At 50.2% G+C, this 53338-nt stretch carries 63 protein-coding genes and 3 tRNA genes (1 of these 66 running past the window's edge); 24 read left to right on the top strand and 42 right to left on the bottom strand.

Annotated features, from left to right (window positions below):
* From HMPREF3277_RS15215 to HMPREF3277_RS04735, 4 genes are all read left to right on the top strand, one after another.
* A tRNA-Leu gene (locus tag HMPREF3277_RS15215) sits at positions 1-76 on the top strand (it extends 134 nt beyond the left edge of the window).
* A gap of 37 nt (positions 77-113) precedes the next feature.
* Positions 114-200 (top strand) — tRNA-Leu (locus tag HMPREF3277_RS04745).
* A 94-nt stretch (positions 201-294) separates the two neighbouring features.
* Positions 295-385 (top strand) — tRNA-Ser (locus HMPREF3277_RS04740).
* Between the two features lie 167 nt (positions 386-552).
* Positions 553-1764 (top strand): tyrosine-type recombinase/integrase, encoded by a 1212-nt coding sequence (locus HMPREF3277_RS04735; RefSeq protein WP_070870182.1) that lies wholly within the window; start codon positions 553-555, stop codon positions 1762-1764.
* A gap of 295 nt (positions 1765-2059) precedes the next feature.
* Here HMPREF3277_RS04735 and HMPREF3277_RS04730 read toward each other — a convergent pair whose 3' ends face one another.
* The 13 genes from HMPREF3277_RS04730 to HMPREF3277_RS04670 form a co-directional block, all read right to left on the bottom strand.
* On the bottom strand, positions 2060-2671 hold the full coding sequence (locus HMPREF3277_RS04730; RefSeq protein WP_070773448.1) for a phage virion morphogenesis family protein: 612 nt from the start codon (positions 2669-2671) through the stop codon (positions 2060-2062).
* A 51-nt stretch (positions 2672-2722) separates the two neighbouring features.
* Positions 2723-3136: a phage tail protein gene (locus HMPREF3277_RS04725; protein ID WP_070870181.1), complete on the bottom strand. Its 414-nt coding sequence runs from the start codon at positions 3134-3136 to the stop codon at positions 2723-2725.
* Positions 3137-3148: 12 nt separating this feature from the next.
* Positions 3149-3367 carry a TraR/DksA C4-type zinc finger protein gene (locus HMPREF3277_RS04720; protein WP_070870180.1) on the bottom strand — a complete coding sequence of 73 codons (219 nt, stop codon included), beginning with the start codon at positions 3365-3367 and terminating at the stop codon, positions 3149-3151.
* Complete coding sequence (lysC, locus tag HMPREF3277_RS04715) at positions 3364-3621, bottom strand: Rz1-like lysis system protein LysC (RefSeq protein ID WP_070679137.1); 258 nt, start codon at positions 3619-3621, stop codon at positions 3364-3366. The genes HMPREF3277_RS04720 and lysC overlap by 4 nt, the downstream gene beginning before the upstream one ends.
* Before the next feature lie 53 nt (positions 3622-3674).
* Positions 3675-3989, bottom strand: a complete 315-nt coding sequence (locus HMPREF3277_RS04710; protein WP_070870179.1) for a twin transmembrane helix small protein — start codon at positions 3987-3989, stop codon at positions 3675-3677.
* A 13-nt stretch (positions 3990-4002) separates the two neighbouring features.
* Positions 4003-4542, bottom strand: coding sequence for an NlpC/P60 family protein (locus tag HMPREF3277_RS04705; RefSeq protein WP_070773445.1), 540 nt, complete (start codon positions 4540-4542; stop codon positions 4003-4005).
* Positions 4543-4552: 10 nt separating this feature from the next.
* Positions 4553-4927 (bottom strand): phage holin family protein, encoded by a 375-nt coding sequence (locus HMPREF3277_RS04700; protein ID WP_070679139.1) that lies wholly within the window; start codon positions 4925-4927, stop codon positions 4553-4555.
* Entirely contained in the window at positions 4924-5292 is a 369-nt protein-coding gene (locus HMPREF3277_RS04695; RefSeq protein ID WP_070679140.1) for a putative holin, read from the bottom strand. Before HMPREF3277_RS04695 ends, HMPREF3277_RS04700 begins: the two co-directional genes overlap by 4 nt.
* A gap of 6 nt (positions 5293-5298) precedes the next feature.
* Entirely contained in the window at positions 5299-5511 is a 213-nt protein-coding gene (locus HMPREF3277_RS04690; protein ID WP_070773443.1) for a tail protein X, read from the bottom strand.
* 1 nt (position 5512) lies between these two features.
* Entirely contained in the window at positions 5513-5998 is a 486-nt protein-coding gene (locus HMPREF3277_RS04685) for a head completion/stabilization protein (protein ID WP_246830760.1), read from the bottom strand.
* A gap of 139 nt (positions 5999-6137) precedes the next feature.
* Complete coding sequence (gpM, locus tag HMPREF3277_RS04680; protein ID WP_070870178.1) at positions 6138-6797, bottom strand: phage terminase small subunit; 660 nt, start codon at positions 6795-6797, stop codon at positions 6138-6140.
* 107 nt (positions 6798-6904) lie between these two features.
* Positions 6905-7912: a phage major capsid protein, P2 family gene (locus HMPREF3277_RS04675; RefSeq protein WP_070773441.1), complete on the bottom strand. Its 1008-nt coding sequence runs from the start codon at positions 7910-7912 to the stop codon at positions 6905-6907.
* 20 nt (positions 7913-7932) lie between these two features.
* Positions 7933-8739 carry a GPO family capsid scaffolding protein gene (locus tag HMPREF3277_RS04670; protein ID WP_070870177.1) on the bottom strand — a complete coding sequence of 269 codons (807 nt, stop codon included), beginning with the start codon at positions 8737-8739 and terminating at the stop codon, positions 7933-7935.
* A gap of 155 nt (positions 8740-8894) precedes the next feature.
* On the opposite strand from HMPREF3277_RS04670, the gene HMPREF3277_RS04665 reads away from it, so the two are divergent.
* A complete protein-coding gene (locus HMPREF3277_RS04665) occupies positions 8895-10724 on the top strand; it encodes a terminase large subunit domain-containing protein (RefSeq protein ID WP_070870176.1) in 1830 nt (609 codons plus the stop codon).
* A gap of 9 nt (positions 10725-10733) precedes the next feature.
* Positions 10734-11756, top strand: coding sequence for a phage portal protein (locus HMPREF3277_RS04660; protein ID WP_070773438.1), 1023 nt, complete (start codon positions 10734-10736; stop codon positions 11754-11756).
* Between the two features lie 257 nt (positions 11757-12013).
* On the opposite strand, the gene HMPREF3277_RS04650 is transcribed toward HMPREF3277_RS04660, so the two are convergent.
* The 8 genes from HMPREF3277_RS04650 to HMPREF3277_RS04620 are packed head-to-tail and all read right to left on the bottom strand — an operon-like array spanning position 12014 to position 16300.
* Positions 12014-14374 carry a replication endonuclease gene (locus tag HMPREF3277_RS04650; RefSeq protein WP_070870175.1) on the bottom strand — a complete coding sequence of 787 codons (2361 nt, stop codon included), beginning with the start codon at positions 14372-14374 and terminating at the stop codon, positions 12014-12016.
* A 46-nt stretch (positions 14375-14420) separates the two neighbouring features.
* A complete protein-coding gene (locus tag HMPREF3277_RS15720; protein WP_283122376.1) occupies positions 14421-14555 on the bottom strand; it encodes a hypothetical protein in 135 nt (44 codons plus the stop codon).
* Positions 14552-14746 carry a hypothetical protein gene (locus HMPREF3277_RS04645; RefSeq protein WP_070679150.1) on the bottom strand — a complete coding sequence of 65 codons (195 nt, stop codon included), beginning with the start codon at positions 14744-14746 and terminating at the stop codon, positions 14552-14554. The genes HMPREF3277_RS15720 and HMPREF3277_RS04645 overlap by 4 nt, the downstream gene beginning before the upstream one ends.
* Positions 14747-14769: 23 nt before the next feature.
* Positions 14770-15237, bottom strand: a complete 468-nt coding sequence (locus HMPREF3277_RS04640) for a hypothetical protein (protein WP_070870174.1) — start codon at positions 15235-15237, stop codon at positions 14770-14772.
* Positions 15238-15249: 12 nt separating this feature from the next.
* On the bottom strand, positions 15250-15552 hold the full coding sequence (locus HMPREF3277_RS04635; protein WP_083310625.1) for an ogr/Delta-like zinc finger family protein: 303 nt from the start codon (positions 15550-15552) through the stop codon (positions 15250-15252).
* The gene (locus tag HMPREF3277_RS04630) at positions 15530-15871 is read right to left on the bottom strand and encodes a type II toxin -antitoxin system TacA 1-like antitoxin (protein ID WP_070870173.1); all 342 of its coding nucleotides are present in this window, start codon (positions 15869-15871) and stop codon (positions 15530-15532) included. Before HMPREF3277_RS04630 ends, HMPREF3277_RS04635 begins: the two co-directional genes overlap by 23 nt.
* Positions 15868-16065 carry a hypothetical protein gene (locus HMPREF3277_RS04625; RefSeq protein WP_070870172.1) on the bottom strand — a complete coding sequence of 66 codons (198 nt, stop codon included), beginning with the start codon at positions 16063-16065 and terminating at the stop codon, positions 15868-15870. Before HMPREF3277_RS04625 ends, HMPREF3277_RS04630 begins: the two co-directional genes overlap by 4 nt.
* A gap of 40 nt (positions 16066-16105) precedes the next feature.
* Entirely contained in the window at positions 16106-16300 is a 195-nt protein-coding gene (locus HMPREF3277_RS04620; protein WP_070860445.1) for a transcriptional regulator, read from the bottom strand.
* A gap of 111 nt (positions 16301-16411) precedes the next feature.
* Here HMPREF3277_RS04620 and HMPREF3277_RS04615 point away from each other — a divergent pair, with 111 nt between their 5' ends.
* Genes HMPREF3277_RS04615 through HMPREF3277_RS04590 form a run of 6 tightly spaced genes read left to right on the top strand, consistent with a single transcriptional unit; the run spans position 16412 to position 20141 of the window.
* Entirely contained in the window at positions 16412-17080 is a 669-nt protein-coding gene (locus HMPREF3277_RS04615) for a helix-turn-helix domain-containing protein (RefSeq protein ID WP_246830759.1), read from the top strand.
* 27 nt (positions 17081-17107) lie between these two features.
* Positions 17108-17653: a hypothetical protein gene (locus HMPREF3277_RS04610; protein WP_070870171.1), complete on the top strand. Its 546-nt coding sequence runs from the start codon at positions 17108-17110 to the stop codon at positions 17651-17653.
* Positions 17643-18272: a TerB family tellurite resistance protein gene (locus HMPREF3277_RS04605; protein WP_070870170.1), complete on the top strand. Its 630-nt coding sequence runs from the start codon at positions 17643-17645 to the stop codon at positions 18270-18272. The genes HMPREF3277_RS04610 and HMPREF3277_RS04605 overlap by 11 nt, the downstream gene beginning before the upstream one ends.
* Before the next feature lie 39 nt (positions 18273-18311).
* Positions 18312-19388 (top strand): hypothetical protein, encoded by a 1077-nt coding sequence (locus HMPREF3277_RS04600; protein ID WP_070870169.1) that lies wholly within the window; start codon positions 18312-18314, stop codon positions 19386-19388.
* A gap of 14 nt (positions 19389-19402) precedes the next feature.
* Positions 19403-19717 (top strand): STAS-like domain-containing protein, encoded by a 315-nt coding sequence (locus HMPREF3277_RS04595; protein WP_246830758.1) that lies wholly within the window; start codon positions 19403-19405, stop codon positions 19715-19717.
* Complete coding sequence (locus tag HMPREF3277_RS04590; RefSeq protein ID WP_070870167.1) at positions 19710-20141, top strand: hypothetical protein; 432 nt, start codon at positions 19710-19712, stop codon at positions 20139-20141. The genes HMPREF3277_RS04595 and HMPREF3277_RS04590 overlap by 8 nt, the downstream gene beginning before the upstream one ends.
* Before the next feature lie 40 nt (positions 20142-20181).
* Here HMPREF3277_RS04590 and HMPREF3277_RS04585 read toward each other — a convergent pair whose 3' ends face one another.
* From HMPREF3277_RS04585 to HMPREF3277_RS04575, 3 genes are read right to left on the bottom strand one after another with little or no spacing between them, the layout of a single operon-like run.
* Positions 20182-21423 carry a contractile injection system protein, VgrG/Pvc8 family gene (locus HMPREF3277_RS04585; protein WP_070870166.1) on the bottom strand — a complete coding sequence of 414 codons (1242 nt, stop codon included), beginning with the start codon at positions 21421-21423 and terminating at the stop codon, positions 20182-20184.
* An 18-nt stretch (positions 21424-21441) separates the two neighbouring features.
* Positions 21442-21891 (bottom strand): phage tail protein, encoded by a 450-nt coding sequence (locus HMPREF3277_RS04580; RefSeq protein ID WP_045074485.1) that lies wholly within the window; start codon positions 21889-21891, stop codon positions 21442-21444.
* 10 nt (positions 21892-21901) lie between these two features.
* The gene (locus tag HMPREF3277_RS04575) at positions 21902-24607 is read right to left on the bottom strand and encodes a phage tail tape measure protein (RefSeq protein WP_070870165.1); all 2706 of its coding nucleotides are present in this window, start codon (positions 24605-24607) and stop codon (positions 21902-21904) included.
* Between the two features lie 34 nt (positions 24608-24641).
* Between HMPREF3277_RS04575 and HMPREF3277_RS04570 the strand changes: the two genes are divergently transcribed.
* Complete coding sequence (locus HMPREF3277_RS04570) at positions 24642-24881, top strand: hypothetical protein (RefSeq protein WP_141758392.1); 240 nt, start codon at positions 24642-24644, stop codon at positions 24879-24881.
* Between the two features lie 250 nt (positions 24882-25131).
* Here the strand turns inward: HMPREF3277_RS04570 and HMPREF3277_RS04565 are convergent, their stop codons facing one another.
* The 12 genes from HMPREF3277_RS04565 to HMPREF3277_RS04510 form a co-directional block, all read right to left on the bottom strand.
* Positions 25132-25488, bottom strand: coding sequence for a hypothetical protein (locus HMPREF3277_RS04565; RefSeq protein WP_070773422.1), 357 nt, complete (start codon positions 25486-25488; stop codon positions 25132-25134).
* Between the two features lie 66 nt (positions 25489-25554).
* The gene (locus tag HMPREF3277_RS04560; RefSeq protein ID WP_070860456.1) at positions 25555-26061 is read right to left on the bottom strand and encodes a phage major tail tube protein; all 507 of its coding nucleotides are present in this window, start codon (positions 26059-26061) and stop codon (positions 25555-25557) included.
* Between the two features lie 9 nt (positions 26062-26070).
* Positions 26071-27351 (bottom strand): phage tail sheath subtilisin-like domain-containing protein, encoded by a 1281-nt coding sequence (locus HMPREF3277_RS04555; RefSeq protein WP_094113467.1) that lies wholly within the window; start codon positions 27349-27351, stop codon positions 26071-26073.
* A 138-nt stretch (positions 27352-27489) separates the two neighbouring features.
* Positions 27490-29034: a hypothetical protein gene (locus HMPREF3277_RS04550; protein WP_070870164.1), complete on the bottom strand. Its 1545-nt coding sequence runs from the start codon at positions 29032-29034 to the stop codon at positions 27490-27492.
* Positions 29035-29092: 58 nt separating this feature from the next.
* On the bottom strand, positions 29093-31867 hold the full coding sequence (locus HMPREF3277_RS04545) for a hypothetical protein (protein WP_070870163.1): 2775 nt from the start codon (positions 31865-31867) through the stop codon (positions 29093-29095).
* Between the two features lie 11 nt (positions 31868-31878).
* A complete protein-coding gene (locus tag HMPREF3277_RS04540; RefSeq protein ID WP_070870162.1) occupies positions 31879-32622 on the bottom strand; it encodes a hypothetical protein in 744 nt (247 codons plus the stop codon).
* 66 nt (positions 32623-32688) lie between these two features.
* Positions 32689-33711, bottom strand: a complete 1023-nt coding sequence (locus HMPREF3277_RS04535) for a phage tail protein (protein WP_070870161.1) — start codon at positions 33709-33711, stop codon at positions 32689-32691.
* Positions 33712-33719: 8 nt separating this feature from the next.
* Entirely contained in the window at positions 33720-34304 is a 585-nt protein-coding gene (locus HMPREF3277_RS04530; RefSeq protein ID WP_070870160.1) for a phage tail protein I, read from the bottom strand.
* Complete coding sequence (locus HMPREF3277_RS04525; protein ID WP_070870159.1) at positions 34301-35194, bottom strand: baseplate assembly protein; 894 nt, start codon at positions 35192-35194, stop codon at positions 34301-34303. The genes HMPREF3277_RS04530 and HMPREF3277_RS04525 overlap by 4 nt, the downstream gene beginning before the upstream one ends.
* A 4-nt stretch (positions 35195-35198) precedes the next feature.
* Positions 35199-35525, bottom strand: a complete 327-nt coding sequence (locus HMPREF3277_RS04520) for a GPW/gp25 family protein (RefSeq protein WP_045074507.1) — start codon at positions 35523-35525, stop codon at positions 35199-35201.
* Positions 35522-36145: a phage baseplate assembly protein V gene (locus tag HMPREF3277_RS04515; RefSeq protein WP_070870158.1), complete on the bottom strand. Its 624-nt coding sequence runs from the start codon at positions 36143-36145 to the stop codon at positions 35522-35524. The genes HMPREF3277_RS04520 and HMPREF3277_RS04515 overlap by 4 nt, the downstream gene beginning before the upstream one ends.
* Positions 36142-36321, bottom strand: coding sequence for a hypothetical protein (locus HMPREF3277_RS04510; protein ID WP_070864954.1), 180 nt, complete (start codon positions 36319-36321; stop codon positions 36142-36144). The genes HMPREF3277_RS04515 and HMPREF3277_RS04510 overlap by 4 nt, the downstream gene beginning before the upstream one ends.
* Positions 36322-36915: 594 nt before the next feature.
* Here HMPREF3277_RS04510 and dnrN point away from each other — a divergent pair.
* Positions 36916-37389: an iron-sulfur cluster repair protein DnrN gene (gene dnrN / locus HMPREF3277_RS04500; RefSeq protein WP_003757595.1), complete on the top strand. Its 474-nt coding sequence runs from the start codon at positions 36916-36918 to the stop codon at positions 37387-37389.
* Between the two features lie 95 nt (positions 37390-37484).
* Here dnrN and HMPREF3277_RS04495 read toward each other — a convergent pair whose 3' ends face one another.
* The 3 genes from HMPREF3277_RS04495 to HMPREF3277_RS04485 all read right to left on the bottom strand — a co-directional run bounded on the left by HMPREF3277_RS04495 (position 37485) and on the right by HMPREF3277_RS04485 (position 43901).
* Entirely contained in the window at positions 37485-40883 is a 3399-nt protein-coding gene (locus tag HMPREF3277_RS04495) for a TonB-dependent receptor domain-containing protein (RefSeq protein ID WP_246830757.1), read from the bottom strand.
* A 538-nt stretch (positions 40884-41421) separates the two neighbouring features.
* Entirely contained in the window at positions 41422-42183 is a 762-nt protein-coding gene (locus tag HMPREF3277_RS04490) for an endonuclease/exonuclease/phosphatase family protein (protein ID WP_039405542.1), read from the bottom strand.
* Between the two features lie 164 nt (positions 42184-42347).
* Positions 42348-43901, bottom strand: a complete 1554-nt coding sequence (locus HMPREF3277_RS04485) for a glycosyltransferase family 2 protein (protein ID WP_070870155.1) — start codon at positions 43899-43901, stop codon at positions 42348-42350.
* Between the two features lie 156 nt (positions 43902-44057).
* Between HMPREF3277_RS04485 and HMPREF3277_RS04480 the strand changes: the two genes are divergently transcribed.
* Positions 44058-45023 (top strand): tRNA dihydrouridine synthase, encoded by a 966-nt coding sequence (locus HMPREF3277_RS04480; protein ID WP_070870154.1) that lies wholly within the window; start codon positions 44058-44060, stop codon positions 45021-45023.
* Positions 45024-45077: 54 nt separating this feature from the next.
* On the opposite strand, the gene HMPREF3277_RS04475 is transcribed toward HMPREF3277_RS04480, so the two are convergent.
* A complete protein-coding gene (locus tag HMPREF3277_RS04475; RefSeq protein ID WP_003757724.1) occupies positions 45078-46250 on the bottom strand; it encodes an alpha-hydroxy acid oxidase in 1173 nt (390 codons plus the stop codon).
* 352 nt (positions 46251-46602) lie between these two features.
* Here HMPREF3277_RS04475 and iscR point away from each other — a divergent pair, with 352 nt between their 5' ends.
* The 8 genes from iscR to iscA all read left to right on the top strand — a co-directional run bounded on the left by iscR (position 46603) and on the right by iscA (position 51222).
* The gene (iscR, locus tag HMPREF3277_RS04470; protein WP_070870153.1) at positions 46603-47049 is read left to right on the top strand and encodes a Fe-S cluster assembly transcriptional regulator IscR; all 447 of its coding nucleotides are present in this window, start codon (positions 46603-46605) and stop codon (positions 47047-47049) included.
* Between the two features lie 29 nt (positions 47050-47078).
* The gene (locus HMPREF3277_RS04465) at positions 47079-48293 is read left to right on the top strand and encodes an IscS subfamily cysteine desulfurase (RefSeq protein WP_070870152.1); all 1215 of its coding nucleotides are present in this window, start codon (positions 47079-47081) and stop codon (positions 48291-48293) included.
* A 42-nt stretch (positions 48294-48335) separates the two neighbouring features.
* Positions 48336-48602 carry a hypothetical protein gene (locus HMPREF3277_RS14455; RefSeq protein ID WP_141765180.1) on the top strand — a complete coding sequence of 89 codons (267 nt, stop codon included), beginning with the start codon at positions 48336-48338 and terminating at the stop codon, positions 48600-48602.
* Between the two features lie 171 nt (positions 48603-48773).
* Positions 48774-48902, top strand: coding sequence for a hypothetical protein (locus HMPREF3277_RS15715; protein ID WP_002234986.1), 129 nt, complete (start codon positions 48774-48776; stop codon positions 48900-48902).
* 69 nt (positions 48903-48971) lie between these two features.
* Positions 48972-49358, top strand: a complete 387-nt coding sequence (gene iscU, locus HMPREF3277_RS04460) for a Fe-S cluster assembly scaffold IscU (protein WP_003674559.1) — start codon at positions 48972-48974, stop codon at positions 49356-49358.
* Positions 49359-49981: 623 nt separating this feature from the next.
* Positions 49982-50230, top strand: coding sequence for a recombinase RecA (locus HMPREF3277_RS04455; protein ID WP_070870151.1), 249 nt, complete (start codon positions 49982-49984; stop codon positions 50228-50230).
* A 14-nt stretch (positions 50231-50244) separates the two neighbouring features.
* The gene (locus HMPREF3277_RS04450) at positions 50245-50841 is read left to right on the top strand and encodes a hypothetical protein (RefSeq protein ID WP_070870150.1); all 597 of its coding nucleotides are present in this window, start codon (positions 50245-50247) and stop codon (positions 50839-50841) included.
* A gap of 60 nt (positions 50842-50901) precedes the next feature.
* A complete protein-coding gene (iscA, locus tag HMPREF3277_RS04445) occupies positions 50902-51222 on the top strand; it encodes an iron-sulfur cluster assembly protein IscA (protein WP_009312130.1) in 321 nt (106 codons plus the stop codon).
* Here the strand turns inward: iscA and HMPREF3277_RS13575 are convergent.
* A complete protein-coding gene (locus HMPREF3277_RS13575) occupies positions 51182-51403 on the bottom strand; it encodes an alternative ribosome-rescue factor A (RefSeq protein WP_049223989.1) in 222 nt (73 codons plus the stop codon). The two genes, iscA and HMPREF3277_RS13575, sit on opposite strands and share 41 nt — an antisense overlap.
* An 83-nt stretch (positions 51404-51486) precedes the next feature.
* On the opposite strand from HMPREF3277_RS13575, the gene hscB reads away from it, so the two are divergent.
* A complete protein-coding gene (gene hscB, locus HMPREF3277_RS04440; protein WP_070870149.1) occupies positions 51487-51993 on the top strand; it encodes a Fe-S protein assembly co-chaperone HscB in 507 nt (168 codons plus the stop codon).
* Positions 51994-52102: 109 nt separating this feature from the next.
* Here the strand turns inward: hscB and waaF are convergent, their stop codons facing one another.
* A complete protein-coding gene (gene waaF / locus HMPREF3277_RS04435) occupies positions 52103-53128 on the bottom strand; it encodes a lipopolysaccharide heptosyltransferase II (RefSeq protein ID WP_070870148.1) in 1026 nt (341 codons plus the stop codon).
* Positions 53129-53338: the final 210 nt, after the last annotated feature.

Raw genomic sequence — 53338 nt, 5'->3', positions numbered from 1 at the left:
GGAATTGGTAGACGCGCTAGCTTCAGGTGCTAGTGTCCTCACGGGCGTGGAAGTTCGAGTCTTCTCCTGGGCACCAAACCTTTTGGTCGCCGCTTTGCTTATCCATCCTAATTGCCCAGGTGGCGGAATTGGTAGACGCGCTAGCTTCAGGTGCTAGTATCCTCACGGGTGTGGAAGTTCGAGTCTTCTCCTGGGCACCAAATCAATTATCCGGCTTATCCGGATTTTTTATTGAATAGATTTATTTGTCTGATTAAGCTACAATATCAGGCAATAAAATATGTTTGATTCCACAGAGAGGTGGATGAGTGGTTTAAGTCGCACGCCTGGAAAGCGTGTATACGTGAATAGCGTATCGAGGGTTCGAATCCCTTCCTCTCTGCCAGTTACTTTTTTAAAAGTTTTTCATCACTTTTAAATCTATATATAAATGGCTAAGTTATCAAAGACTTAGCCATTTTTTATATTTGTATGTTTTAAATCTGTTTCGAGTACATACAGATTCTTTTGATTTTTTTATGGTATTTTATGTGTTATCACAAGGAGTAACACATGCCTAAAATCGTAACGCCTTTGAGCTTGTCTCAAATCAAAACCGCCAAACCGAAAGACAAGGTTTACAAACTTTCCGACGGCGGCGGGCTGGCTTTATGGGTTTTGCCGTCTGGTACTAAATCTTGGCGGCTACAATACCGCCGAGCCGATGGGAAAATGGACACGATGACTTTAGGACTTTTCCCACGCTTCGGGTTAGCAGATGCTCGCGCTTGGCGGGATGAGATGTTGTCTAAAATTAAAAATGGCATAAATCCCAAATTGATTTCAGACGACGTAGCCGCAGCATATCGGTTTGAAAATTGTTTGGCGCGGTGGTTTGACAAATGGCGCAAGTCTGGGGGCAAACAGGGGACGGGGAAGAATCCCCGTTATGCGGAGCAGGTCTTGGCTGCGATTGAGCTTAATGTCTTGCCGACATTCAAGGGGCGCGATATTCGGTCAATCACGACGGCGGAAGTTGTCGCGGTGTTGCGCAAGATGGAGCAGCGGCAGGCTTTGGAGTATCTGCGGCGGGTAAAAGGTAACTTAGGTCTGATGTTTGATTATTTTGTTGCTGACGGCTCTATCCCGTCGAATCCTGTTGCGGTCATCGGCAAGCAGGTTTTTGACAAACCGCCCGAACGTCATTTCGATGCTTTGCGATTCGACCAACTCCCCCTTTTAGTTGAACGCCTCGAAACGTCAAAAGATATTGGAGACCGCGCGCGGCTTTTAATTTACTGGCAACTGTTGAGCATGACGCGCCCGTCGGAAGCGGCAGGGACTAGGCTGTCAGAAATAAATCTCAAGGCAGGCATTTGGGAAATACCTATCGAACGAATGAAGACACGCCCGCATATTGTTCCATTGAGTTCGGCTTTGAAAACTATTTATTTCGAGGCTCTCCGACTTAATGTGAACGGTATTTATTTGTTTGAGGGCGCGGGATTCGCTAAACCCATGTCCTCCGAAACTGTCCGAATAAAACTACGCTCCAAGATGGAACTTAACACAACGGCGCACGGCCTCCGAAGTTTGGCGCGAACATACCTGCGCGAAGTTTATAAAATCCGCAGAGATGTCGGAGAGATGCTACTTTCTCACGGGATATCCGACAAAACAGAACGCGCCTATGATCGCTCCGAACTTTTAGACGAGCGGCTGGAGATGCTCGAGAACTTAGGGCGCGATGTCATGGCTCTTCGTGACCGTTATCGCACTAAATGATGTTATTCGCTATGTGGTCGTCTGAAACATTTCAGACGACCTTTTTTTGTGTTGCCGACCCTGCGACGACGGGCGGCGCGCGCTCCCCCTCCACGCCCGCGGGCTTTGCGGGGGTGTGTTTTTTTATGCAGCGATAGAGTAGGCGGGAATCCTTATGTTTCATGGGATTTTCGGCTTTTTTGGGGTACTGGTTTTTTATGCGTTTTTATACAAGATTATGCATTTTCATGCTGATTTATGCACTGCCTTTAAAATACAATAATAAAGCCGTCTGATTTGTTTCAGACGGCTTTTTTCAATCGATTTTTAGGGCTTGTAATAACTGGTCTGTGACGTATTGCAAATCCTCTTTCGGCAATCCCAATAACAGGCGCGATGGTAGGTTTTTACCGGAATTACCATCTTCGTGTTCAGTGGCAATGGCTGCCGCTGAACCGCCGAACCAACCAATTTGCGCGCGGTTGGCATCTGCCTTTTGACGCAGCCAGCGGGCGGCACCGAGACGTCGGAACATTGCCATTCGGGATGCTGTCGACGTTTTCAGGTATAAATATTCTCGTCGGAATCCCAACAGTCCGCGTTCTCCCTCGAACCGAACTAATTCTTTTCCGTTTTCCGTCCGGCTGTATGCGATGCGCCCTGTGTAGTTGTCACCGTATTTTTCCCCGAAAAAACGAAACGGTCGACCGTTCAGCCCTTCGCCATCCCGTATGCGGCGGAACATAAAGCGGTCGCCCTGCCGCTTAGCCATTGGATTGCCGTCAGGCTCCACGTTTGCCCGAATCCGTTCGCGGTTCCGGCGGCGCAGTTCGGTTGCGATTGTACGCAAAAGTTTGGCGCGGACAGACGGCTTGAGTTGCAGTGACAGATGGCGGATTTGCGCGACAAACTCTTCCAATTCTTGCATTTGTTTATCCTTTTAGCAAAAAGGGCGCATGATTGCGCCCCGCATTGATGCCTAAAAAGCCTGTCTCGGCGGCTCCGCCTTGACTTTGTATGTGACCAAACCATTATCATCAAGTCCAGCGATGACGGTCTCAGTCAATTTAAGCTCTATCATCACATCCCACACGTCTGACTCTATCGGTTCAGCTTCAAAAATAAAGGCGCGTGATGATGCGTCAGCACCCGGACATAAAATATCCGGCTGATTCTCTTGCAACCACTTATTCACAATCAAAAAAAGATACGCAGGATCGCGATGAAATTCCTGAATAAAAATATTGAGCGTGTACTTCGCTTCATAACTCAATGTATTGCGTTTAGGAATAATCTGCCCCGACAAAACCGTCAGACGCAGACGGTCAGGGGCGGCTTTAAACTCCGGCAACGTTTCCTGTATGGCAAGACGCAGGTTTTTTGGTTTTTCCATTTTCAGACGACCTTATTTTGTAAACCGCCGTCGCTGTTCTTCGATGCGTTGGCAGTCAATACATAAACGGCAACCCGGTACTGCTTCTCGACGCGCTTCGGGGATGATTTCACCGCACTCTTCACACTCTTGGGCGGATGGCGCGGCGGATTCTTGTTCCTTTTGGCGCAACAGCCAGAATTCGCGCATTTTTTGCTCTAAGTCGCAGGCTTGGTCAATGATGTCGGTCATGGTGTAGCTTTCCCTTCTTCATCGCCTTTGAGGCAGGCTGACAAAGCGTCGCGATAGAGGCGGCATTGTTCAAACGCCGAGCGATAGGCAATCAAGGCGCGAACCATGTCCGCATTGGTTGTAATCTCTTCGGGCGGGTAGGCTTCACACTTCGGCACCGGCGGGCATGACTCGGCAGCCTGTACAGATACCGGCGGATTATGGGTGCAGGCAGTAAGGGCAATGGCTGCGACGAGAACAGAGAGACGTTTCATGTTTTATCTTTCATAGTTTGATGTTTAAAAGGGCGCAATCATGCGCCCCGCTGTTATTTTTTATTGATGGTTTTGGCTACATCTTCGGGCAGTTTTTCAGACGACCATTCATGATGCTTAGTCAGTGCTGCTTCGACTTGGCTGTTTTTTTCAGCCTGCACCTTCATGATTTGGTTTACCTGCTCCTGCAAGCTTTGGGCGCGGGCTTTATAAATCCTGATTGTTGCGTCTTTTGATTTGATGGCGGCTTCCTGCGCGGCGACTGTTTGTGTCAGTGCCTTATTGCTTTTTCGCATGTACATCAAGCCATATCCGAGGACGGCAACGGTCAGGATATAAGACACGATAACAACAATAGCTGTTTTCATATCATCTCCCTTCCTAGGCTTCGCTCACGCCTGCTGCCGCAGTGCCGGTAACGATGGGCAGGTTATAACGCTCCTCTGACGGGAACGATTTAACCGGCTTACCATCAACCAATTTAGACGGCCAGTAGTAGCCATCGATGTCGGCGGCGTTAAACGGCACGATTGATACGGCATTGCCCTGATTACCGCCCCATCCCATAATCTGCCCTTTGGCGTTTTTGCCGCCAACGAAAAACACATGGCCGCCGCCTTTGCGGGATTTCACGGCGATACAGCCATAGGCAGGTTTAGAAAGCTTGGTTAGACCTGCTTCAGACCATGCCTTTGCACGATACCAATCCTTGATGACGGCGCGTCCGCTTTTGCCGAGACAGTACCCGACAAACAGACCGCACCAAGGCGTCTCGTCGTCTGCGTACCACGCTTTTGCAGCATTGGGAAAGTTTCCCATCTCTTTGAGCCAAGACTGGATAATCGGGTTATGTTTCGCACCGACGATTTCTCTTAATCCGAGGTGCCGGCGGGCTTCCGCCATCCAAGGCAATTCAGTCATATTTTTTCCTTTAATTGTGTGTTTCAGATGTTGTCCGACCTTCTTGCATCAGGTTTTTCGATGACTGGCTTACCGCCTGTCGTTTCAAAAATCCTTGATTTGCGGCGATAGGTCGGGTTTTTTTCGGGTTAATTTTGCTGACGTTTCCGCCGCTCCATAACACTGCACCTGTGTGCAGGGCGAGACCGAAAATCAGTAGCCATGTTGTGAGAGATTCGATGGCAAAGGCGGCGGCCAGTGCGAGACTGCAAAACCACACGATAGACAGATAGGCGATTGCCGCACTCAACGGCTTATGCGTCTTGCCGCGCGCGTCAAACATGATGATTCTCAGGGCAGCGGTCAGGGATAAAGCAATGATGGCGGTGGTTTGGACGGTATTCATACCTCTTTTTCCTCTTCCAATTCCGTGTTTTTCAGACGACCTTGGTCAATCAGGCGCATGATTCGCTGCAATCCCAATACCAAACCGGCAGAAAAGAGGGCGGCAGCAGTAAAGCTATTGATGTGTAACTCATCGCCCGGGAGCAGCCAGTTAACAATGTCTTCCGCTCCGTCGTAACCAAAAATACCGCCAACAAAGGACACGGCAAACAACCAAGCCTTATTGATCGGACGTTCTGCCTTTTGGCTTAGGACAAACAGGGATGCGCCGATTAGCGCGCCGAACGCGACGGAGGCATGGACATGGTAGCTTCCGATGACGATAACAGCGGCATTGACGGCGGTGGTGGTTTTATCGTGGGTCATAACGTTTCAATCCCATAGGTTCAGGGTAGATTTTTCTTGTATTTCTTCGTTTTTCGCTGCTTCGTGCAGCCTTATTTTTATGCCGGCGGGCAGCAGGGCAGGGTAGGCGGCCAAGCCGTAATTCGCGGTCAGGATGCGCTCGGTATGCCCTGCCGATGTGCCATAGTGCCGCCATGCGATATTTGCGACGGTGTCGCCTTCTTGCGTTATGTATTCCATTTCAGATTAATTCTGCATCGCAGCGTCTTTCGCCCATGACGGCGGCGGTCGCGTAGTGGGCTTCGCGACGGTAGTCCTCCGCCTGACTTTGCTTCATTTCGGCACGTTCGCCCGCTTTCCCTGATGGTTCCGTATCCGCGTATTTTTCCAACAGTAGGGATTTGGCATAGCAATAGACGGCGCGGCGGTAGTGGATGGTTTTCACGGACTCGCCGTTGATAACGTCGTCTGAATCGCCAGTTTCGGCAAGCGTGGATTTGCCTACCTGAACGGCTGAAATACGGTATTTTTTAAGCTGTCCGTTGACATGTGCGACGGCTTCAAGGGCAGCGTGATATACGCGCGAACTGGATATGTTCGCCTCTATCCGCATGACTTCGCGGAAGTTTGTTAAGTCAATAACGGGAAAAAACGGAATGCTTCGGATTTCGGATTGGTCGAATTCCTGCCGCCCTTGGTCGGGGTTATCGGCGAAAACCATCGTCATGTTTTGTATCCATACTGAAGAAGCCCGCCCGATGTTCAGGCGGGCTTCGGAATAGAGGCGCAGAGGCTTTTACGGATAAGGCCGTCCGCGATTAATCGGGAGGACTTTCCGCAGGCTTGCGCCCGGCGGGGGGAAGATTTCAGCTTTCAAGCTGTTTTTTGAGTGCGGCAATACGGGATTTGACGCCGATTTTGTCGGAATACTGCAAAGCGGATTCGTAGTAGCCTACGGCACCCTGCACGTCTCCGACTTCTTCAGCGCGTTCGCCACATGCTTTGAAAAATTTGGCGCGGACGATGTCCGTCAGATTGATTGTGTGCATGCCTGTCTCGCCATCCGTACTGCTCAAGAGGGCGAGCAATTCAGCATGATTTTCGGGACTTAAATCGGCACCGGTGGCAAATTGCTCTGCCAACTCTTCGACCAACAGGTCAGGCAAGTCGCGGCGGTAGTCGTCTTGCACCTTCATATCATGCTTGATGGCAAACAGGATGTACGGCACGGCAGTATCGAGATCGCCAATATCAATCAGCCACAAAAGCGCAGTCGTGAAGACAGGGTCTGATTCAGACGGCGCTCCTGCTTGGTACACATCTTCGAGCCACGGCAGATATTTCAAAACCATGCCTTTTTTGGCTTGGACTTTATCGGAAACCGCTTTGATTTGGCTCAATACGGCACGGTCGGCGTTGAGGGTAGCCAGCAAGCGTCGGTACGGTTCGGCGGCATTGATGTCCTCTCCGTTTTGCGCGGCTTGCTCGGCCAAAACTTGTTGTTTATGTGCTTGGGCGGGTGTCATTATTTTTCTTTCTGTGATGTCGTCTGAAACTCAATCGCCGCAACCCATACGGGGTGAAGCTCGTTTCAGACGACCTTTGATACAGTCAGACGATTTGCGCCTGATTGCTATTTGGCGATTTTGATGTTTTCCACCAAAGCCGCTGCGCCATACTCTTCGACGACATAGCAGATGTTTTCCGATTGGTAGTCTGCGATGCGGTCAAATTCAGGCTCGTCCACCAATTTGCGGCGGTGGCCGCCTTTGTGGAAGTAAATCGACAGATTTTCCAGCGGCGTAACCAGCAGGGTATTTTTCGGGAAATATGGCACGGTAACGACCGGCAGACCGCCCAAGCGTTTTTCGCTCATGATGATGTCGGCTGGACGCAGCTCACTTGCCTTATTACCTGCTTCTTTGATGACTGCGAAGTATTTTTCAGACAACAAAGATTGATGGCAGATAACGGTCATGCCCGGCATGTCGTGGAACTCTTCGTCAATCAGGTTTTCCATCACGTCGGTAACGAGATGGTCGATTGAGGTGTACGGTTTACCTGTACCGATTTCAATTGCATTCGCAGTTCCACCCATGACGTTTGTCGCTGCATTTTCGCGCAGGTGTTGCAACCAGCCTTTTTGTACATCCTGCAAGAGCGGATTGCTGGCAAAGTTGGTGGTCGCAGCGGCAGACGTGCCGTTGAAGCCAATGGCAATCAGGCTCAAGGCTTTGGATTTGACGAGCTGGTTATTAATCAGCTTGACGTATTCGGGGTGGGCGCTCCAAGAGTCCATGTCGTCGTAGCTGACTTGAGTGTCAAAATTGACTTTTTTGCACAAATACTGGCGGTCGCTCAGGTTGTGATATGGCTTGGGTTGGCGGCGAACGCTGCCGTCGCCGTTTTTTGTATCGGTACGAGAGGCGTTCAAACCAGTCGATAAACCGATGATGGAACCGGCAATTTCGGTTTTGCTGATGATGTTGATTTTCTGCAAGAAAGTAGATTGCAGACGTACCGCTTCGCGCATTTTTTGAGATACGGCGGGCTGTACGTTGAATTGTCGCGCAATACCTGCGGCGGTTGTGCCGTTGGCTTTTGCGACGGCATTGATGTATTGCTGAATGTATGGGTGCATTTTTCGCCTTTACTTTGTTATCAATATTCGGAATCTGCGACGGTTGTCGCGCCGGTGTGCGCGGCGGCGGCATTGACAGGGGTCGATTCGACTTTTGCTTTAAATGCCTCGAATTCTTGTCGCAATGCCGCGTAGTCTTCGACGATTTTTTCAGTGATTTGCGCCGATTGCTCCAATTCTTTGTTCAGGGCGGCAATTTCTTGACTGTAATCGATTTTCTGCGGTTCTTGGCTTGGCTGTTCGGGGGCGGCTGGTTTTTTGCTGAACATTGCGTCGTGAATGACGGCAAAAATGCCTTTTTTCTCTGTTTTCGGTTGGGTTTCGGCTTGGGGCATATCTTGACTTTCCATTTGTGTGTATGCGGCGGTGAAATTAGGGTCGTCTGGTGCAATTTGTCGGAATTTGAGCATTGTTGTACCCATCGAGGCGGGCGAGTCGGTCATCGCGAGACCAACCAAATAGGCTTTGCCGGTATCGCCGAACGGCTTCATCAACTCCATCGAGGTGAAGACTTTTTCGCGGTCTTTGATGTAGCCCAGCATTTTTTCAGTCGGGTCGATACGGGCATACAAACGGGTCACGCCGTCGGTCGTTTCGGCTTTGAGTTCGAGGACGTCGCCCAAGCCTGAATAGTCGTTTTTCGGGCTGTATGGGCGGTAGTGTTCCAAGTTGATGCGCGCGCCGTACAACTCGGGGTCATATGCGGCAGCAGCGGCAATGAGGTCAGCGGATTCGATGGTGCGTCCATCAACGGTTGCACCTGATTTGCCAATGCAGAACCATCGGTCGCTAAATTTTTCTTTGGTTGATTGGGCGAATTTATTCATTTTTGCCTGCTGTGATATTTGTCCGCTTTATTTTGTCATTTGCGCGGAGCGAGGCAAGCGGCGGGGGTTTTCCGTGTGATTTTCAAGTCATGCTAAATGGGCGTGTCGGGCGGATTTGCCCGAAAATCGGGGGATTAAAGATATTTTTTGAGCTAATGGAAAAACGTCAGAACATCGAAATCGCGCAGAATATAGACCCGCGCCTTGTGGCGCGTTCTCTTTACTGGCAGGGCTGGAAGATTACCGCCATCGGGCGGCATTTGGGGCTGAAGCCCGCCACAGTGCATTCTTGGAAGCAACGTGAAAACTGGGATGGCGGGACGCCGATGCAGCGCGTCGCCTCTTCTATTGAGGCGCGCTTAATCCAACTCGTCAACCTCCCGAACAAATCGGACAGCGTTTACAAAGAAATGCGCCAGCTTTCCGCACTAATGAGCGGGGAGGGTAGTAAAAGGTCGTCTGAAAAATTGGAAACGCCTCCGAACAACCGCTTTGACGGCGCAGACAAGCCGCCTTTTGACAGCGTACCGAGCATAGACCGCCCGCCGCGTGAACGTACCGAGCGCACCGAACGCAGCCGCACCCGCTCCGTCGAAAAACCGCCGAAAAACTATATCGCGCCGGAGCAGCAGCAGCGCATGATAGAGATTTTCGAAGAGCAGTGTTTCGATTATCAGCGGTATTGGGGCGAGATTTATCGGACGCACCGTTTCCGAAATATCTTAAAAAGCCGCCAAATCGGCGCGACTTTCTACTTCGCCCGCGAAGCCTTCCTGACCAGCCTAAAAACGGGCATCAACTCCATTTTCCTGTCCGCGTCCCGCGCGCAGGCGTATCAGTTCAAACAATACATCCTAAACCTCTGCAAGATGGTCGATGTCGAGCTAAAAGGCGGAGATACCATCTCGCTGCATAACGGCGCGGAACTGCATTTTTTAGGCACCAATTCACGGACGGCACAGGGTCGCAACGGCAACTTGTACGTCGATGAATATTTCTGGATTCCCGATTTTGAGCGATTGCAAACGCTCGCCGAGCCGATGGCGAGTCAAAAGCACCTGAAGACGACCTATTTCTCCACGCCGTCGTCCGAAGGCCACCCCGCTTATGGTTTTTGGTCGGGCGCGATGTTTAACGAAGGCCGTCCCAGAAGAGAGCATATCAAGCTCGATTTGAGCCACGCCGCTTTAAAACACGGTCGTCAGGATGCCGACGCGCAATGGCGGCAAATCGTCACGATTCATGATGCGCAGGAATCAGGCTGCAACCTCTTCGATATTGACTACCTTCGGCAGCGCAACTCGCCCGACAAGTTTGCGCAGCTTTTTGAATGTCAATTCGTCCCTGACGGCGAGGGCGTGTTTCACTTTGCCGACCTGCAAGCCTGCGGCGTCGAATCGTGGGATTGGACTTGGTACAAACCTGACATGATGCGCCCGGCGGGTAATATCCCTGTATGGATAGGCTACGACCCGAGCTATACCGGCGACGCATCCGGCTTGGTGGTCGCCGTTCCGCCGCAACGCAACGGCGATCCATTCAGAATCTTGGAAACGCACATGATTAATGGGGCGGACTTCGAATCTCAGGCGAAAATCATTCGCGGCATGACCGAGAAATTCAACGTTACCAAAATCGTCATCGACGCAAACGGTATCGGCGCGGCGGTGTACGACCTTGTTAAAAAATTCTACCCGCCCGCCATCGGCATGACCTACACGCCCGACATTAAAGGGATGATGGTTTTAAAAACGCAGAACCTGCTCAAAAACAAACGTATCGAGTGGGACGCGGGCAAAATAGATTTGCAGATGGCGTTTATGTCCGTCCGCCGCGCCATTACCGCCAGCGGACGAAACATCACTTACGAATCGACGCGCAGCAAAGCCGCCAGTCATGGCGACTTGGCTTGGGCAGCGATGATGTTGTTTTATCAAGAGCCGCTGGACAATGTTGTCAGCGGACGTTTTGAGATTGATAGTTAAAGGATTTTTATGTCTGATTTAAATTCGACAGGCAATGAACCACGCACAGATTTAGAGATTTTCAGTTGGGGTTACGACGAGCGTTTGTCTTGGCTCGGCGCGGCGTGGGAATGCGCCGACAACGGCCATTACTACGAACTGCCCGTCAATCAAGAGGACTTGATCGGATTGCTCCGTGCCGGCGTACATCATTCGTCCGCCCTGCATTGCAAACTGAACGTCCTAACTTCCACATTCGAACCGACTGCGCTTTTGAGCCGCGCCGAATTTAAAAAGCTGGCATTTAATTTCCTCGTAACCGGAAACGGCTATCTGTCGGCGGAGCGCAACCGCTTCGGCAAGGTTTTGGGATTCAAAAACCGCCTGTCCGTCTATATGCGGCGGTCGTCTAAAAAATACGAAAAAGACGGTTACTTCTATCTGCGGTCGCACGTCATCGCGACGGCTGACTTTATCCCCAAATCCGACGTCATCCATTTGATGCAACCCGATTTGGTGCAAGAGGTTTACGGCATTCCGGACTATTTGGCGGGCTTAAGTTCGGCGGAGCTTAACCGCTCGGCGACAACCTTCCGACGCCGCTACTACGACAACGGCAGCCATGCAGGCTTTATCGTGTACGCAACCGACAACAACATCAACAACGACGACTGGAACAATCTCAAGGACCAGTTTAAAAAAGCGCAGCGCGAAGGCAATTTCCGCAATGTCTTCCTGCGCTCGCCCGACGGCAAGTCCGACGGTATCAAACTGATTCCGATTTCAGAGGTGGCGGCCAAAGACGATTTCCTGAATATTAAAAACGTGTCTGCCCAAGACATGCTGACGATACATCGCGTCCCACCGTCATTAATGGGGGTCGTTCCGACGGCAGCAGGCGGATTGGGCGATGCCCGGACGGCGGCGGAAGTGTTCGCCGCGAATGAAATCGAGCCGATACAGGCGGCGTTTCTCGAAGCAAACGACGCATTCGGCGCGGAAGTGTTTAGATTTAAGCCGTACACTTTGGCAACGGTCGGTATCGGGAAATAGGAAAAGGTCGTCTGAAATGTTTCAGACGACCTTTTATTATCCATGTCATCTTTCGAAATACTCGTCCCGCATCCGAATTACCTCGTCCCGCTTATAGAGGTTGTCCCGCCCCACCAACTTCGGCTGCGGTATCAGCCCCGCCCGGCGGCGCGCCCAAATGGTTGTCGTGGACGGCGGCTTTTTGCCCGGTATCGTCCATAGTTTCTTCACTTCGTCCAGGGTAATGTATTCGCCCATTTTTATTCCTTTCCTATTGGTCAGTTTCTATTAATCAGTTTGTCATTCATTGCCTGCGACGCTTCACGGGCGGCGCGGGCGGATTTAAGAACGCTTTCGACGGTGTCGTATTGCGGTTTTTCGTAGCGGACCGTCTTCGCGCGGATATTGGCTTCGTCGGCGGCTTTGATGGCGGCGAAGTCAAAAACAGGTTCTTTTGGGGTCAGTCCGCTGACGAGCGGACGGCGCAGTTTCTCGATACCGTGGATGTATTCGCGGTAGTTTCGTTGTTCTTTTCGGGCGGCTTCGCCACGGATCGCGGTATCTTTCGCCGCGGCTTCGATTTGTTCGCGGGTTTCGCGGCTCATGTATCCCAGTTCCTCGATGCTGGCCATATCAATCATGTCTTTTTGATATTCGTTTTCCAGTTCCGGGCTTAATCCGGCGTTTGCCAAACCGACGGCGTTTTGCACCGAAAAACCGTGTTTCCAAATAAGCCATTCGGCGGATTCGGTTTTTTCTAGGTCGGTCAGGGTTGCCGCCGCTGGGCGACTGCTTAATTTTTGGGCAGATTTGGGGTCGAATTTCATTTTCGTAGAGTTATTGACACAAGTCCAAGCGGCGGCGGTGCCGCCGTTTTTTTTCAAAACCCACGAATGGACGCGCGAAATTTCGACGCGTCCTGTGGCTTTTTCGTAAACGCCCATGATGCGGTCGGCAGGAGTTTCGCCGTAGCAGTTCGGCTCGGACTTGGTTGCCTCTTCGCGGTACAGTCCGAGACGGACGTTTTTGCGCGATACGGACTCGCCGCCCAAAAGGACGGTAAAACGCATCCAGTCGCCCATATCGGCAGCCTGTTGGGCGAGCATTAAAAGGTCGTCTGAAGCGTCGGGATTGATTCGGCGCAGTTCGCGCCAAATAGTGACGGGGCAGCCGCCGATTTGCTGGAACTGGCGGATACCGTGATGACTTGCCCATGCGTCCACGCGGACGGCGGTTTCCGCCATGTTCAACAGCGCGTCAGACTCATAGTCAATGCCCAAGCCTTCGCCGCTTTGACTTTTACCGTCGATGTTTTTGGCGATATATTTGGCGATATAACCGGCAGCCGAGCCGCGCGCCCAGTTGATGGCTTCAAAGTCAACGCGGGCAGAGGCGGGGCTTTGTTTCCAAAATTTAAAATATTTGGATTCCCAGAATTTTGCCTCGGTTTTCAGACCGGCGCGGATGGCGGCGAGCGTAGGCGTGCTGCCTTGTTCTTCACGGATTTTCGATTGGATTCGGCGGGCTTCCGCGTCCGCTTCTTTCGCAGTCGCCAAGTATTTCAAACCCAGCTCTTCGCGGTTTTCTCGGCAAGCGTGTTTTGCCACGACGCGGCGGAAGGCAAGGCGGTGTTGCTCTTCCATGAAGACAAGGCCGTGCCAGTGCGGCGTACCGTCGTGATGCGGCTCGGCAACGCGGAAACCGTAGATTTTGATTTTCAGACGACCTAATTCTGCATTGATACGACCCCATACTTTATTTAAGTATGCCTGCGCCTGCGACGGCGTTTCGCCGCTGAATTTCTCGTTTGGCTTGCCAAAGTGGTGCATACGGTGCATACGGGAAGGGCAGGTAATCGTAAAAAATTCGCCGACGTGGTTTTTCAGACGGGCGATTTCCTCGAAGCCGCGAATACGCACCATCAATTCGGCGCGACGCAGGGCGGGATTGGATACAGAGACTTCAGACAAGGCCTCGAGCATGAACTCTTGCCCCAGCTCATTGATGGCAATCATGGTTTGCAACATGGCAAGATTGCGACGCTTTTGAGACAAGCGACGGAAAACCGCCTCATCAGAGGCATAAAGCCCCGTTTTACGGGATACAAAGCCAGCCTCGCGGCGGTAGCGTTCGGCGGCGCGCGCGAAAATGCGGCGAAGCTGGCGACGCCAGAATTTAGGGGCTTGCAGGCGGGCTTCGATGGCTTCGGGGATTTTGTCCTTGAATACTTTTTGGGTATCGATGCCGTATTCGGCGGCGGCATAGTGGATTAAACCGGCGAGGCTCCAGCCGATACGTTTTTTAAAATAGATGTCCTTGGCTGCGCTATCAGCAAGGACGCAGATGTCGTCGTCCGAAGCATCCAAACCTGCCGAACGGACGGCAGGCGGCAAAACGGTCAGATTGTCGAGCAGGGTTTTCAGACCGTCTTCGGCGCGAACACGCGCGGCGGCGGGCTGAATGCCGCTGTCCAACTGACGAACGACTAAATCGGTAAAGAACGAACGCGCTTTTGACGCCTCGGCAGGTTTCAGGCTTTCAAAGCCTTCGCGCAACACGGGCGGAATCAGCAAAAAGGCATTGGCGGCGTAGTCTTGCTGCGCCGCCTTTGCATTTGCTGTTTGAATTGATATGCCCATGATTTGTCCTGCCTAGTAAGTGGCGGGCTTCAGCCCGCCCTATGTCTCAATGCTTTAAATAATCTTGAATTCTTTCTTCGATTTCCGCGTCCAGCTTTTTCTGCTCGATTTTGTAGTCCACATAGAGCCAAACGCCGAGCGCGGCGGCAAAAACAATGCCGATGACTGCGATGATGCTCATTGCCCCACCTCCTGTGGAATTTCAGCGTCGCCGCCCATGTGGTCGAATGTCGGCGATTCGTAAGCGCGTACAACGTCCGTTTCAGGCAGCGTTTGCGGCGGATTCGGTATGTTTCCGTGTGTCGAACCGAGCATAAAAGACGAGGCGGCGAGCATCAGGGCGAGGATGATGTAGCGGATTTTGATTTTCATGATGTTTCCTTGTCGGGTCGGGTTCAGGCAGCCTTAAGGTCGTCTGAAACTGGGTTTACTTTCATTTTTCTGCCGGCATAGGCGGCGCGGGCTATTTTTTCGTCGATGGCTTCAAGCTGTCGGGCGGCTTCGGAAAGCTGAAGAACCGGCAAGCCCAAGCTGAACACTACGTTTTGCTGATTCAGCATATTGCCCAGTCGGGCGATTTCCTTTATCAACTTCTGACTATCTTCCAGAGCCTTGCTTTGCTCCGGCGTAACCAGCCAACTTCTGACGACTTCCGCATCGTTGTAAGCCGTCAACGGCTGACGGTCTGCATTTCGCTCCAAGAGCGCGTCGCGCTCCAAGCCGTTCATGATTTTTGCGTTTTTGGTTTTACTGCTTGCCAACTTTTTGCCGATATTCCACATGGCGCGGGCTTGGGCTTTGGTTCTAAAAAAGCGAACCCGCTGCGGTGCTGACTTCCACGTTGGGACGATTTCGCCGTTCATTTTTCTTTCCCTTTACAACAAATTTTTCTGACTGCTTTCGCCGTGTTGTTCCCGGATTTCATCCGCCGTCATCTGCGGCGGTATCAAGGCGGGATTTTGATGCAGCGGACTGGGCGGGGAGATGGTTTTGATGACTTCCGTCGCCGCCACGCCCGACCAACCGCATGAAGCATTCAAGCATTGCACCGAGCTATAACGGACGCGGTCTGTCATCTTCCGACTTGCCGTCACCTTGCAGCGGCTGCCGCAGCAAGGGCAGGTAATCTGTACCCGCATATTTCCGTGTTCCGCCTTACTGATGTTGCGCTGCGTCATTTTCATTGCTCCGTTTCAGGTCTGCCGATGCCGCCTCAAAGGCTCGCAGATACATTTCCGCGTATTCCAACGCAGCCTCAGCAGCGAATGCAGACAAAGACTTGCCGGAGGCAAAGGCAGCTTGCTCGAGTAAATCCAACTCTTCGCCGTAGGCTTCGATTTCAATCACGCCAAACGGCGCGCGCGGCGCGGCGGGGTACACATCGGCGGCGCGATGGTCTTCGATTTTGTGAATACAGTATTGGCACATGACGTTTCCTTTTTGGTTGATGCCGACTGTCCGGCGGGTCAAGCGTCTCTCCGCTTTGTCATCGTTCATGATGCGATGATGATTTCATGTGGGTAGATTTGCCCAACCATTTGGACGGCCTTTTTTAATGTTTTGGCAGGCTTGCGCGGCAGCTCGCTAAAATTTCCGTCTTTGCCGCGTTTTTGGATGGCGAGGAAACCTTTGTCCCAGGTTGCAACCTCGACGAGCGAACCATAAGAGAGTTGGACATTGATGGGTTTCATTTTTCTGCTCCTTGATTGAAATGAAATCTAATTAGGTAAATTATAAAAATACGTCTGGTCTCAAATCTTCACGACGCACTCCATAACCCAGTTTTTCAATTTCCACTGCAACTTCTGCTGGGATTTTATTTCTCCCTTTTAGCCAACTATTTACAGTAGAACGATTTTTCCCGAGTTTTTTAGCAAGGGCAGCTTGTCCACCTGCTGCGTCAATAGCTTTTTCTAGATGTTTCATAAGAACTCCTGAAGTTTTGAAAAGTATATTTAAAATAACCTAAAAAGTAAACTAAAAATAGCCGATTTTTGTCTATTTAAAATTTACAATGTTGAAAATATGGAGAATTTTATGACTTATGATTTGGCGAAATGGGCGGTAGAAGCAAGAAAACGGGCAGGGATGACGCAAGAACAATTTGCCTTTGAACTTGGCTTCTCAACGAAGGCAAGCGTGAATGCGATTGAAAAAGGTCGGAACAAGCCGACCTTTGAAACAATGGTAAAAATATCGGAAATTTCAGGCTTCCCATTGCCATATCTGACAGTAAGGTCGTCTGAAAATCATTCAGACGACCTTGAAACGGCACGCTTAGATTTATATGACGTGTCCGCATCTTGCGGCAGCGGTCATCTCAACGTCGACTATCCTGAATTGCTGCACTCGCTGGAAATACCGAAGACTGCACTTAAAGAGCTGCTCGGCACGGACAACCTGCATGGCGTTAAGTTGATGTCGCCAGATGGAGATAGTATGGAGCCGACGATACCGCCGAAATCAATCACTTTAATCAAAACTGACGTTGCCGAATTTGAATCCAGTGGCGTGTATCTTTTTACGTTTCAGGGCTATACCTACATCAAACGCTTGGCGCGCGGCAAAGCAGGCGTCATCCATGTAACGAGCGATAATCCGATTTACAGTAAATCCGACTTCGTTATTGAGCCGGAAGAATTTGACGATTTGTTTATTCACGGCAAATTTTGGAAGGTGTTGCCGTTGGATTTTTTGGATATTTAGTGATTTTGTTTATTAGGGAAGTGCAATATGGGAAAACAAAGTGGTCAACAGGCTGACAGGCAAGACGGTGTGAAATTGGACTTGCAAGAACTGCACTCACGGCAAATTCAATTAAAGCAGACCGTGCAAGAGAATATCGATGCTGTGCTGGCACTGCTGGCACTGGTCGATATTGAACCGGTAACGCGGACGCGGAATTTGAGATATAACCAAATTATTAAATCTGCACTCGCTCTGAACGGGATTGATTTGTCAGTAACAGATGACGAAGAGGCGGAAGCAGGGGCTGAATCAGACAAAAATAAAGGCGAATTCCAAACAGCCGCCGACAAACCTGAAAAGTTGTTGCTCAAATTCGGGCAGGAATTTTTGGGCGGACTGATTCGGAAAGATTTTAAAGTGTCTATCGCAGCCGCCCGAAATCTCGATTTTGAACGCCGCCGCCATTGGGCAGCCTGTTCGGGTGCGATATTAGTCTACGGGCGGAACGACGCGGGCAAACAGAAACTGACATCGTCTGAATTATCTCTTCACGACATGGTTAAAAAAGAATGGCTTTACGATGAAAGATAAACCTGTGCTGCTGCCTGTCGGCGGTAGTTTTGAAATTGAATACGTCAATACGGAAGGAATTCAAAGCAGACGGGTTATCGATGTCCGCAAGTTTGTTGCCAACCTTTCAGACGGTTATGTGCAGGCGTTTTGCCATGAGCGGAAAATGGTCAGGACGTTTAAATATCAGTCGATTATGGGACTGGTGGATTTGGAAACCGGCGAAGTGGTCGAACCTTCGCTTTTCAGACGGCGTTTGCAGGAACGGTATGAAGAGGCTCCCGAACGGCAGATGGATTTTTTTATTCGGGAGATGAAGCCGATTGTGGATGTGTTGGTCTATATCGCTTACTGCGATGGGAGATATGCGCCGTCTGAACAGCGGTATATCGCGCAATGGCTGACGGACAAATCGGAAATGGGCGATGATTTCCTTGCTTATTCGCTTGGCGTTATGAAGTCTTGGGCTGTGCCGGATTCTATGGATTTTTCTTTTGCTATCCGTGCCATTAACCAGCGTTTCCCCGAATGGAGGGAGGCGGTTTTGGAATATGCTAGAGGTGTTGCCAAGGCGGACAGAAAGGTAACTGCGGAGGAGACGGATCATTTGGCAAAATTGGAAAGGTTGTTCGGAATTTAAAACTTGAAGGATTTCGTTTTTAAAGGGATACAGTGAGAGATGAAAAGGCTGAATGAGAAAAGACGACTATACCTGATGCGCTGTTCGCGCTATCAGCTTAAGAAGCGGCGAAATATTGTCAAAAAACAGAAACGGTTTATCGACTGGTTTATCCTGCTTGTTCCTGAACAAGTTGGATTACACCCCAACTATGTCAAATTACTGACTAGTTTTGTTGAGCGGTTGTATGAAAAGGTTGAAAATGGATGCTCACGTATTCGTCTTGATTTTTCAAAAACGGAAAAGATGTATTCTGACGGCACGCTCTATCTGACAGCCTGCCTAAATGACTTAGTAGAACGTTTCCCAAATTGCCACTTCTCTATGGTAACACCATCTGAAACAAGGGTGGAGCAGGTGCTTTATCAGGTTGGCATTGCTAAACTTTTGGGAAGAATGAAAAGCTTTGACTCTTCCGCTTTTCATCATTCTGTGCGCCATTGGCATGTGGCACACGGCTATGATGTCAATCTTGAGAATGCGGAAAATATTTTTGATTCCTTTCAGGGCAGATTGACACCTGAACTTAGTCGGTCGATTTATGCCGGCGTGTCTGAAGCTATGACAAATTGTATGCATCATGCTTATGAGGGGAAGAATCTGCCTGATGCTTGCCGTAAGTGGTGGATGTTTTCGCGCGAAGATGCGACAAGTGGGCGATTACAGGTGGTTTTCTGTGATTTGGGTATCGGTATTCCCAAGTCGTTATTCCGTGAATCCGATCAGGTATCTGACGGCTGGTTGGATAGGTTACGCAATTGGATTGCCCGTCATGTCGAGGGCGGCAAGGCAGATGATGATGCTCTGAAAATCAAGGCGGCTATCGAAATAGGACAAACGCGTACAAAATTACAACATAGGGGTAAGGGTTTGAAGCAGATGGTGTCAACGCTTGACCAAATCGGCGACGGCGATGCGTCGGTTGAAATTATCAGCGGCAACGGTATGTACAGGCACCGTGCAAGAAACAAGAAAGTGGTTGAAAAGGCTTTGCCTTTATCAGACAATAGAAAAACTGCTATACGCGGCACGTTGATACATTGGTCTGTTCCGTTGCCGAAACGTGAGGCTGAATAATGAAAGATTCTACAATGACTATCCGTATTGCTTCTGATTTTTCCCGTTTTCCTGCCGGACGGTATACTACTGACGGCCCTTATTCGGGACAGGGCTTCTTGGAAAAAAAATTGATTCCTGCGCTACAAGAAAGTGGAAGCGTTAAAATTGTATTGGATGGAACAATGGGCTACGGCTCTTCTTTTTTAGAGGAGGCTTTCGGCGGCTTGGTTCGTCTGAAGCAGTGGCCGCTGTCTGTGCTGCTGAATAAAATCGAGTTTGTATCAGACGATGAACCTGATTTGGTCGATGAAATTCGCGGCTATATGAGGGACGCGGCAAATGAATAACCAGCCACATTGGTTTTATTTCTATATCATGCCTCTAATACCAACCGTGCTTACCATAGCCGGTTGGTTTTTTATTGCTCATCGCGAAAAAAGTAAACGCCGCCTTGAGAGAAAAGACAGACGTATTGATGCGGCTTTGACTTTGTTGGAAAAAATCGAGGCTGATGCGCTGCGTTATTATACTGTCGATGATGCTGATAATGTACTGGCAAATGCCATTAAGCATAATTTGAAGTGGCTGGCGAAATTGTGTGCGCGGATTAATAGCAATTTGAAGGTTACGGAATTACGAACGGTAACGACTGGCGGTGATTTCCAATCTAAAAATCGGATGCTGCTGAAGCCTGACCATGAGAAATTTATCCAAATCAGTGAGGCTGTATTCAGACTTAGGGATGAGCTGGAAGGATGTCATGATGATTAACAAAGGTCGTCTGAATTTTTCAGACGACCTTTTGTTTTGGTCAGGGTTTGGAAAATGCGGCGGCAAAGTTTGGGCTGACTTCGCCTTCGTAGAGGACAATCGGTACGTCTATCAGGCTTTGGAGTTTGACGGCGGTCGTCAGTCCGTTGCCGTCTAGGGTGTGGACGGTTTCTTTTCCGACCCATTTTTCCGCGTCGATTTCGGGCTTGAAGCCTTGCAGGGTTACGGGGCTTTCGGGCGCGACGTCTGGGCGGCCAACGGCGAGGGAAATATCGAATTCCATTGCGCCGCGTTTTAGTTTTTTGTACGCGGCGCGCGCGCCGGTGGCGGCGGTTTTGGGGCTTTGGTAGGTATGGCGCAGGGTTTTTATTTTTTTGCCGGTGGTGTCCGCCTGTTTGATTTCGGTTACTTCTTTGGTGGTGGTTTTGTGGGTTTTGCCGTCTTTGCGCTTGGTCTTGTATTGCTTGGTGGTGGTAACGGTTTTTTTGACGGGGTCGTAGTTGTCTTCGGTAATGACGACTTCGTGCTTTTTCCCCGTCTGCTTGTCGATGTAGTAGGCGCGGACGGCGTTGTAGCTTTCGGTGTTGCTGTATCTGAATGTGTATTGGTCGCCGCTGTTGCGGGTAATCCTGATCGTGGGCAACGGCTGCCCGCTGGCGGTCGTGGCTTCGCCTGATGATACAAACAGGAGTCTGCCATGCTTGACTGTTGCGATGGCGTCGTATCGTTCGGCAAGGCGCGACAAGAAGGCGGCGTCGGATTCGTTGCTTTGGTCGATGTGGTCTATTTTTTCGTCTTGGTAGGCTTTGCCGATGATTGGGGTGTAGCCGTTGGCGGCGGCGATGGATTCGATGATTTCTTTCAGGCTGGTTTTGTGCCAGCTTTTTTCTTTTGCCTCTGAAAATCGGTCGGATGTGTCGGCGGATTGGGCGGTGATGTGCAGGGTGTCGGGTGCGCCGCTCCAGCTTACTTCGGTTATTTTGTAGCTGCCTTTATCGACAACGCCTGTTTCGATGTAGCCCAGCGCGATGGTTATTTCGGCAGACTTCGGGGGTAGGGCGAGCTTGCCGTCGTGGTCGGACAGGCTGACGGTCAGCTCGTCCGCCTCGAAGCCGCTTTTGTCGGTCAGGCTGATGGAGATGATGCGGGAGAGGGCGTCGGTATTGAACGGCTTGCCGTTGATGGACAGCTTGGCAACGGGTGTCAGATGGTTGCCGCCCGTGTCGGTTATGGCGTTAAAGATTTTAACGGCTTGGTCTTTGATGGTGGTCAGGATGGTCATGGCGTTTTGCTTTTCGGTTTAGATGCCTGCGATACGGCGGGCGATGGATACGCCGAGTTGCAGGGCTTTGCCTTTTAATCCGAGCGGGCTGTCGGATACTTTTTTCAATTCGAGGCTGAAACTGATGGCGCGGGCTTTGCTGTCGTGCATGAGCTGACCTCTGTCCTCTTTGATGGACGTGATGACGTATGCGCCCATTATCTGCCCGGTACCCAGTATCAGGTTGTACGGCTTGCCGCGCTCTGCCATGAGGCGGAGCATGGACAGGGAGGTATCGCCGCCTGTGATTTCTGGGCGCAGTTCGGCGGATAGGGTGATGGTTTCCGTATCAGGACCGATGTATTGCACGGGGTTGATACCGCCGCCGACGGTTGATTGTTCGGGATGCCGCCAGCCGTTTTGACGGCTGATGGTTTGGAAAGGGATGGTGCGTAACATAAATGGGAAAAATCCGAGTGTTGCCAGCATTTTTTTATCCTTAGTCGTCTTTGAACGCGCTGCGGGCGCGGCGCGCTGCATTGGCGGTTATTTGTTCGATTTGGCGGCGGACTTCGCGGGCAATTTCCGCCGCGCTGCTGCTGCCGCCGTTGATGGTGATGTTGATGTTCATGCCGCCACCGCCGCCACGGTTGAAGTCGGCGGCAACGGGAACGGCTCCGGCAAGGGCGGGGCGCGGCTCGGGCGTAGAGGACGACAGGATACTGCCCAAAGCGGTCAATCCTGCTTTGCGGATTTTGTCGAGTACCCGCCATCCGCCAAAACGTGCGACGTCGCGTTGATTAAAGACGACCTCGCCTTTGTGGACGATACCGGCGGGGGTATTGACGCCGCCCGCGCCGGTATAACCGCCCGTCGAATAGCCTTTGTTTGGGATGTATGCGCCTGATCCAATGCTTGAACTGCCTAAACTTGGCATGGTTAATTTAACGGAAAAGGCTTTTTTGAGCCATTCATACGCACCCATCGCGGCAGATTTGAGGGCGTTCAATGGTCCAAGGGCTACCTGCGCCGCCTGTGCAATCGGATTTTCTCCGCCGAATACTTTTTTGATCCATTCCCAGCCTGCGACCAGTGCGGATTTGACTTTCTCCCAGTTTGCGAACAGTGCAATCAAGACGCCTATCGGACCCGTAAAGGCAATCAACAGCGGGTTATTTTGAAATACTTGTTTAATCCATTCCCAGCCTGCAATCAGGGCATTTTTGATTCTTTCCCAATTTGCGAAAAGTGAAATCAATGCGCCTATCGGACCTGTAAAGGCGACAAGCAGAGGGTTGCTTTGGAATGCCTGCTTAATCCATTCCCAACCCGCAATCAGAGCTGCTTTGACTTTATCCCAATAGACGTATAAGGCGACGAGGGCGGCAACAGCAAGAATCGCCCATCCGAACGGGTTTGTAAGCAGGAACATTGCCGCCTTTAATCCGAATGAAACGAGAGCCATCCCGAGACGGGCTATCCAGCCTATCAGTGTCCCCATGCCGCCGCCTGCAAACCTGATGATGGTCATGAATCCGCTCATGACGCCTGTTATCCCGTGAACTGCCAGCCCTAGGGCTGAAATGGCGGTAGCACCCACGGCGAATAGGGCAATCAGCTTCATGATGGCGGCGGCGGCGGTGGGATTTTGGGCAGCCCATATGCTTAATTTGCTGTTTACGTCGGCTATCCATTGGGTCAGGCTTTTGAGTTCCGGAGCTACTGATTCCCCCATCGTGGCGAGAAAGTTGGTAAATGTTCCGCTGGCCGCGTCCCAAAGGTTGGTCAGTGTGCCGAGCTGCTCATTCACGCGCTGGTTCAGGCTGGCTTGCGCCTCCATTTTTTTGGCGAACTCTTCATAGCCTGTTTTTCCCTTCTCAATCATCGTGTTTAATGCTTGCAGGGTCTCGGCATCGTCGCCGAATATCTTTTGCAGTATCCCCAATCTTTTTTCTGTGGTTAGGCTTTTGAGTTTTTCGAGCTGGGCATACATTTTGTCGAAGCCGCCGAATTCGCCTTTCCCGTTGGTAAAGTCTAAGTCTATTCCACTGCCTTTGGTTGCTTTGGCGATTTTTGCGGTATCCATCATCCGTGTGAATACTTTACGCATGGCATTACCGGCGGATTCTCCTGACAGTCCTGCTTGGTCGAGCATACCGACCAACGGACCCATCTGTTTCATTGCGGCTTCGCCCTTGATTTTCAGGGTATCAAGAGCGGGGGACAGTTTTGAAAATGCGCCCAAGATGTTGCCGTCCTCGACGCCTGTGTAGTAGAGGCGTTGGACTTGGTCCATGATGGCGAGCATCTCTTTTTCGCTGGCGCGGGTCGCGTCTTGGAGTTTGGCAGTCATCTCGGCGGCGGCGTCAGGGGCTTTTTTGAGCTGCACCGATAACATGGCTGCGGCCTCTCCCGTGCCGCCCAAGATGGTTTGAGCGGATACGCCTTGGCGCATCAGCATGGTCATGAGATTTTTAAAATCTGCCGTCGTACCCGGTAATTTGTCTCCCAGTTTGGTAGCCAGACTGTTGATTTTTTCGTATTCGGCGGAGACGCTTCCGTCGGATGTCATCATGGCGGCGCGCAAATCTACGGACGCCGTTTCGCTTTGTGCGTATGCGGTTATCGGCTTTTCTAACAGGCGTTTCGCGCCGTATGCGTGAGCAGCGGCGACGCCTGATGCCATAATGGCTTTTGAGTTTATGTCGTCCAGTTTTCTGCCGGCATTTGCCCATTTTTGCTGCGCGGCGAATTTTTTGTTTGTTTTCTCCATCTGCTCGGCAAGTGTTTTTTGATTTTGGGCAAGATTGACGGTGGACGTCCCGGCGGCTTTCATTTCTTTTGCAAGCCGACCGGTGCTTTTCAGTTGCCGTTCTTGGGTTTGCTCCAGTATTTTTGCCTGCTGGGTAAGTTTTTTCATTTCTCGGCTTTGTGCTTGGGTTGCGCCGCCGCTTTTTTTCATTTCGGCGAGCAGCTCCCGCTGCCTGTTGCGATTTTCTGACAGCTTTTTATTTGTTTCGCTTAGGTTTTGGCGATATTTTTCAAGCCGCTTTGTGTCGTTTAGGGCTTTATTCAGGCGCATTTGCTCTTGTTCGGTTTGTTTTAATCTCCCGCTCAGTCCTGATGCGGCTTTGCTGATTCGGTCAAATTGTCCGCTTGCTTTATCGGTGGCTTTGAGAATAATATTAAGCGTCTTATCGGTCATGGCGTTTTGCCTGTATTTAAGGGATGGATTTGATATGTTCGGTTTTTTTAAGCGTCAGCCTGTAAACAAACAGCCTGCATTCACGCCGTCGAGACGTCCTAAGTCTCCGGCGCAATTGCGGCGCGAAACTGACGAATACATCCTGAAAGTTCAAAATGAAAGCCGTGTTCTTTGCGAGAATTACCGCAATATGACAGCAGCTAAGTCAAATCCTTATCGGAAGGCGGTCAGTAGCGCGATTGCTTTTTTCTTCGTTGGGAAATTGTTCAAGTAATTTTTAATTGAAAAGGTCGTCTGAAATGTTTCAGACGACCTTTTTTATTGCCCTGCGTTTTCGGATTGGATCCGGTTTATTTCTTCTGCTTTTGCCGCCCAACTGTTTAACCTGTATAGGTTTTGTTCGGCAAACCAATCAATCGACCCTTTAAATGTGATTGCGCAGAGGGCGAGGGCATCGTCTATTGGGTAGAACTTTTGCTGTTCGCCATCAACGTCATCCTCCCAAATATCAGGGACGGAATTTATCAGTCGGCTGAAAGTGTCTGCTCGGTAGCGGAATCTTGGATATAGCCCAATTCCGCAAAGGCTTCCTGAATCTCTACTTTCGCTGACGGCGGCGCTGAAAAAAAATCTACGGCGGCGTTGAGGGCTTGTGCGTCCGCCATGCTGAATCCGCCATATTGAGCCATGCCGATTTTGGGCGTACTGATTTTGGAGAGCAGCTTTTGGATGGTTTCCGTGTGTTTGATTTTAATCAGGTCTTGCCCTAAGCCTGCCATGTCTTTGGCGAGCGGTTCGCGGAGGGTGTAGGCCGTGCCGTTTGATACGGTTACGATAATGGTGTTGTCCGGGTTGATTTTGATTTTGGGTTCTTGCTGCATTTTTTGCGCCTTTGAATTGATTGTTGTCGGTCGGGCTTTTGCTGCCCGACCTTTGCTTTTTGACGATTACAGACCTAATGCTTTGCGGATGCCGGCGCGAATGTCTTTACCGCCGATGACGAGTTTGTTTGCCATCAGGTCGCATTCGAAAATGACTTCGCCGTCAACTGTTTCTTTCCAGTAGGTCAGGGCGTACTTAAATGTCTGTTCGCCGCCTTCGCCTGCTTTGTCTTCGTTGCGTGTGGTCTCGATGATGCGTCCGCGAGCTTCGCCTACCAATGTTTGATAGGTTTCTTCGTCCTCTTTGTGCAACGCGCCTTGGTAGCGCAGCAGGTTGCCATTAATTTTATGGCTGATTGACTTGAACAACTCGAGGTCAAAGCCTTTGCTTGTCAGCTCAAGCTCGAGTTTCTCGATACCGTGAATGACTGTGTATTCACCCAGACCACCACCCGGCGTGTAGTCTTCGGTTTTGAATTTGATGTCGGGGCGTTTGACGGTCATCAGGACGCCGTCTTTGTTGAGGCCGTCGGTAAATACGTTAAAACTTTTGAGGATGCGTGGTAACTGCATTTGCTGTCCTTATACTGTGGTCGGTTTGATGTTTGACGCAAACTCGATGACGCGGTCGGTCAGGTTAACGATAAAGCGATCGGAGACGTGTTGGTTCAATTCGATGTTTTCCAACGGCGGTGCGACGGTAAATTCGTAGTCAAATGCGAAGATGCCGTTTGATACGCGCTCTTTTTCGATTTTTTTCGGGTCGATAAATACCTGCGCGCCCAACAACCAACCTTTATAGACTTTTTCCGCCAGCTTCGCGTTGATTGTGTTGATGATGTCAATCATCAGGGAAGGATGCATCGGTTTATCCATTGCCCAAAGGAAACTTTCGGCGATGGTCTCTTTGATAACTGATGAAACACGGACAGTCGGTTCAAATGCCCAAATCGGATCTGCCGAGCATGTGCGATTTCCCCAAACACGATAACCGTTTTCACGAATCAGGGTTGTCACATCGGCATTGTTGATGGTGTTTGCGTCTGAATTGATATTCAGCAAACCGAAACTGCGGGCATGACGCAGGGCGGATACGCCCTGAATTTCGGTATTTGAAATGGATTTATGCGGGCCAATCTTTTGATCAAGCATGGCGCGGGCGCCTAGTACGCGGGCAATCGTTGCAGCAGGGGCGACAACATTAGCTTGGTTGTTTTTACCTTGATTTGATGTGCCATGCAAAATGTTGAGCACTTTATTTAAAACTGCTCCTGAAATATCGCCGGGGGCTGCTGGCTCTTCTGCCGGCGCTGTCTGTGGAAATGCCATAAAGTCATTGTCAATCAACATCAGGTTTTTATCACCGAAACCTTTGCGATATTGAATAATTTCTGGGATGGTTTCATAACCACCTGATGCAGCATAAACAAAGCCGTCTAAGGCATTGGCGGCGACGACCAGTTCGGCGGTTACTGATGCGTCATCCAATTCAGGCGCGCCAATGATTTTCGGTTTGAACCCTGTGTAGGCTGGAGCTTTTGACAAAGCCTGTACGCCTTTTATTACGTTTGCTTTTTTCTCGGCGGCATCATCAGTATCAGAAACACGAACGACGACAATTTGAGCGTCTGACTGGTCGTAGATTGCATCTAATGATTTGGCGAGCGTACCTTGTATGCCGGCACTGTCGATTAGGCTACCGACGGATGTAGAGAAAATCGGGGTGTTGAGCGGGAAAACAGATGGGTCGGCATCGTTGCCAGTTGCTACAATGCCGATGATGTTCGTGGCGATGTCAGAAATAGCGCGTGCGCCATGTGTGTATTCATTGGCGGTAACGCCGTGCATTCGTTTGGCTGTCATGGTAAATCCGTATCCTATAAGATATTGAAACAGTATTTATTTTTTGTTCTTTCTTGGCAATCAGCCGTTGTTTTTTATGTGATTTTTAGTTTTATTAAATAGGTCGTCTGAATTTCAGACGACCTATTTGTTTAAGCCTTAGAGATACCCCAGTTCTTTGGCTTTGGCGATGATTTTCTCTGCCACTTTTTCTTCTACGGCTGGCAACAGATTAGAGCCGTTGTCACTTGACAAGGAGATAGGCAGAATCTTGTCTTTTTGAGCCTGCTTATCTGCCTCATTCGGCGTGATGGCTGTGTCTGTCCAAACTTGCTCGCTCATAAGGTAGGCTTCGAGGTCATACACTTTGTCGCCGTAGGTTTCTTTAAGCCATTCGTTGTACTGGTCTTTCAAGGTGTGGCGGAATTCAGATGTTGTTTTTTCCCAGCTTGTTTTATTGTCTGCCCAGTTTGTCATGACAATATAACGAGGGGATGTCTTAGGTTCGACGAGTGCGACACATTTTTCAATATAGGTTTTGATGCGTTCAAGGACTGCTTGATAGTTTCCTTTGTTCGCACTATTCATGTCGTATTTGCCTGTACTGATGACGCAGATACCGTCGATGTTGCCCGATTTTTTCAAACGCACCGGGTATTTTTTATCGATTTCAACAGTATTTACTTTTGCACTCATTGGTGTGACTTTAACTTCTGTACCTTGTCCGCTAATAGCAGCGTCAATATCATCGCCAATCACAACGAGTGTGGAATGCATGCTGAACGGGGTCACATTTTCGCCATAGCTCAACGTACCATCTACAGTGACGTCTTTTCCTCGTGCCGGGATGGTATCTACTTTAAAGCTGATATCAACAGGGCTGCCGTTCATTGACATCAAGGCATAAGCGGCGAGTGTGCCACCTTTGGCGTTATTCACGACCGGGATGTTTTCCGTTTTTCCTAACTCCATCGCCTGATCGCCGATACGAGCGCTGGTGGAGTCTCCGAAAAAGCTAATACTCCGTTTGAGTGCGACTGGCGGCGTGGTCGGTTGGACTTCTTTGGGTGTTTGGCTTGTTTCTTGTCCGTCTGAACCTGTGGCTGATTCAGATTTATTTTCAGCCGGTACTTTCGGCGAAGTTGTTTCGTTTGCCGCGTGTTCCGTTACGGCTGGCGTTGCCGGGGCGTTTGTTGCCGGTGAAGTTGTTTCAGTCGTTGAAGGTTCCGTTACGGCTGGTGCGGTCGGCGTATTCTCTGCTGGCGTTGCTGGTGAGATGATTCGCGCTTTCAGGCTTTCAAGCCATTTTTTCTCGTCGCCTGTGAACCCATTACGAACGGCAATATCGTAAGCGGATTCGCCAGTGGCTCCGCGCGGAAGCGTCATTTCAAAATTCAGGGCGCCATCTTCTGATACTGTCACTTTTACATCGGCGGCGTCACCTGTTTTAACCGTCACTTTTCCAATTGATACTTTAATGATGGAAGTAGATGCGGGATTGGTCGACGGGGTTGCTGCCGGCGCCGTCGGTGTAGTTACCGAAGGCGTGGGTTGTGTTGTTGTACCGGACGCAGAGGATGTGCCATCTAATCTTTTTTGCACTTCTAATGCCAGTTTCTTTGCTTCTTTCGAATCGTCCGCTGCGGTGCGGGCGGTTTCTGCCATTGCCAAGATCGCGGCTTCGGTTTTGGTGTTTGTCGTCATATTTTTGACCTTTGTTTTAATGGGCTGGATGCCCGTTAGTTTCTATGTTTACCTAGTTTTAGGCGGCGGGTTTTGATTTTTCAAGTTCGGCAATAAGTTCGGTAATTTTGTTGTTTATTTTGGCAAATTCTGCTGTCCATTCATCAATTTTGGTTTGTACTAAATAGTCAAACCATCCAAGTGGTTCATGTTTTTTATGTATAGAGCCGTCTTTTGTTTTGCCGTACCAAACTGTCGATATATTCGAAAGTTGATTGTGAATGAAATTGCCAGCTACTTCGCAGGTGTCAAATTCTCCACTGTAAAATGCACCACTTAGCAATCCATCTCGGTATTTAATGCTTTCGCTTACATATGGCTGTCCTACCTTGCCACGAGATTTTGTCAAACTGCTGTACGGCGTGATATCACAATGGTTTCCCACAATAGACGATGCTTTCATATGTCCAAAAACAATCTGTCGGGCATAGTTACCAGCCGGAGAATTTTGAACATAATTCGCCCTAACTTGTGTTGCCAGCATTGTTCCGTACTTTGCTTCTGCACCGACTAACATCCCATATGTTTGGGTATTTATCGACGCTGTTGCTGTTGCACCGGAACCGCCACCACCAGTAATGGTTACGGTCGGAATTTCCGTATAACGACTACCGTCACGGCGAACAATTATTTCAACCACTTTCCCATCTTTAATCTTCGCTTGGCCAACTGCTCCGAAAGCTTCTGAACCGCCACCCGTAATGATGACTTCTGGTTCTGATGTATAACCACTACCTCCGTTTGTTACAGTAATTCCAGATACTTGGTGCATCCCGAAAAATGGACCAAACGGGAGCGCGAAAGTGAATTGGTTTCGGTCGATGATGAAATGGTTATGGCCGTAGTTACACATCAAACCGCGCGGTGCGTACACGGTATTATCTGCAATTAATTGGCGACATCTTAACCACCATTGATTTTTGCTCCTTCGGGCTAGGACCCCCGTCGCACCGTTGATCGGATGGATGCCTATAAAGCCGCTGACGATGATGTTGCCCATGATCTCAATGTTGCTATCCTGATAGAAGAAACTATAAGGATCAGCTATATTTCCAGCACGGCCATCTTTTGATGCGAATATTTCTTCAATTACTGTTGATATCCCGTAATACATTGCAATGCCGAAGTTATTAATTAACCTGACATTGTTCCCAGTATGGATATCCATTACCTTTCTTTTTCCAAGACCGAAGATGTTATCGTGGATGTAAATATAAGACATCGGCAGATAACGGCTTGTACATTGTTGATAGCCCGGGTCCAAGCTGATGATGGAATTATTCCAACCTCTCACATGCTCAATATGCGCGTCTGGATGACCTACCACCGAATCAGGCGCATATATCCCGCAAAGCTCATAACCAATAACTCGGATGGCTTCAACGCCGCATGTATAGTTATGGGTAAAATATCCCCCAGTAATACGGGTATTTATTGCGACACAGCCTTTTTCTATTGCTACTGCCACTTCGCCCGGCTGCACATCTTCGCCTGATGGAGAACCATTCAAACCACAAACGACCGCCCCACCTGTAAAGCCTCTTACGTCAAAAAATTTGACTTCATTGTTTCGACAGTCAAATAATCTCCAGCCATACCCACGGCTCCATATTTGACCACCATGCCAAATACCCCATTCAGGCGATGTTGTTCCATCACTCTGCGGGAAAGCGGAGACGCCATCTTTATTAAAATATCCTCCCCCACTTAGGAAACGTTGCCTTGATTCTTGTAGGTATAATTCTTTTTGCTTTTCTAAATTGAAGTTTTCCGGCGACCGTACTTTGGATGTATCACAGGAATTGTTCATGTACCTAGCTAAATCATGGGCGTATGTTGTTGTGTTGTATCCGAAGGCAACAACCCCTTTAAGAGACATCCCCGAACCGATATGCGGTGCTTCTACCGTCCATCCGTCGATATGTGGCACCCATCTTTTATCAGGGTCTGCCATTCCCGATTTATAACCATACTTTTCATAAGCACGGGTTGTGACTTTGCCGCCGTGAATGATGATATTGCCGTGTGATTTATCGCAGAGGTGGAATGCATCTTGCCCCATCTCTTCGACGCAGAATTCAGCTCTTGAAAAATCGAAAGTGTTATAAATTGAGTGATGGAATGAGATACATGGCTGTTGACCATTAACGGTCAGAGTAATGCCCCCAACTGTGACCTGTCGTCCGTCTGCTCCATAATATTCGGGCTTATATTCGATATTTTTTGTTACAGGAAAATAGCCGCCCCTAGACGTGATAAACACGTTTGACGGCAATTTGTCATACCAGTTTTGGATATGTCTGACAATTGCGATTGCATCTTTCTTCGATACGTTTTTTCGGTAATATCCATCGAAAACTTTTTTCCGCAGATCAGATGGCAGGGCGTCTTCTATGTAGAATCTGCCTTTTTCAATTGCTATTTTTGCGTATTCTGCACTTTGCAATCCTTCGAACTTGGTTTGTTCTTCCAAGATGAGTGATGGGGTATCAATACTCCCTAGCGCTCGTCCTATTTCTTCTGATATTTTGGTAGGAGTCACGATACTGACATCGCTTGGTTTGCCGTTTAGATTCAGACGACCTTTTTCATCAACGCTGGCAACAATATCTTGTGGCATTGATGTATTATCATTCCCCACTTTTTTTATACTGCTTTTGACTGATTCTTCGACTAATGCATTGACTGAATCAGCAATACCTTTTTCGAACTTATCTGTTCTTTTTTTTAAATCAGCAACAGATTCAGCAATAGCAATTGTTGATACTTCTAAATTGGATAGATTTTCAGCCACGCGAAATTCCTTTATTCCATTTCAAATTTAATTTCGATGACTTCTAAATCTTCGATCGTTTGCGCAGACTCAATACGATTTTGTAATGACTGCCGTTGCCCAATGACGGCAGCAAGCATTGCGTTGTATGATTCTTGTTTTTCAAATACTTTTTCTTTCAATTTTGTTGGCGAGATACCGCGAACGTCTGCAATTTTGTCCAGAATAGGCGTTTCGGCGTTTTTATCTTCAGCCCATGCCCGAGCTTCTTTACTCTGCAAGCTCCAACTTTGTACTTCATAGTCTGGCAAATCCGCCGCACCTGATTGGTTATCAATAAATTCTTGTGATTCTTTATTAATTCTTTTGATTAACAATCTCTTGGCGTTATTTAATTTTTCTTCTGCGGCAGCGGCTTTTTTGGCTTGGTTTTCAATCCATTTTTCACCGTCCCATTCGCAGTATTCGTTCGCTGGGGCAATCACGGTCAGCTCGTCTGAAAGACTACCAACTTTGTCGATGATGACGGCAACGCCGTCTGCTTTGCGGTACACAACCTTTCCGCGATAGTCTTCGATGACGTCCCAACCCTCTCCGTTCCATCGGGCGACGTATCCGGCTGAAATTTTGGGCGGCAATGTGTCAATACAGCCTGCTGGAATCAGATAACTACCGTCGCGGGCGTAGATGTCCAATTCGGCATTGATCTGACCGATATAAGTATTGTCTGCATCAAGCTGACAGACGGGTTTAGTCCATTTGATGTTTTGGCTCATTTCTGTTTCCTTTTCCATAAGGTCGTCTGAAACGTGGTTTCGGTTTTTCAGATGACCTTTTTCAAATTAAATTTTGATGATGTATTTCATGGCTACGTTCATCGGGCGTGTTTCCACGCCGCCTGCTGGGTCGGTCGTTCCGTCCGTATCAATGGAAACAAGCGATGAATTCTGTCCCCTGTCGGTATCGGCGCGCCGTTGCAGTCCGATGCCGTGGGTATGGCTGCGGAACTCGTCCGCCTGCCAACTGCCCAAGACGCGACCGGCGTCCCGACCGCGACCGGCGTCCCAGCCGCGGATAAATTCGCCGCGCAGGTCTGGCAGGTTGAATGTGGTGCTGCCGTCGCCCGCTCCGTAGCGCGTACCGATGACGGCAAACAGCGTAGCGTAGGTCTGACGGGATACCGCTGCGCCGTGGCATTCAAGCCAGCCATAAGGGACGGCTTCGCCCGCCAAGGCTACAACCGTGCCGCTTGGTGCCGAGATGTTGACAAATGTTTGGTCAACTTTTGCCACCAGACCGGGGACGTCCCAGCCGATGGATATTCGATGCTTAGACCCGCTCGAAGATGGCAGTACCTCGATTGTTTCTGCTTTGACTTTTGACAGGGCATACGATGACGGCACGGTGTTGGTGCCGGTGTGTTCTGGATTCTGGGAGATGCTCCGCTGTAAGAGCAGTGGCGAATTGTCGTATTCGATGACTCCATTGTTTTTTAAAGCCAGTGCTTTATTACTGTTTCGGTTGCGTAAAAAAACCTGATCCGCGTCGGAGTCGATATGGATATATTTGTTGGCGGCGTAAAGCGCAGGCGAGGCTGCCACGGTAATGCCTTTTGTAAACACGGCATTGCCGCCGAATGTTTTGTCGCCGTTGATGGTTTGATCACCGGTAATCTTGACGGTGTCGGTGTTTTCGCTGATTTTTTTATCGACGGCTTTGAGACGGATGTTTAAATTGTTTGTCCTGTTGGCGAGTGCCTGCAAAGGCTGGTTTATTGGGGCATCCGCGCCGCCAATGACTTTATCGCCCGGTTCAACCAGATAAACATTTTGCGTGAATTCGTTTTTTTCGATTGCGTTTGCCATAATTTTCCTTAAGCTGCGCCAAAGTTGTATTCGCCGTTAAATTCGATTTCGCCATTCCAGTAGATGGCGTTGCTTCTGTAGTCCATCTCGACCAATCGGCAACGGAGCGGCGCGATTTGATCTAGCCATTTTTTTATCTTTTCGGCCTCGCTGTTTGTAATCGGACGGCTTAGTTTGATTTTGTATTCTGCCCAGTCGCCTTCTTGTCCACCGAAAACGAATGTTCCGTCAAAATAGGCGGTTCCATCCCAATACAGACTGCCGTAGTTTTCAATTATCTCGATGTCGCCATATCCTAAATCTTTGAATAATTGTCGTATTACGGACGGCGTCCCTTTTCTTTCGTGGATTTTGATGTATTCGGCGACAATTCGCCGACGGGCGGCTTCGGTTTCGGCAATGTCCCAGCCTTCATCGCTGCCGATTGAGTTTTCCCAAGCCAGCCAAGGCAGCCATTCTGGTGGGCAGTCAACTGGGCGGCGGGTTCGTGCGATTTCATTCAAGTCAAATAATTGCGCCAGTTCCGCTGATGTCAGTTTTGATAGCGCGTGTTGCAATTCGGTGCTGCTGCTTGGTTTTATGCTTTCTGTCATGTCATATTCTCCAAGCTGATTTCGCTGATTTCGATGTATTCTCCGTCGCTACAATTTATGTCTTCCAACGGTGATGCCATTTCGATTTTTTTAACGCCGTCGGTATCCAGCGCACCGATAATTTTTGACAATGCGACGCTTGCACCTAATCTGCTGTTTTTTTCGAGCATTTTTTTTAAGTCATCAAGCTGCTTGTTTTTTACCAATGTCAAATCCGGACCCGATTCGTATCTAATCCTTGCGGCAATCCTGACTGCCTTCGGGCGACCGGCTTTAACTTTTACGGTATCGCATAAGGGGCGGCGGGTCTCCGCGCTCAAATAATCCTGCGCCGCCTGCAAAATTTCTGCTGATGGCACGCCGTCCACTGCCTTAATAAAGACGCAGACCGTACCTGCAACCTCTCGGACGGCGCGCGCGTCGATGATTTTCGGGTGAGCGTCTAATGCATGGGCTTCGTAGGCGGCGCGCGGACCGGCTGCGGCGAGTTTTTCGGGGTAAAGTTGGACGCGACGGCGCAGGTCGTCGTCTGTTTCGTAAAGTGCTTCGACGGGAGGCAGGGCAGTTGGGTCGGCTTGACGCACTATTTTTCTTGTTATCCCCTTCGCGGCGGCAAGGTGGTCTAAATCGCTACCTTGGGCAAATGCCAGCAACGTCGATGCTGCCGCTTGGTTGATGCGCTGCCTAAGTATCATTTCTTGGTAGGCTTGCTGTTGCAGGTCTATTGTCAGCGGCTCTGATTCCAGCGACAGGGTTGCTGCAATGGTTTCTCGGACGGATGATGGGACAAGCTCAAGCAGTGCTGTTTTTTTGCGCTCGAAAATCGTTTCAAAATCTAATTCTTCGATGACTTTCGGTGCGGGTAGACGGGTTAAATCGATTTCAGCCATGTCTTTACTCTATTTTGAATATTTGTTCTGTTCCATCTTCAAGGGCGGTATGTATGGCTACTTTCAGACGACCTTCAGCGGCGGCCTGTACGTCAAATTGGATTTGGCTTATTTTGATTCGTGGCTCCCATGTTGCGATGGCAGTTACTATTGCTTGATGGCTTACGGCAATAACGGCAGGGGTCATCGGCATATCTATCAATTCAGGGAGCAGGCTGCCGTAATCTTCTCGCATTACACGGGTTCCGATGCGGGTGAAGAGAATGTTTTTGATTGATTGGGCAATGTGTGTCTTTAATCCGATCAAGCGGCCTGTTTTGTCATCGGTCATTGCGGCTGTCCTGTCGTTCCGCCACTGTCTCCGGTATGAGTGTGAGTGGTCAGGTTTATTCCGTTGCTGATGATGCTGCCTGATTGCTGACGAATTGTTCCGTTAATAACGGCTGCCGCTCCACCTTCGCCCCCGCTGCCTGACATACCGCCTTGGTATGTGAGCAGTCCTTTCACATTTAGCGCGCCTTCAATATCGGTTACTTGGCTGTCAATAGTCAGATGTTTTGTGTGTACCGTTGCAGATTTTTCGGCAGTGATGTCGGCTGTTTGTATTCCGCTGATTTTCAAATGACGTTGGACGTGGTCATAGTTTATTTCCGCTCCATCAGGGAATCTGACGACGGTTTCATTTGGGTTTTGTGATGGTGCTGGGTATTGGATGCTATCGATACCACATAAGACGGTTCCATTTTCTGTTTCACCGCTTGGCGATAAGATGAGGCAGGCTTCGCCGATGCTTGGCAAACGCCAAATTGATACGCCACCGGCAGCAGGGGTTTTATATTTCAGCCAGTCCGTCAACAATCCGCCATGCTGTACCCGGATACGGTTTGACACTGGGTCAACCTCTTGCACGGTGCCAATTTTTATAAGGTTCTCTAATTGACGGGCTGTCATGGGATTATGTTGTCTCCGATTTTTATATTTTCTGCTGCCGATTTGCTGGCAAACATGGCTCGTCTTTCAAACCTCCAGCCATTTTCGTTTTGCAATTCGAGATCAACAAACCACAATCCGCAAAAAAACAATGGACGGCTTTTGATTTTCAGTATGGTGCAAGGTTCTTTAAACATGATGCCTTCTCAAATTTGGAAAAGCCGCCGTTGATGGGCGCAACGGCGGCTTTTTGGTAGTGCCGTCTTTCCGGCTGTCATGCTTACAACTTTCCAAGGAGTATTACTTCAGATGACAGGCTTATTTTACAAGTCCCAAAAATACGGGCAAGCGACGGCTGTTCTGTGTGTGTTTTTTAAGTTTCGATACGGCAAAATGTAAAAGGTCGTCTGAATTGTTATCAGGCGACCTCTTTTCGTTTTAGATGTTTTATTTGTTATTTAATGTGTTACTTTTCAATTTTGAAAAATATTCTGTTTTTAAATCATTAGGTTTTTATTTAATCTTAATCCCTTCCTCTCTGCCAGATTCCAAAAAGCCCGTCTTAATCAAGACGGGCTTTTTTCTTGCCTTCAATTCAGGTGACAAGCTGCTTCAGTCTCTCTTCAAAAAAGAAATTACTTTTATTCTCAATTTGTTATACGTTTTGTTTCCATCTATACAAATCAGTTTTGCAGGTGTATCCTTCACTCCGTTATATACATTCATAAAAAATCCATCTTTAAAAAGGTCGTCTGAATACGCCGGCCTGACACAAATCCAAGGACACTGCCATGACTGATTTTACCGTATGGGAAACCGCGCCGTTTGGTGCAACCATCGATCATATCCTGCAACGCTACCACGATGTACACCGCGGGCAATTTGAAGAGCTGGTTCCGTTGGCTCAAAAAGTCGCGGAAGTTCATGCCGACAGTTTTCCGGCTGAAGTGCCGGAGTTGCTTGCCTATATGCAAAACGAACTGCTGATGCACATGATGAAGGAAGAGCGCATGCTGTTTCCGATGATCAAACAAGGCGTCGGTCGCGGAGCGGCAATGCCGATTAATGTAATGATGCACGAGCATGAGGAACACGACCAAGCCGTAGCCAAGCTGCTTGAGTTGACCAATAACCTGACCGTTCCCGAAAACGCTTGCGGAAGTTGGACGCGCCTGTATACATTGGCACGCGAAATGGTGGACGATTTGACCAACCATATCCATTTGGAAAATGAAATCCTGTTCCCGCGCGTATTGGCTTCTTAAAAATAAAGCTTGTCCAAAGGTCGTCTGAAAATTGTTTTTCAGACGACCTTAATGTTTTGCCAGTACGCAAAGAGGCTGTTTTCTGTTGGATGAAATCACCATTTCCCTGTCAAACCGATGCGCAGGGTGCGGCCCGGGGCGGGCATATAGGAGCGGCTCATGGGGTCGAGGTAATAGCGGTCGGTCAGGTTGCTGCCCGTTAGCTCTGCGCTGAAATGTTTGTTGAATTTGTAACGCACATAGGCATCCACGACAGTAACGGGCTGCCAGTTGGCGTTGCCGTTGTCGCTGTTGAAAGCTTTGCTGTTTGCGCCGTCACGTTGCAGGTAGTATTCGCGCCAGCGGGCGGAGGGCTGTTGTTTGTCTTCAACGCGGCTGTGGAAGGTCAGGCGCGAACCGATTTCAAGTTTTTCGTTCAGGAACCTGCCGCCGAGGTTGGCAACGACCGACCAGCGAGGCTGGATGCGGTTGATCAGCCAACCGCTGGCGAAACCGCCGTTTTGACAGTAAGGTACGGGGAAGGTACGGCCGTGCGAGACGTATTGGTCTACATCATATTGCTGCTCAATGGCGCGGCGGTCGCAGACTTCGTTTTTCATGTTGCGCACGACGGAAAGGTCGCCGAATACTTTGCCGTTGTCGAAGCGGGTTTGGAGTTCCAGTCCGCTGATGACTTGTTTGTCGTAATTGCTGATTTGCCAGGTGGCATAGTTGCGGTCGATGACGTTGTGGGTTTTGTTGTGGAAGTAGGTCAGCCGCACGTCCGCGTAACGCATTTTGGGCAGCAGGCGGGTGAAGTCGTGGCTGAGGGAGATTTCCCAGTTTTTGGCGTGTTCGGGTTTGAGCGGGTTCAGGAGTCTGCCAAACGGGACGCTGAAACCTTTGGCAATGCTGTGGTTGCCGAAGCCGAATGTGCCTTCATACATGCTGGGGAAGCGTTTGAATTCGGTATAACGGGCGAACAGGCGGGTGTTGTCGCCGAGCTGGACGGTGGCGGAGAACATGGGAGCGAAGGCATGGCCGCGTTTGTTCCACATTTTGCGCAGTTCTTCTTCGGTCAGATGCCGGTATTCGATAGCGGGATTGTTGACATCGGTTGTTACGGCGGCAGCATAACGTTTTTCAACTTTGCCTGTGGCAGGGTTGACACCGGTTTCATTTAAGAAATTGAGTGCTCCTGTCCGGACGGGGTTTTCCTCGGGATGCGAACGCCGCCAGTAGATACAGTTTCCATTTGCTTCGTTTTCGGTGCAGTTGGGTATTGATTTCCAGCCGCTGCTTAGATCTTCCGCTTCCATAAAACGGTTGCGCAGCTCTGTCAGTTTTTCGGGTTCTTCAGGAAGTTGGGGCTGGTTATCTTGCCAGCGTTGTGCTTCTTCGGGTCGGTTATCTAATGCCCAGAGATATTCGGGAACGGGCAGGCTGTTTATCCAATTCCAAAAACGCTTGTTGTAGGCTTCATTTTCGGCTTTCGCCCGTATGGTCGCGGGGTCTTGGTCGTAAGCTTTTTGCGCGGCGTGATATTGGTCGGACAATTCTCGGTAGGCCCGGTATTCTTCAGGCGTGGCAAGCCGGTGTTGAAGATAGACGAAATCCCTGCTGTTGTCCGACAGTACGTCGAATTTGTTTTCTCTTTCCAACCATGTGCGGTTTTTGTCGATGTAGTCTCGGAGGAAGTTGTCGGTTTGGTGGTAGTCGGTATAGCGACCGCCTGCGTTCAGGGTCAGCCAGGAAGTGGGCTGATATTTGAAGTTGAAGCCAAGGTTCCATTCGTCGCGTTTGCCTTTACGCGGCATGGTCAGGGCGAAGTTGGAATTTAAGGTGGTCTCAGGGTCTTCCCAGAACAATTTTTGGGATTCTTCTTCGGGCAATGCGAGTATCCAACTGGTATCGCTGCTGCCTTTGAGTTTCTCGCGCTGGTAGTCGCCCATCAGGGTCAGTTCCAATTTGTCGGATAATTTCATTTTATTGGACAGGTTGATGCCTAAGCGGTTGTTTTTGGCGCGGTAGGCGGCGGCATTAAAAACGTTGAAACGGTTGTTGGTATTGGGCGGCAGTTTGTCCCATTCGGGTTCTTTGCCTTTGTAATACCAGTCTTCGGCGTATTTTTCGTTGAATATTTTGTCGAGAAACAGGGTGGATGCGGGATAGCCGCCGGTGGAATTGGTTTGCGAATTGTTAAACGTCCCCCAAATCCCTGCCTTCAAATCTATCCAGCGGTTGTTTTCGGGTTTCCATGTGTAGTCGAGGTTGACGGCGGTCTGCTTCACCCATGCCTGCGGCCATTCTGCCATCAGCGTGCCTTTGGTGAGCTTGCTCATGTCGGTTTGGGCGGAACCGTCCGGTTTGAGCATGCTGCCGCCGATGTTGCCGAACAGGATGCTGTACGGCATGATTTCGCCGAAACGGGCGTGGGTGCGGCGTATGCCGAGCTGTATTTTTTGATTGTCGGGCAGTTTAAGCGTGCCTTTTGCCAGCCACGAACGCATATTCAGGGAGGTGTTGGCCACTTCGCCGGAGGGATGGTAATACGAGCCGATGTTGGCGGTATATTCCTGAATATCCGTAACTTTTTTGGTAAATTCTTCCTCGGTCATGGAGCTGGCATTGGGGAGGTAGCCGTAGCGTTTTGCGCCCTTGCTGCCGGTAAAATAATTGCCTTTGTCCCGCCATGCGTAGGCAATCAAGCCGTCAAACACTTCGCCGCGCATACCGGCAGAAATGCGGAACGCGTTGTCTTTAAACAATTTGCCACGCCCGCCGAAACGCTGTTTCTGGCGGTCGCTGTCGTCCAGCATAATCGCCCAGTCCATACGGTCGAAGGAGTAGGGGCTCGGGTAGCGGCGGTAGTCTTTGTTCCATGATGCGGCATGGGCGTATTCGCGCTGTTTGATGCTGTTGTTGCCGGTTTCCATTTTGACTTCCATGCCGAATTTCTGATCTTTCGGTACAACGTCATCAATTTCCAGCGTTTTCATGCTGACCGAGCCGCCTATGCCGGTGCGGATGTCACGATTTGCCGATGCGCCTTTTTCCACATACACGCTGCTGACGAGATTCGGGTCGATGTAGTTGCGGTTGGATACGCCTTCAAAACCGCGCCATACGCTGATGGCTTGTTCCGTACCGTCTAACGTTACCGGCACTTTGCCTTCGCCTTGAATGCCGCGTATGTTGGGATCGAGCGCGCCACTGTTGCGCGCATCGCCGCTGAATACGCCTGCCATACCGCCGATTAAATCGGCCACGCTGCTGCCGCGGTAGGTCTCGATTTCCTGCTTGCCTTTGTACATATTGCTGATGTCACGGCTGTAGACTTGGGTGTAGCCGCTTTTATCCCGGTTGCGATGGGCTTTGACGGTAATGGTATCCATTTGAACGCTTTGGGCGGGGGTAGTATTTTCCGCCCATAACGGCGTATGCCACAGCATACTCAAAAATAAAACCAATATTTTGGGCGTAGAGGGGAATTCGACGGATTTGACAGGTTTCATGATGGATTTTCCTTTGTTCGCAACAGCTTGAAAATGGGCGAAATCTGAAATGCTTCCAGATGGCATCGGAAAATAAAACGCGAACCGAATGTAATGGGGTTGCAGCCAATTGATTAAACGGTTTGTTCGGACCGTTGATATGGATGCGCTTGCTTCACGCAAGGGAAGGGCATTTTGACAAAACAAAAGGAAAATATCCGTAGGTTACCGATTGTGTGGAAAGGAACAGCGGACAAAATACTTTGTTTCTTTAGAGCTGCAAAATAACATAAATTGATTATGATTATTATTTATATAATAATTTTAACTAAAACTTGATAATGTGTAAACAGAAGCCAAACAATACAACTTTGGCATTTGGGTACCTCGGAAAATCATATTTTTGAGTTTGGACGGGCCGGGGTTGTATTGGATTTCGTAAAAAGTTTGCTGAGTTTGAAGTTGATTGAATAATGGCTTGAATTTGATTTGCCGACATAGAAAGGTCGTCTGAAAATCCCGATTTCGGGTTTTCAGACGACCTTTGGCATGGGTGCGGTCAAGGCAGTTTGGGTCTGACTTTGACGCTTAAGGGCAAGTGGTCGGAGAGGCGTTGCCAGTTTTTGCCGTTGTGGATTTGGGAGTCTAGGACTTCCAAGTTGCGGGTATAGACGCGGTCGAGGCTGAGGACGGGCAGGCGGGCGGGGAAGGTTTTGGGGCGTTTGCCGTTGCTGTCCACGAATACTTCGTTCAGGTTCAAGGCGTTGCCTAAGGATAGGGCGGATTTTTGCCGCCAGTCGTTGAAGTCGCCGGCGAGAATCAGCGGGCTTTGCGGGTCGATGTGATGTACGACGTATTCGAAGATGGCGCGGTATTGTTTGGCGCGGTCGGGTTCGCGCAGGTTGAGGTGGGCGCACAGGCAGACGAGCGGGGTTTCCCAGCCTTCGGGCAGGACTTCGCAATGGAGTACGCCACGCTGTTCGAGTTTGTTGACGCTGATGTTGAGGTTGTGGCGGGTTTCCAGCGGTAGGCGGCTGAGGATGGCGTTGCCGTGGTGGCGTTGCGGGTATACGGCGTTTTTGCCGTAGCTGCGGTTGTAGGAGAGGCGGTCGCCGAGGATATCGTAATGCGGTTTTTCGGGAAAATCGGGCAGCCTGCTGCTGCGGGTCAGGTGTTGACCTTGCACTTCCTGTAAAAACAGGACATCCGAGCCTATGCCGCGCAGCTCTTCCGCCATGCTGTCCACTTGGACTTTGCGGTTGAGCGCGGACATGCCTTTGTGCATGTTGTATGAGGTGATGGTAATCGGGCGGGGGGACATGATGTGTAACCGTAGTGTGTGAGTAGTTTGTCGTTGTATTGATAGTATAACACTGCAAGTGTTTGGTTTCCGTAAAGATTTGATGTGCGGACGGTTGCTTGGCGGTAAAACGTCGTCTGAAAGGTTTCAGACGACGTTTGAGGGGGAAACGCGCAGAAAACGATTTATTTTATGAACTCGTCCATGCCGTCTTCGCAGCGGATTTTTTGTTCGGACAGCGTGGCTTTGAGCAGGGCGTCGTTTTGCGGCAGGGCGTCGCGTTCGGCTTCGTGGTGCCAGAGGTGGTAGGCGATGCCGGCGAATTTGAGGTTGTGGCGTTTCATGCCGTTATGGAAGAGGCGGGCGACGAACTCGCTGTCTTCGCGCCCCCAGCCGACAAAGCGGTTGTCGAAGCCGTTGACGGCGAGCGCATCGCTGCGGAAAAAGCCCATATTGCAGGTTTTGATGCCTTTGTGTTTGCGGCTGCTTTGTCTGCCGATCAGGGCGGACAGGCTGCGGCAGCGCAGGGCGGACAGGCGTTTTTCTATGCCTTGGCTGAACACGGACAAATCGGGCAATTCGCCGGAATCTAAAATTTCTTGGGTGCGGCTTTGGGTCAGGATAACGCGCGAACCCTGTATCAGCCTGCCTTTGCATGCGAGCTTGAGGTGGTCGGCGATGAAGGACGGGTCGAGTATCATGTCGCCGTCGATAAGGATGATGTAGTCGCTTTTTGCCTGCGCCAGCGCGCGGTTGCGCGATTCAGCGGCGCGGAAGCCGTCGTCCGGCCGCCAAGAATGTTTGACGGGGATGTCGGTATGGCTGCGGATGAACTCGACGACTTCGGCGGTGTCTTGGCGCGAACCGTCGTCCGCGACGATGATTTCGTCGGGCAGGCGGGTTTGCGCGAGTGCGGATTTCAAAACCAGCTCCAGCGCGTCGGGACGGTTGTAGGTGGTAATAATCAAGGCGACGCTGATATTGCGGTTGCGCTCGTAAAGTTTGACATATTTGTAGTACGAACCTTGCGCATTGGCGATGGAAATGGTCAAGCCGTCCGCGCCGTAGGCGAAACCGCGTTTGAGTAGGTAGTTTTTGACAAACGATACGCTGCCATGCAACAGGGCTTTGAAGGGCGAGCTGTTTTTTTTGTAGCGGTTTTCTTCGGCGTAGAGCGAGCTGTATTGCTGCATTTTTTGAATCAGCCCTTCGGCGTTTTCGAAGGAATAGTGTTTCAGACGACCCTCGAGCGGACGGACGTTTGCATCGGGCGGCAAAATCAGCGATTCATGTACCTGACGGTCGGAAAAACGGGTAAAACGGCGGTGGTAAAGGCGCGGGATAATGTCGGGATACCAGCCGCAGGCTTTGATCAGGCGGCCGTTGTAGTGGTTCAGGCGCGAGAGCGAGAAGATGTTTTGTTCTTTGTTTTCCGCCACGGCTTTGCGGATGGCGGCAATCAGTTCGCTATCTGCCACTTCGTCGCTGTCTATGCTGAATATCCAATTGTTTTGCGCGAGGCGGGCGGCGAGGTTTTTCATCGGACCGAAGCCGATGAAGTCGTATTTGTAATAACTGACGTTGGTGAAGCGTTCGGCGATTTCAAAGGTACGGTCGGTCGAGCCGTTGTCGAGCAGCAAAACTTCGTCGAAGTCTTGAAGCGCGGTCAAGACTTCGTGCAGATAGCGTTCCGAGTTTTTGACCAACATGGCTGCTGTGGCGGGAATTTTCGGGTTCATGATGAGGTCGTCTGAAAAGGGGGCGTCTGAAAAATCAAAATCGGGAAATCAAGGCAGTTCGGCGATGGCGGCGGTCAGTTCTTCGTGGAAAGCGTGTATTTTAACCGATATACCGCTACAATACGCATTTCCTTTTTTCAGACGACCTCCTCTGATATGCAGCTTATCCTTGCGCCCATGCAGGGGCTGGTGGACGATGTGATGCGCGATTTGCTGACCCGTATCGGCGGCTACGACGAATGCGTCAGCGAGTTCGTCCGCATTACCCACACCGTCCATTCCCGTTCCACCTGGCTCAAATACGCCCCCGAAATCGCCAACGGCAACAAGACCCCCGCCGGTACGCCCTGTACCGTCCAGCTTTTGGGTAGCGATGCCGACAATATGGCGGTCAACGCCTTGGAAGCCGTCCGCTTCGGCGCGGACAAAATCGACCTCAATTTCGGCTGTCCCGCCCCCACAGTCAACAAACACAAAGGCGGCGCCGTCCTGCTCAAAGAGCCCGACCTCATCCACCATATCGTCAAAACCCTGCGCCAACGCCTGCCCGAACATATCCCGCTCACCGGCAAAATGCGGCTCGGTTACGAAGATAAAAGCCTCGCGCTCGAATGTGCCGCCGCCATTGCCGAAGGCGGAACCTGCGCCCTGACTGTACACGCGCGCACCAAAGTCGAAGGCTACGAACCGCCCGCGCATTGGGAATGGATACGCAAAATCCGTGAACACGTCGCCATCCCCGTAACCGCCAACGGCGACGTGTTCAGCCTCAAAGACTATATCGGCATTAAAGAGATGACGGGCTGCAACAGCGTCATGCTCGGCCGCGGCGCCGTCATCCGCCCCGATTTGGCGCGCCAAATCAAACAATACGAAAACGGCGGAACCGTCCGCGATACCGATTTCGCCGAAGTTTCGGTGTGGATAAACCAATTTTTCCATTTGTGTCTCGCCAAAGAAGCGAACAACAAATACCCCGTCGCCCGCCTGAAACAATGGCTGGGCATGATGAAGAAAGAATTTGGAGAAGCGCAGGAATTGTTTGACGCGGTAAGAGCGGTCAAAGACGCGGAGGAAGTCGCGCGGATTTTGGTAGCGTTTGAAGACAAGATGAATGCCTGATAATGATGAGGTCGTCTGAAACCATATTTTCAGACGACCTTTTTGTATGAAACATCAGAATTTGTCATCAGGCCAGCGCGTGCTTTGCAAAATACCAGCATCGACGTCCTGAATATTGCGATGGCCGGTAAACGCCATGGATATGTCCATTTCCTTATACAGGATTTCCAGCGCGCGGGTAACGCCTTCTTCGCCGTATGCACCCAAGCCGTAGAGGAACGCGCGGCCTATCATCGTGCCTTTTGCGCCCAAAGCCCATGCTTTGAGGACGTCCTGACCGCTGCGGATGCCGCTGTCCATCCAGACTTCGATGTCGCTGCCGACTGCGCTGACGATGTCGGGCAAGGCTTTGATGGAGGATATGGTGTCGTCGAGCTGGCGGCCGCCGTGGTTGGAAACGACCAATGCGTCCGCGCCGCTTTTTGCTGCTTTTTCCGCATCTTCGGGTTCCATAATACCTTTGATAATCAGCTTGCCGCCCCACAAATCTTTAATTCGGGCAACGTCGTCCCAGCTCAGGCGCGGGTCGAATTGTTCGGAAGTCCATGAAGACAGCGAAGACAAATCGCCGACGTTTTTGGCGTGTCCGACGATATTGCGGAACGTGCGGCGTTCCGTGTTCAGCATTTTCATGCACCATTCGGGCTTGGTTGCCAGATTGATTAAATTGGCGATGGTCGGTTTCGGCGGTGCGGACAGACCGTTTTTGATGTCTTTGTGGCGTTGGCCCAAAACCTGCAAATCGGCGGTCAAAACCAATGCCGAACACTTGGCATCCTTCGCACGCTTAATCAGGTTTTCCATAAACTCGCGGTCGCGCATCACATAAAGCTGAAACCAAAACGGCGCGCTGGTGTTCTCGGCAACGTCTTCAATCGAGCAGATGGACATGGTAGAGAGTGTAAACGGAATGCCGAACTTCTCCGCCGCCCGCGCCGCCAAGATTTCGCCGTCGGCGTGTGCCATACCGGTAAAGCCCGTCGGCGCAATCGCCACCGGCATTTTCACGTCCTGACCGATCATTTTGGTTTCCAAGCTTCTGCCTTCCATATTGACCAACACTTTTTGGCGGAAGCGGATGTCTTTGAAATCCGAAGTGTTTTCGCGGTAGGTGGTTTCCGTCCAAGAACCTGAATCGATGTAATCGTAAAACATGCGCGGCATCTTGCGCTTGGCGACAAGGCGCAGGTCTTCGATACAGGTCATTTTGCTCAAATCGCGTTTCATTGTTGATTGCCTCTGTTAAGGGGTTGCTTATGGCTTGGGTCGTCTGAAACGGGTAGGGCGTTTTCAAACGACCTTTTACAATACCATAATGATTTAGTATGAATTAGATAATCTATATCAATCGCAATTATAAAGCAAATGGTTTTAACCCCGCCAAAAGCGGGGTAATAGCACTTTTCAGACGACCTCGGATTCAAGTTTCAGATAAAAAAAGAGAAATCTTCAGGCAGATAAAAATCCATTCGCCCAGCCATTTAAACAAACAATCGGAAGACGCCCGAATATACTTGACTGAATCACTCAGATATTAGACAATCGCACCACTATAAAAAAGCCGACACAGGCACCTACCATGAGACTGACCACAAAAGGGCGTTTTGCCGTTACCGCCATGATCGATTTGGCGATGAACGCGCAAAACGGCGCTGTCAAACTCAGCGCCATCAGCGAACGCCAAAGCATTTCGCTTTCCTATCTCGAACAACTATTCAGCAAACTGCGGCGCGCCGGGCTGGTCGAAAGCCTGCGCGGCCCCGGCGGCGGCTACATCCTCGCCGCCCCTCCCGCACAAATCAATATCGCCCAAATCATTTCCGCCGCCGAAGACAAGCTGGACGCCACCCAATGCAGCAGCAAAGCCAACTGCCACCACGGCGCGCCCTGCCTGACGCACGACCTTTGGGAAAACCTGAACAAAACCATCAACGATTACCTCAGCAGCGTTACCCTGCAAAGCATCATCGAACAGAAAAACAGCGATGACGGCAGCCACGTCATCCAATTTACACATATCCATTAAGTACATTACAGAAAAAGAAAGAGCAAACCATGACCGTCAAAACCCCCGTTTATCTCGACTACGCCGCCACCACTCCTGTTGACAAACGCGTTGCCGAAAAAATGATTCCCTATCTGACCGAAACCTTCGGCAACCCCGCCTCCAACAGCCACGCATTCGGCTGGGAAGCAGAAGAGGCCGTCGAAAAAGCCCGCGCCGACATTGCCGCCCTGATCAACGCCGACCCCAAAGAAATCATCTTCACCAGCGGCGCGACCGAGTCCGATAACCTTGCCATCAAAGGCGCGGCAAACTTCTACAAAACCAAAGGCAAACACCTCATCACCGTCAAGACCGAACACAAAGCCGTGCTCGACACCATGCGCGAACTCGAACGCCAAGGCTTTGAAGTCACCTACCTCGGCGTACAGGAAAACGGCCTGATTGACTTGGAAGAACTCAAAGCCGCCATCCGCGACGACACCATCCTGATTTCTGTAATGTGGGTGAACAACGAAATCGGCGTGGTGCAAGACATTCCCGCCATCGGCGAAATTTGCCGCGAACGCAAAATTATCTTCCACGTCGATGCCGCCCAAGCTTGCGGCAAAGTGCCTGTTGACGTAGAAGCCGCCAAAATCGACCTGCTGTCCATGTCCGGCCACAAAGTATACGGCCCCAAAGGCATCGGCGCACTGTACGTCCGCCGCAAACCCCGCGTCCGCCTCGAAGCCCAAATGCACGGCGGCGGCCACGAACGCGGCTTCCGCAGCGGCACCCTGCCGACCCACCAAATCGTCGGCATGGGCGAAGCCTTCCGCATCGCCAAAGAAGAACTCGAGCAAGACATGGCGCACTACCGCAAACTGCGCGACATCTTCCTCAAAGGCATCGAAGGCATCGAAGAAGTCTATATCAACGGCGACCTCGAACACCGCGCCCCGAACAACCTGAACGTCAGCTTCAACTTCGTCGAAGGCGAAAGCCTGATTATGGCGGTGAAAGAACTCGCCGTATCCAGCGGCTCCGCCTGCACCTCCGCCTCGCTCGAACCCAGCTACGTCCTGCGCGCGCTCGGCCGCAACGACGAACTGGCGCACTCATCCCTGCGCATCACCTTCGGCCGCATGACCACCGAAGAAGAAGTGCAATTCGCCGCTGAACTGATCAAATCCAAAATCGGCAAACTGCGCGAACTGTCGCCGTTGTGGGAAATGTTCAAAGACGGGATTGATTTGAATTTGATTGAATGGGCGGCGCATTGATAAAAAATCAATTTTATGATTATAAATTTAAGGTAGGAGATTATGCCATTACCCCGAACTGTAAAAGAAATATTTGATAAATATGAAAAATTATCAGGCTGGCGTTCAGGAGATCTAGAACGTGAAATATGTAATTCAAATTATGGTAAAAAACAAAATTGGACTTATCAGAATGTAAAAATCTGGGTTGCTGACTATCATAAACAATATCCAAATGTTGCACGCATATATGTTAACTGCCTATATGACAAAGAAGATGATTGTCTACCTATTGAACTAAGTCATTTGAGACATCTACTGGATACATAAATTTGCCAGCAAGCGTAGGTTGGGTTGAAAACCCAACAAGCCTATCAAAACACCCGAAATGTTGGGTTTAACAACCCAACCTACCTATAAATAAAAAAGGTCGTCTGAAAATCCCCAAAGACCTTTTCAGACGACCTAAAAGCCACCACATTAAAATCAAGGATACAACCCATGAACGAACAAGATTTAGATTTGGACAATCTCGACAACCTGCTTGAAGATTTTGACGGCGTTACCGTAGAAGGCGGCGTCGATTCGGAAAACGACGACGGCTGCGAAGGCGGCGCGTGCAAAATCTAAACTTCAGGCCGTCTGAAAATCGGCAAACAAACCACTTAAACCATCAAAAAACATTAAGGAAACCACATCATGGCATACAGCGATAAAGTAATTGATCACTATGAAAACCCCCGCAATGTCGGTACTTTCGATAAAAACGACGAGTCTGTCGGCACCGGTATGGTCGGCGCGCCGGCCTGCGGCGACGTCATGCGCCTGCAAATCAAAGTAAACGACGAAGGCATCATCGAAGACGCCAAATTCAAAACCTACGGCTGCGGCTCCGCCATTGCTTCGTCCAGCCTGATTACCGAGTGGGTTAAAGGCAAAAGCTTGGATGACGCGCTGGCAATCAAAAACAGCGAAATCGCCGAAGAACTGGAATTACCGCCTGTGAAAATCCACTGCTCCATCTTGGCTGAAGATGCGGTAAAAGCGGCTGTTGCCGACTACCGCAAACGTCAGGAAAACAAATAATCCGATTAGTGGGTGCTTTGTCGGCAGACATTCATAGGACTCCTGAAAGTCTTAGGGTTTCCGGAAAAAGTAAACTCGAAGGCTTGTTCCCTTCTCACTCAGAGGTGGAAGACAAGGACACAGAAACCTAATCCTTTTGAAGTTGCCGCCAAATTTAGGACTACCTGCTAATCTATCCCCTCTCCCCGCGGGAGAGGGTTAGGGAGAGGGCGATAAGCCGCAGGCTTATATTTAGTCGATACGCCTCCAGAATCAAAAGAGACGACATACCTTCTATCGTGAAGAAGAGGGTAAGGACACAGAAACCTAATCCTTTTGAAATTGCCGCCAAATTTGAGACTGCCTACCAATCTATCCCCTCTCCCCGCGGGAGAGGGTTAGGGAGAGGGCAATAAGCCGCAGACTTATATTTAGTCGATACGCCTGCAAAATCAAAAGAAACGGCATGCCTTTTCTTGTAAAGAAGAGGGTAAGGACACAGAAACTTAATCCTTTTGAAGTTGCCGCCAAATTTGGGACTGCCTGCCAATCTATCCCCTCTCCCTGCGGGAGAGGGTTAGGGAGAGGGCGATAAGCCGTAGGCTTATATTTGTCGATATGCCTGCAAAATCGAAGGAGACGATATGCCTTTTACCGATGAAGAAACCAAATCCCTGCTTGCCGTCAAAGGCATAGGTAAAACTGTATTGCAGCGTTTGCAGCAAATGGGTTTGGATGATGTTACCACGCTGGCGGCAGCGAATTTGGATGACGTTTTGGAACAAGGCGCAAAATTGACCGGCTCGACTTGTTGGAAAAACAGTCCGCAGGCCCGGGCAGCCATGCAGGCTGCTGTTGCTTGGGCGCAGCAGCGACAGGCAACGGAAAATTGAACAAGGTTAGATAAATGGGTAAATGCGGTATCGCGAAAATACTGTTTTACGCATATAGTTTGATACTGCTGGTCGGATATGCTTTATTTGCGGTGGTGAATTACTATCCTCCTGAGCAAAGCATTGTTTTAAAGGAAGGTGCACGGGTAAAATTATCCTATGTTGCGCTCCAAAACGGTCAACCGCCCCTTATCACGATTGAGCGTGAATCCGGGCAGGTGAAACTGCATGCGGCAAGTGTGGAACCCTCGTCTGACGACATTACTTATCAAGTCTATACGCCACAAAGCACAAGCAAAAGCACAGTACATGCGCAGCGGCGGATAGATATCCGCTGTTTGGACTGCGCGGATACGCCTATTGGGTTAAACCATATCGAAGTGGAAATCTTGTCTTTGCGTCCTGAGATACGGGGCGAAACTGCACGGGTGTATTTAGCCTCTCGGACCAGGTTGGATTCTGCATTCCGTACGCCGCTTAACCGTGATTGGACAGGCAGTATTTATGGCTGGATCAGTTTGTTAGCACTCTTCCCAGTTTGGCTGGGTATTTGGCTGATTTGGGCTGTGTTGCTGTATCGTCAGCGGCACCGCAGGTTGCCAAAAAGTTAACTCAAGTTTCAGACGACCTGAAAACCAGTATTTTCAATCTATATAAAAAGGACAAATATTTTGATTACCATCACAGAAAACGCAGCCAAATACATCAACAACTACCTGACCAAACGCGGCAAAGGCTTGGGCGTGCGCTTGGGTGTGAAAACCAGCGGCTGCTCGGGCATGGCATACAACCTTGAATTTGTCGATGAAGCGAACGAGGACGACTTGGTTTTCGAAGAACACGGCGCGCGCGTTTATATCGACCCGAAAAGCTTGGTTTATCTGGACGGCACGCAAGTCGATTACACCAAAGAAGGCTTGCAGGAAGGTTTCAAATTTGAAAACCCGAATGTCAAAGACTCTTGCGGCTGTGGCGAGAGCTTCCACGTTTAAGACATAAAAACGGCGGGACAGTATCAAAACCGTCCCGCCATTTTTTCGCTTCCTGTCTGTTGTAGCTGCCTTTGCCTTTTCTTTTCCGTTCCACCTTGTGTCGGAACAAATCGGATTTCACTAAGGCTTTTAAGGCATTGTCGCGTATTTTGCCTTTATTGTGTTGCACTTTACTGCTCATATTCAGTCCTTATTGGTTAAGAATCAGCGGATTATAAGGCAAAATTAGGTTTCTGCCGAAAATTTCACATTAATTATCCCGCCATGTCCCAATATTTCACACTCTTCCAGCTTGAACCCGCTTTCGATATCGACGCCGAAAGCTTGGAGCAAACCTACCGCACCTTGGCTGCCCGTTTCCATCCCGATAAATTCGCTTCAGCCTCCGCGTTCGAGCAAAAGCAGGCAGTGATGATGTCTTCCACCATCAACGATGCCTACCGTACCTTGAAAAATCCCATCGACCGCGCCGCGTATCTGCTGAAAACGTTGGGCATAGACGCTGATGCGCCGGAGCATACCTCTTTCGCTCCTGAATTTCTCATGCAGCAAATGGAATGGCGCGAAGCGCTGATGGATGCGCAAATGGCGCAAAACAACGAAGCCCTGCGCGCGTTGGATCAAGAAATCAGCCGCGAGCAAGACAAGCTGTATCAAGATTTGCGGACGGCCTTTGCAGCGAAAGAACACGAAGCTGCCGCCCAATGGGTACGCCACGGCAGGTTTTTAAACAAACTGCGCAACGAAATCGCCGCCGCATTGCAAGATTAAATACACAGATTTTGAGCATCTGAAAGGTCGTCTGAAAACCGGAATAAGGTTTCAGACGACCTTTTGTCGTATGGTTTTGTTGCAGATTTAGAATTTGTCGGTTGATGGCTTATTCAGATTCCGTTTGCGCCAATTCCTCCGCCGCTTTTTGAACCATGTCCGGCGTGAGTTTGTTCAGGCAGTCGGTGTGTCCCAACGGGCATTCGCGTTTGAAGCAGGGCGAGCATTCGAGGTGCAGGCTGACGATTTTGGCTTTTTGGCTCAAGGGCGGGGTATGGTCGGGGCTGGAGGAGCCGTAGGCGGCGACGAGTTTGCGGTCGAGGGCGGCGGCGAGGTGCATCAGGCCGCTGTCGTTGCAGACGACGGTGTCGGTGCAGGAAAGCAGGTCAATCGCTTCGGAAAGGTTGGTTTTGCCGCAGAGGTTGGTGCAGAGGTCGTCTGAAAGTCGGTTGATTTCTTCGGCGATGTCGAAATCTTTTTGCGAGCCGAACAGCCAAACCTGCCAGTCTTGCGCCAGATAGCGGCGGCCGAGTTCGGCAAAATGGCGCGCGGGCCAGCGTTTGGCGGGGCCGTATTCCGCGCCCGGACAGAAGGCGAGAACGGGTTTGTCCGTATTCAAACTGTATTTGGCAAGCGCGGCGGTGCGGCTTTCGGGGGAAATGGTGAAACGCGGGTTATCGGAATGTCCGTTGAAGTCCGCCTGCGTCGGATGGGCGAGGGCGGTGTAGCGGTCGACCATCAGGGGCAGGGCGGCTTTGTCGAGTTTGCGGATGTCGTTGAGCAGCAGGTAGCGCGATTCGCCGACGTAGCCGGTGCGCTGCTTGATGCCGGTGGCGAAGGCGATGAGGGCGGATTTGAGCGAACCGGGCAGGACGATGACTTGGTCGTAACCTTGTTTACCCAGTTCGCGCCCGATACGCCAGCGTTTTTTCAGCTCCAATGCGCCGTGTCCGAACGGGTTTTCAATTACGCGGTTGATTTCGGGCATACGCTCGAACACCGCCATCGACCATTTGGGCGCGAATGCGTCTATGGTGCAGCCGGGATGGAGTTCGTGCAGGCGGCGGTAAAGCGGCTGGGTCATGACGCAGTCTCCGATCCAGCTCGGGGTGATGATGAGGATTTTTTTGGACATGGTGGTAGGGTAGGTTTGTATTGCGCGATATTGTATAGGAAACCAAGGCGCATGGGGTTGGCGAGTGCGGTTTGATGGTATTGTTGTGCAAAAGACTGAGAGGTCGTCTGAAAAGGCAGGTTGAAATCAGTGGCGTCATGTTGACTGAATAAGGGTTTTGAATAAAAATCGAACCCTTATAGTGGATTAACTTTAAACCGGTACGGCGTT

Origin of the sequence: Neisseria sp. HMSC70E02 (assembly GCF_001838645.1) — a bacterium.
GTDB classification, from domain to species: Bacteria; Pseudomonadota; Gammaproteobacteria; order Burkholderiales; family Neisseriaceae; genus Neisseria; species Neisseria macacae.
This window is presented reverse-complemented; position numbering and strand designations above follow the sequence as displayed.

Excerpts from the sequence above, each read along its gene's own strand:
- iscU (WP_003674559.1), top strand. The coding sequence starts at position 48,972 with ATGGCATACAGCGATAAAGTAATTGATCACTATGAAAACCCCCGCAAT.
- HMPREF3277_RS04615 (WP_246830759.1), top strand. The coding sequence starts at position 16,412 with ATGACTTATGATTTGGCGAAATGGGCGGTAGAAGCAAGAAAACGGGCA.
- dnrN (WP_003757595.1), top strand. The coding sequence starts at position 36,916 with ATGACTGATTTTACCGTATGGGAAACCGCGCCGTTTGGTGCAACCATC.
- HMPREF3277_RS04490 (WP_039405542.1), bottom strand. The coding sequence starts at position 42,183 with ATGTCCCCCCGCCCGATTACCATCACCTCATACAACATGCACAAAGGC.
- HMPREF3277_RS04650 (WP_070870175.1), bottom strand. The coding sequence starts at position 14,374 with ATGGGCATATCAATTCAAACAGCAAATGCAAAGGCGGCGCAGCAAGAC.
- HMPREF3277_RS04585 (WP_070870166.1), bottom strand. The coding sequence starts at position 21,423 with ATGACCATCCTGACCACCATCAAAGACCAAGCCGTTAAAATCTTTAAC.
- HMPREF3277_RS04630 (WP_070870173.1), bottom strand. The coding sequence starts at position 15,871 with ATGAACGATGACAAAGCGGAGAGACGCTTGACCCGCCGGACAGTCGGC.
- HMPREF3277_RS04560 (WP_070860456.1), bottom strand. The coding sequence starts at position 26,061 with ATGCAGTTACCACGCATCCTCAAAAGTTTTAACGTATTTACCGACGGC.
- HMPREF3277_RS04450 (WP_070870150.1), top strand. The coding sequence starts at position 50,245 with ATGGGTAAATGCGGTATCGCGAAAATACTGTTTTACGCATATAGTTTG.
- HMPREF3277_RS04565 (WP_070773422.1), bottom strand. The coding sequence starts at position 25,488 with ATGCAGCAAGAACCCAAAATCAAAATCAACCCGGACAACACCATTATC.
- HMPREF3277_RS04710 (WP_070870179.1), bottom strand. The coding sequence starts at position 3,989 with ATGAAAACAGCTATTGTTGTTATCGTGTCTTATATCCTGACCGTTGCC.
- HMPREF3277_RS04465 (WP_070870152.1), top strand. The coding sequence starts at position 47,079 with ATGACCGTCAAAACCCCCGTTTATCTCGACTACGCCGCCACCACTCCT.
- HMPREF3277_RS13575 (WP_049223989.1), bottom strand. The coding sequence starts at position 51,403 with ATGAGCAGTAAAGTGCAACACAATAAAGGCAAAATACGCGACAATGCC.
- hscB (WP_070870149.1), top strand. The coding sequence starts at position 51,487 with ATGTCCCAATATTTCACACTCTTCCAGCTTGAACCCGCTTTCGATATC.
- HMPREF3277_RS04590 (WP_070870167.1), top strand. The coding sequence starts at position 19,710 with ATGAATAACCAGCCACATTGGTTTTATTTCTATATCATGCCTCTAATA.
- HMPREF3277_RS04520 (WP_045074507.1), bottom strand. The coding sequence starts at position 35,525 with ATGACCGATGACAAAACAGGCCGCTTGATCGGATTAAAGACACACATT.
- HMPREF3277_RS04645 (WP_070679150.1), bottom strand. The coding sequence starts at position 14,746 with ATGAAAATCAAAATCCGCTACATCATCCTCGCCCTGATGCTCGCCGCC.
- HMPREF3277_RS04660 (WP_070773438.1), top strand. The coding sequence starts at position 10,734 with ATGTCTGATTTAAATTCGACAGGCAATGAACCACGCACAGATTTAGAG.
- gpM (WP_070870178.1), bottom strand. The coding sequence starts at position 6,797 with ATGACACCCGCCCAAGCACATAAACAACAAGTTTTGGCCGAGCAAGCC.
- HMPREF3277_RS04725 (WP_070870181.1), bottom strand. The coding sequence starts at position 3,136 with ATGGAAAAACCAAAAAACCTGCGTCTTGCCATACAGGAAACGTTGCCG.
- HMPREF3277_RS04540 (WP_070870162.1), bottom strand. The coding sequence starts at position 32,622 with ATGAGCCAAAACATCAAATGGACTAAACCCGTCTGTCAGCTTGATGCA.
- iscR (WP_070870153.1), top strand. The coding sequence starts at position 46,603 with ATGAGACTGACCACAAAAGGGCGTTTTGCCGTTACCGCCATGATCGAT.
- HMPREF3277_RS04625 (WP_070870172.1), bottom strand. The coding sequence starts at position 16,065 with ATGAAACCCATCAATGTCCAACTCTCTTATGGTTCGCTCGTCGAGGTT.
- HMPREF3277_RS04640 (WP_070870174.1), bottom strand. The coding sequence starts at position 15,237 with ATGAACGGCGAAATCGTCCCAACGTGGAAGTCAGCACCGCAGCGGGTT.
- HMPREF3277_RS04600 (WP_070870169.1), top strand. The coding sequence starts at position 18,312 with ATGAAAAGGCTGAATGAGAAAAGACGACTATACCTGATGCGCTGTTCG.
- HMPREF3277_RS04675 (WP_070773441.1), bottom strand. The coding sequence starts at position 7,912 with ATGCACCCATACATTCAGCAATACATCAATGCCGTCGCAAAAGCCAAC.
- HMPREF3277_RS04705 (WP_070773445.1), bottom strand. The coding sequence starts at position 4,542 with ATGACTGAATTGCCTTGGATGGCGGAAGCCCGCCGGCACCTCGGATTA.
- HMPREF3277_RS04475 (WP_003757724.1), bottom strand. The coding sequence starts at position 46,250 with ATGAAACGCGATTTGAGCAAAATGACCTGTATCGAAGACCTGCGCCTT.
- HMPREF3277_RS04515 (WP_070870158.1), bottom strand. The coding sequence starts at position 36,145 with ATGACAGCCCGTCAATTAGAGAACCTTATAAAAATTGGCACCGTGCAA.
- HMPREF3277_RS04595 (WP_246830758.1), top strand. The coding sequence starts at position 19,403 with ATGACTATCCGTATTGCTTCTGATTTTTCCCGTTTTCCTGCCGGACGG.
- HMPREF3277_RS04575 (WP_070870165.1), bottom strand. The coding sequence starts at position 24,607 with ATGACCGATAAGACGCTTAATATTATTCTCAAAGCCACCGATAAAGCA.
- HMPREF3277_RS04735 (WP_070870182.1), top strand. The coding sequence starts at position 553 with ATGCCTAAAATCGTAACGCCTTTGAGCTTGTCTCAAATCAAAACCGCC.
- HMPREF3277_RS04480 (WP_070870154.1), top strand. The coding sequence starts at position 44,058 with ATGCAGCTTATCCTTGCGCCCATGCAGGGGCTGGTGGACGATGTGATG.
- HMPREF3277_RS04690 (WP_070773443.1), bottom strand. The coding sequence starts at position 5,511 with ATGGAATACATAACGCAAGAAGGCGACACCGTCGCAAATATCGCATGG.
- HMPREF3277_RS15720 (WP_283122376.1), bottom strand. The coding sequence starts at position 14,555 with ATGAGCATCATCGCAGTCATCGGCATTGTTTTTGCCGCCGCGCTCGGC.
- HMPREF3277_RS04455 (WP_070870151.1), top strand. The coding sequence starts at position 49,982 with ATGCCTTTTACCGATGAAGAAACCAAATCCCTGCTTGCCGTCAAAGGC.
- HMPREF3277_RS04510 (WP_070864954.1), bottom strand. The coding sequence starts at position 36,321 with ATGTTTAAAGAACCTTGCACCATACTGAAAATCAAAAGCCGTCCATTG.
- HMPREF3277_RS04605 (WP_070870170.1), top strand. The coding sequence starts at position 17,643 with ATGAAAGATAAACCTGTGCTGCTGCCTGTCGGCGGTAGTTTTGAAATT.
- HMPREF3277_RS04670 (WP_070870177.1), bottom strand. The coding sequence starts at position 8,739 with ATGAATAAATTCGCCCAATCAACCAAAGAAAAATTTAGCGACCGATGG.
- HMPREF3277_RS14455 (WP_141765180.1), top strand. The coding sequence starts at position 48,336 with ATGCCATTACCCCGAACTGTAAAAGAAATATTTGATAAATATGAAAAA.
- HMPREF3277_RS04720 (WP_070870180.1), bottom strand. The coding sequence starts at position 3,367 with ATGACCGACATCATTGACCAAGCCTGCGACTTAGAGCAAAAAATGCGC.
- waaF (WP_070870148.1), bottom strand. The coding sequence starts at position 53,128 with ATGTCCAAAAAAATCCTCATCATCACCCCGAGCTGGATCGGAGACTGC.
- HMPREF3277_RS04555 (WP_094113467.1), bottom strand. The coding sequence starts at position 27,351 with ATGACAGCCAAACGAATGCACGGCGTTACCGCCAATGAATACACACAT.
- HMPREF3277_RS04610 (WP_070870171.1), top strand. The coding sequence starts at position 17,108 with ATGGGAAAACAAAGTGGTCAACAGGCTGACAGGCAAGACGGTGTGAAA.
- HMPREF3277_RS04700 (WP_070679139.1), bottom strand. The coding sequence starts at position 4,927 with ATGAATACCGTCCAAACCACCGCCATCATTGCTTTATCCCTGACCGCT.
- HMPREF3277_RS04495 (WP_246830757.1), bottom strand. The coding sequence starts at position 40,883 with ATGAAACCTGTCAAATCCGTCGAATTCCCCTCTACGCCCAAAATATTG.
- HMPREF3277_RS04635 (WP_083310625.1), bottom strand. The coding sequence starts at position 15,552 with ATGACGCAGCGCAACATCAGTAAGGCGGAACACGGAAATATGCGGGTA.
- HMPREF3277_RS04530 (WP_070870160.1), bottom strand. The coding sequence starts at position 34,304 with ATGACAGAAAGCATAAAACCAAGCAGCAGCACCGAATTGCAACACGCG.
- HMPREF3277_RS04550 (WP_070870164.1), bottom strand. The coding sequence starts at position 29,034 with ATGACGACAAACACCAAAACCGAAGCCGCGATCTTGGCAATGGCAGAA.
- HMPREF3277_RS04580 (WP_045074485.1), bottom strand. The coding sequence starts at position 21,891 with ATGCTGGCAACACTCGGATTTTTCCCATTTATGTTACGCACCATCCCT.
- HMPREF3277_RS15715 (WP_002234986.1), top strand. The coding sequence starts at position 48,774 with ATGAACGAACAAGATTTAGATTTGGACAATCTCGACAACCTGCTTGAA.
- HMPREF3277_RS04685 (WP_246830760.1), bottom strand. The coding sequence starts at position 5,998 with ATGACGATGGTTTTCGCCGATAACCCCGACCAAGGGCGGCAGGAATTC.
- HMPREF3277_RS04485 (WP_070870155.1), bottom strand. The coding sequence starts at position 43,901 with ATGAACCCGAAAATTCCCGCCACAGCAGCCATGTTGGTCAAAAACTCG.
- HMPREF3277_RS04620 (WP_070860445.1), bottom strand. The coding sequence starts at position 16,300 with ATGAAACATCTAGAAAAAGCTATTGACGCAGCAGGTGGACAAGCTGCC.
- HMPREF3277_RS04535 (WP_070870161.1), bottom strand. The coding sequence starts at position 33,711 with ATGGCAAACGCAATCGAAAAAAACGAATTCACGCAAAATGTTTATCTG.
- HMPREF3277_RS04665 (WP_070870176.1), top strand. The coding sequence starts at position 8,895 with ATGGAAAAACGTCAGAACATCGAAATCGCGCAGAATATAGACCCGCGC.
- HMPREF3277_RS04570 (WP_141758392.1), top strand. The coding sequence starts at position 24,642 with ATGTTCGGTTTTTTTAAGCGTCAGCCTGTAAACAAACAGCCTGCATTC.
- HMPREF3277_RS04695 (WP_070679140.1), bottom strand. The coding sequence starts at position 5,292 with ATGACCCACGATAAAACCACCACCGCCGTCAATGCCGCTGTTATCGTC.
- lysC (WP_070679137.1), bottom strand. The coding sequence starts at position 3,621 with ATGAAACGTCTCTCTGTTCTCGTCGCAGCCATTGCCCTTACTGCCTGC.
- HMPREF3277_RS04525 (WP_070870159.1), bottom strand. The coding sequence starts at position 35,194 with ATGGCTGAAATCGATTTAACCCGTCTACCCGCACCGAAAGTCATCGAA.
- HMPREF3277_RS04730 (WP_070773448.1), bottom strand. The coding sequence starts at position 2,671 with ATGCAAGAATTGGAAGAGTTTGTCGCGCAAATCCGCCATCTGTCACTG.